This is a genomic window from Ornithinibacillus californiensis, from assembly GCF_001038485.1.
Taxonomy (GTDB): domain Bacteria; phylum Bacillota; class Bacilli; order Bacillales; family Amphibacillaceae; genus Ornithinibacillus; species Ornithinibacillus californiensis.
The window spans coordinates 1-53,669 of the sequence record NZ_LDUE01000029.1 but is presented as its reverse complement, the minus strand read 5'-3'; the positions used below and the strand labels follow the sequence as shown (position 1 = coordinate 53,669).

The window sequence follows — 53,669 nt, the reverse complement described above, 5'->3', positions numbered from 1 at the left end:
GGTTCTACGTCAAATGTTGGGGTGGTGACATTAGTCGCCACCTCATCCTATATGCACACCAACATCTTTATACTGTCTTGCCAATAAGATTTTCGCTCTAAATCGCTTAAAACTTCTAAATCCATATGCATTTCTCTTTATCACTTTAGTAGTATTATTTATACCTTCCAAAAAACCGTTAGAATAGTCGTATGCAAAGCTATTCAGTATTTCTATCTGCCAGTTTTGAAAGGTTTTAATGGCACTTATCATTTCAGGTATCTCCGCGTCGATTACCTTTTTATAGAAAGACTGTAGGTTTTCTTTCACTAGGGAGATGTGTTCTTTCCCCATAAGCTTCGCTTCCTCAAACCATTCTCGATAAGCTTCCTTTAATTCATACGCTACTTTCAGTTCATCTGACATACTTAAGTATCTTTCTAAGTGCCACTGCTCATCATCTTTTAAACGGCCCTTTGCTTTATGAAATACATACTTCATTCGCTTACATTTCTTACGATCATAGTCATGAAAGTCTTTTTGAACTCGTCTTCTCACGCGGTCTAATCCCCAGTAGATATAGCGACAAAAGTGAAAACGGTCAGCTACAATAATAGGTTTACCTAATGCGTTCTGAACAGCTGCCTTGAAAGCTGGACTCATGTCCATAATGACAACTTCTACTTTTGCCCCATGTTTTTGGAGATACTGTTTAATGGTTTTTTTATAGCGATTTGGGAGAATATCTAATGGTTGTTTCGTGATACCATCCGCAATAATTAACTGATATTTACCCTCTTTTGTATCACCTTTATATTCGTCAATCGCTATGACGGAAGGAAGTGAGTTTACCTCTTTAATCTCCGTTTCCGCTAATTGGTCAAAACGTCTAACAATGGTTGTTGCCGAGGAGCCATATGTTTCTCCTACCTCTTTAAAAGTTTTTGCTTTGATGGATCGGATAGAGACCGCTTGATTCCATTCCACGGAAGTGCGTTGATATCGTTCTACGAAGCCGTTTTCTTCAGAAAATCGTTTTCCACAGGAAGGGCAACTATAACGTCTGCGCTTATACCATAGTTGAGTCATTCTTTCGAACCATTTCAGATGTTTTACTTTTTGGTATCGATAGTCATGTATGCGTTCGGTTTCCTCTCCACATCGCGGACAACTATGTGGCTTACGCTCCATTTCCACATAAACTTCTACCTTCCCATCTCGCTCTACTAAATTTGTTACGTTACAGTCTTTTAATCCTGGCATATTCATGATAAAATCCATTTACACGCATCCCCATTCTTTATCTTGTTTCTCGTCAATTCAAGTATAAAAGAATGTTTGGGGTGCGTGTACTTTTTTTCTGAATTTTATTGAAACCCCAACAAATATTATAGAGCCAATAAAAAAGGACTACGATTGTAGTCCTATAACTCATGTATTCTGTGCTGATTTTAATTCTGAATGAGCTTCATTGACTACGACTTCGGGATTTAGTTCTTCGATGGACTTTCCAGGCTCTTCCTTGTTCCAACCTAAATGAGCTAGAAATTCCACATTCCCATCTCCACCAGTAATTGGGGAGTAGGTTAAACCATATAGTTCATATCCCTCGTCTTTTGCGAATGAGAGAATCGTTGTTAAAACATCTACATGTACTCTCTTATCTCTTACGATGCCTTTTTTTCCAACTAGCTCACGTCCTGCTTCAAATTGCGGTTTTATCAATGCAATTGTATCACTATTCGGTAATAAAAGCTTTTTTAGGACGGGTAAAATTAGCTTAAGCGAAATGAAAGAGACATCGATGGTCGCGAAGTTTGGTGATCCTTTTTTTAATACATCATCGGTTACATAACGAAAATTGGTTCGTTCCATTACTTCTACCCGCGGATCATTTCGTAACTTCCAATCTAATTGGTTATACCCTACATCGATAGCATAACATAGCTTTGCACCAGATTGTAAAGCACAATCGGTAAAACCACCAGTTGAAGAACCGATATCCATCATAATTTTATCACGAACATCTACAGAAAACACTTTCAAAGCCTTTTCTAGCTTCAACCCACCTCTACCTACATAGGGGATTAACTTCCCTTTAACAGTTAGAGGGATATCCTCATCCACCTTCATACCTGGCTTATCCAATCTTTCCTGCTCCGTATATACTAGACCAGCCATAACAGCACGTTTTGCTTTTTCTCTAGTTTCCATTAAATTTCGTTCTACCAATAGAACATCTAGGCGTATTTTACTCATGTCACTAATCCTTTAACATTGAAGTTTTAAAAATCTCGTTCACTTATATAAAGTGTTAAATCAGATAGTCTTGAAGTATCTGCATTTGCTTTCCTTAATAATTCCTTTGCCTTTTCTGCATAACGATTCTTCATTTCAATAGCACCTTCTAAGCCAAGTAATTTCGGATACGTACTTTTGTTGTTTATTTCATCACTACCGACCGCTTTACCTAGTTTCTTTTCATCACCAGTTACATCAAGGATATCGTCTTGAACTTGGAAAATTAAGCCTAAATAGTGGGCGAAGTCCTGCAAATGGAAGATTTGTTCTTCGGTTGCATTACCTAGATATGCCCCTGCTGTCACGGCGAACTTCAACAATTCACCTGTTTTTAATGCGTGGATTTTCTCTAACCGTTCTATATTAATTGTTTGATCTTCAGCTTCCATATCGAGAATTTGTCCTGCTACCATTCCACTAGGTCCACTTGCACGTGATAGCAATTTAACAAGGTATACCTTTTCTGGATCTGATAAAAGTGGATCATTCGTTATTAATTCAAAACTATAAGTCAATAATGCATCACCAGCAAGAATTGCTGTCGCTTCACCAAACACTTTATGGTTAGTTAGAGACCCTCTTCGATATTCATCATCATCCATCGCAGGAAGATCATCATGTATTAGTGAGTATGTATGAATCATTTCTAAAGCAAGCGCAGTACGGTAGATTCTTTTTACATCTGATGCATATGCTTCATAGCTTGCTAATAACAGGATTGGCCGTAATCGTTTCCCACCAGCTTCAAGAGAATAAAGCATTGATTTTTTAAGTTGGTCAGGAATATCTACGTCAGATAACAAGTTTGATAATTCTTCCTGAAATACCTTTTGGTTAGCTTCAATATAATCCTTCAACATGACTTTCACTGTTTTTCATCCTCCTGTATATCAAAAGGAACTAACTCCCCCTGCTCATTCATAATTTGTACCATTTTTTCTTGGATATGATTCAACTTATCACCACAGATTTTAGATAAAACCATTCCATCTTGGTAGTAAGAAATTGCTTTCTCTAAAGGAACATCTCCCTCTTCTAATTTCCCAATAATTTCTTCCAATTTCTCCATTGCTTCCTCAAATGTCAACTCTTTATATTTATCCATCATTTATCTCCTTTATATCTAATACTTCGCAGTTCACAATACCATCGTGGAAGTTAATTCTAATGTGATCTTTTTGTTTTATCTGTGTACTAGTCTTGATGATGTTACCTGCCTGAGTATAAGGAATAGCAAATCCACGCTTCATAATCTCCAATGGATTTAATAAAGTAAGCTTATCCATGGAGCGATTTAATTGTATGGACTGCATTTCAACATACTGCTTCATCAATTGATTATTTTGTTTAACGAGCTGTTGAAGAGTTTTTGTAGCAATGTCTAACCTTCTCTTAGGATGTTGAGTTAACAGTCTTGTTTTACCATTAGAAAGCCGTTGTGAACTTGTGTGAACAATTAATTGAAAAGCTCGATCCATTCGTTCTTTTGCTTTATCAAGTTCTTGTTCTTTTTGCCTGATTAGTTGCTCCGGATATCGAAAAGCGTAAGCATTACTCATTCGTTCTAAATTACCACGATGATGTTTAATTGTAATACTTATTAGGCTATTTAATGATTGCTTCATTTTCAATATTTTGCCTAACAATTCATATTGAGATGGAACTGCCAGCTCTGCCGCACCTGTAGGAGTTGGTGCCCGCAAATCGGCAACATAATCACTAATCGTTGTATCGGTTTCATGACCCACTGCAGAAATAATTGGAATCTTTGATTTGAAAATAGCTTCGGCAACTACTTCTTCATTAAAGCCCCACAATTCCTCAATCGAACCTCCACCTCTACCAAGGATAATACAATCAAACAGCTCCATTTCATTGGCTTTTTTGATTGCTTTCGAAATAGAAGATGCGGCATTCATACCTTGCACCAATACGGGTAGTACAGTTACTTGTACTACTGGATACCGTCTCTTAATGGTAGTGATTATATCCCGTACAGCTGCACCTGTTGGAGAGGTTATTACACCAATATGATTTGGCATTTGGGGGATGCTTTTTTTATACTGCTGATCGAAATAGCCTTGTTTTCGTAATTTTTCCTTTAATTGTTCAAACGCCAAATATAAGGACCCTATACCATCTGGCTCCATTTGTTGTATGTATAGCTGGTATTGTCCCGTTGCTTCAAATACACTGATTTCTCCACGAATTAGCACTTTCATGCCATCTTCCGGCTTAAACTTGAGGGAACGATTATTTCCAGCAAACATCACTGCATTTATTCGAGCACCATCATCTTTAATCGTAAGATACATATGTCCTCTAGAATGTAATTTAAAGTTAGATATTTCTCCTTTAAGCCAAATGTTGCGTAAATGAGGGTCCATATCCATTTTACGTTTAATATATTTTGTTAGAGCTGTTACTGTTAGATACTTTTCCGTCATTGTACCATACCTTTAGCAGCTTTAATTGTATTATGTAATAACATGGTAATTGTCATTGGGCCAACTCCACGGGGTACAGGCGTTATATACGAGGCTTTCTCAAGACAACTATCAAAGTCAACATCACCAGTTAATGAACCATCATCTAGGCGGTTAATGCCTACATCAATTACGATAACACCATCTTTTACATAATGTTTGTCGATAACATTGGGTTTACCGACGGCCACCACTAGTATATCAGCTAGTCTTGTGATTTCCTTAAGGTTCTTCGTTTTAGAGTGACAATATGTTACCGTAGCATTCTCATTTAGTAATAATTGACCTACAGGTTTACCAACTATATTACTTCGCCCAATAATTACCGCGTGTTTTCCTTCTATTGTAATATTTTTAGAACGAAGCATTGTTAAGATTCCGTATGGTGTGCAAGGTAGAAACGTGTCTTGTCCAGTCATCATTTTCCCTATGTTATATGGATGAAAACCATCCACATCCTTTTTGGGATCAATGAACTCAATAATATGCTGCACGTGGATATGATTAGGAAGAGGTAGTTGTACCAATATACCGTGGACTTTATCGTTACGATTAAGTCGATCAATTACTTTAAGCAATTCTTTCTCCGTTACAGTATCCTCAAGCTTTATTATTTCTGAGCTAATTCCTACTTCTTCTGACGCACGTTTCTTTCCATTAACGTATGATTCAGATGCTGGATTATTCCCAACTAGAACAACAGTCAGATGGGGCACTACGTTCTTATTTCTCAAGTCATGGACCTCTTTTTTCATTTCTGATTTCAGTTCCATCGACAAGTCTTTCCCATTTATAACCTCAGCTACCATGTATACCTTCCCCTTTTATTTCTTAATAATTTTTGATAGGACCCCATTAACAAACCTACCTGATTTCTCATCTCCATACTGCTTTGCCAGCTCTACTGCTTCATTAATGGAAACATTATCAGGTATATCCTCTAGATGTTTTATCTCATAACTTGCTATCCGTAGGACCGTTTTTTCAACTGATGGAAGACGATTGAAAGACCACTTTTCAAGACTTGCAGTTATCTCGGTATCAATAGACTGTTTTTCTTTCACTACGCCATTTACCAAACGATGAAGAAAATCATCCTTTTCTTCTTCGTTCAGTCTTTCTTGTATTGTAAGTTCCATATCTTCATCTAGTAAATCTAATTGAAATAATATTTGAAATGCTTTTTCTCTTGCTTCGTGACGTTTCATTGTGCATTACTCCTTTAATAATCTCTTTCAAATCATATCATGATTATGATGCCGACGCCACCAACTACAAATAACTTTTTAGTAGGTTCAATACTCTAAATTTAAATTCCTTATTAAAAGGCTGCAGCCTAATAAAAGATAATCTAAAAATAACCGTCTAGAAGGATATTTAATTAACTAATAATTAATTACTCTACATTTATCTAGAAATAGAAAAAAAGGTCAAGGATATATTATATATACCCGTTGACCCTTTCCATTTTACTCTACGCCTTCTTCTGTAGATTCTTTCTCCATTTGTAAACCAACTACATGTACGTTTACTTCAGCAACATCTAATGAAGTCATGTTTTTCAACGTTTGTCTAATATTTGCTTGAATTTTTTGTGCCACTTCTGGGATGGAAACGCCAAAATCTAGAACAACATACAAATCGATTAAGATACCATTTTCAGTTAATTCCACTTTAACACCTTTACTATGAGATTTTTTACCAAATCTCTCTACAACACCAGCAGCAAAATTTCCGCGCATATTTGCAAGTCCGTCTACTTCACTAGCAGCAATTCCAGCGATTACTTCCAAAACTTCTGGGGCAATCTCGACTCTTCCAAGTCCTGTGTTTTCACTCATATTTACTAAAGATTGTTCTGCCATATTCCCACTCCTCCTTTAAATTGAATAAACCAAGTTGTTAATGACTCTTCGGTTCAGTAATCGGGTTTTCTTCCAAAAAGTTCGTATTAAAATCACCTTGAATAAATACGTCATGGTCCATTATTAACCGATGAAAAGGAATAGTAGTGTGAACACCGTCTACAAGGAATTCATCTAATGCTCGTTTCATACGGGCAATTGCTTCCTCACGCGTTGAACCGTAGGTGATTAACTTAGCTATCATGGAATCATAATATGGTGGTATGGAATAGCCAGGATAAGCAGCTGAATCTACACGAACTCCTAAACCTCCTGGGGGTAAGTACATATTAATTTTCCCAGGTGACGGCATAAAATTCTTAAACGGATGTTCTGCATTAATTCGGCACTCAATTGCCCATCCATCAAAGGTTACATCCTCTTGACGTATGGATAGTTTTTCTCCATTTGCGATCTTAATCTGTTCTTTTATTAAGTCAATACCAGTTACCATTTCTGTAACAGGATGTTCTACTTGAATCCTAGTATTCATTTCCATGAAATAGAAAGCTTGTGTTTTTCGATCAAAAATAAATTCAATTGTTCCTGCTCCAACATAGTTTACAGCCTCGGCTGCCTTAACTGCTGCATCTCCCATTTTAGCACGAATTTCTTCGTTTAGGGCAGGAGATGGTGTTTCTTCGATTAATTTTTGTAAACGACGTTGTATACTACAATCTCTTTCACCTAAATGAATAACATTTCCATGTGTATCTGCAATGACTTGAATTTCTACATGTCGAAAATCTTCAATGAACTTTTCAATATATACACCAGGGTTACCAAAGGCCGTTTCAGCTTCTTTTTGTGTTATGCGAATCCCTTTAATTAGGTCTTCCTCAGTTCTTGCAACGCGGATCCCTTTACCTCCACCACCTGCAGTGGCTTTAATAATAACAGGATACCCTATCGAATTAGCAACCTCTATTGCTGCTGCTTCATTTTCAACAATGCCATCTGATCCAGGAACAATAGGAACATTTGCTTCTCGCATCGTTTCACGAGCAACATCTTTTATACCCATTTTTTGGATAGCTTCTGCTGTTGGACCTACAAATGTGACATTACAAGCTTTACAAATCTCTGCAAAATCAGCATTTTCGGCTAAAAAGCCATATCCTGGATGGATTGCATCAACATCTCTTAATTTTGCAACACTCATTATATTAGTGAAGTTTAAGTAGCTGTCCTTACTTGAGTTAGGACCAATACAATAAGCCTCATCTGCTAATTGGACATGTAATGACTCTTTATCTGCTTCAGAGTATACAGCAACCGTTTCAATTCCCATTTCCTTACATGCACGAATAATACGGACTGCTATTTCTCCTCTATTAGCTATTAGCAATTTTTTTATCATATTTGCACGTCCCCTTATTTCGTTTTTACCCTAAATAGTGGTTGCCCATATTCTACTAACTCACCATTTTCTACTAATATTTCAACGATTTCTCCAGTTACTTCTGCCTCAATCTCGTTAAACAGCTTCATTGCTTCCACTATACAAACAACCGTATCTTTAGAAACAGAAGTCCCAACACTTACAAATGGATCGCTTTCTGGATTTGGAGCACTATAAAATGTTCCAACCATTGGAGAAGTGATTTCAACATCATAGTTAACTGCGTTTTCCTGAACAGGTGCTTCTGTCTCCTCTACATTTTGTCTAACTGGTAGGCTAGTCGTAGGTTCTGCAACTGGTCTTACTTCTTTTTCTACTTGAATGGCAGCTTTTGACGGAACTACAACTTGTTCTGCGGATTTCTTCATAGATACTTTAGTTCCATTAGTCTCATAAGTAAATTCATTAATAGAAGATTGATCTACTAGTTTTATTATTTCACGTATTTCTTGTACTTTTAACATAATTTAGCACTCCCTTACCTCTTTTTATAATTAGGTACTAATAACTCCTCTTAATATTTTACGATAAATATAAGGGGAACTTCAACAATTAAATGAAATGTTTTCTATAAAGCGCTTTCTTTTTCCTAATTATAACAATCTATCTATTTATTAGCGAATAAAATAAAACTCCTTACTAAGGTCCTATGCAAACTCTTATACCTCGTCATAATAATAGTCCTGTAGAAAACAAAAACATCAAGCCTATTAGACTTGATGTTAACACGTAAGTTTTTTATTTACTGTTCAGTCAATGGTTCATGGATAACATCCACAGTTAATTTACCAAATTCGTCTCGAACCATTTGCATAATATTAACGACTTCTGATTTAGAAAGTTCTTTAGCTTGTACGTGTACATGAACTGTATCACCATCAGCACGTACTAATACGTCTTGATATTCAGCAGATGCTAGAATAGATTCTTCTAATATATTTTCTTTCGTACCCATTTGTTCAATTGCGTCAATTTCTTCAGTAGCTTGCTTCTTTTCTTCAACACTTGCAGTGCTGCTAGCTAACACGTCTTCTAATCTATCTTTCTTCATACTTCTTTCATCTAACACTTCCAAACGTAGGGCTGCAAACAACTCATTTCCGCCTGGTGTAACCGAAATGTTCTCACCTGTGGTTGTTTCTGAAGATGTTTCTTCTGTTGCTGGGTCATTATCCGTATTCACATAAGCTAAATCGTTTGGATTAGCCGTCATATAATACACACTCAATACAATCATTAAACTCAACATCGTTAATAGCCATACAGTTTGTTTTTTCAACATTATTTCATCCTCCCTTGATTCTACCTTAATTTTTAGGTTTTACAGAAACTCTATGTGTTGGAACATCAAGTACTCTTGAAACTGCCTCTACAATCCACTGTTTAACGGTTGCTTTATCTACCCCTTTTGCTACGATAAGGACCCCTCTTACCTCTGGTTTCTTTGTTTGGACTAAAATTGGTTGTTCCTGGTCGCCTTGTCTTACTAAAACGACTTGCGTTTCTTCTGTATTTTCTTCAATTTGCCTCGTTCCACCATTACGGTCATTTTCCTCTGTAGCTTGGGTGCCTTTGATTAGATTCTTTTCATAAACTTGTACCATTGTAGAGTCTAAATTGACCATCACTTCTACTTCTGAGACGCCATCGATTTTTTCTAACAACGATTCTAATTGCTTCTTATAGGTCTCCTCCAATTCACTAACATCGGACGTTGCCCCTGTTTCCTGGGAGCTTACTTCTTCAGATTGGGACGGTGATTCTAATTCCATCCGTGGTACTCCTTGTCCTAAATCTTCCTGGGATGAGGTAGAGAATACGTTACCCACTAAGATTACAAGTAAAGCAACTAGTCCAATTATGACGATATAGCCTGTTCTTTTGGATCCATTTAACTTTTCCTTAATAAAATCTTGTAATTTTTTTATCAAGATGCCCCTCCCTCCCATCTAACTGTTAATTCTTTATCTGTTAATTCCCAAGTTTCTCTTAGCATGGATTCAATTCCCTGAAGATCAACATCAACCTCTTCCTCAGTCTTGTCCGTCTGCTCCCCTGTATTAATGACAACATCCTCTACAGCATTTACTGCTCCCTCCCCTGCTACTGATTCTCCAAGATACACAATGACCTCTTCTAGCCCCTCATAAGTGATGGTTGCTCCCTCGTAGAACTTAAAATCTAAATGTCTTATTTCTGCTTGATAGTTGTCCAAAAGAGGAGCTTTCGCTATATCTTTTAATTGGACAGCCATTTGTTCTAAAATATATGCGCTAGTTGACGATTCTATTTCACTTTTTTGAATTTCAATCAAATTTTCTACTTTTGAGGACTTTGAATCATCTTCTACTAAACTAGTAAAAGAGCGCTCAACCGCTTGCTGTATGTCAACTTTGAATAGATAAAAAATCGGTTGTAGAAATATAAGTATCAGTATCAAACCAATAACAAATTTAATATATTTTTTCATTCCACCAGTTGGAACGAGTAAATCGATAATGGTTGCCAGCAAAATAAATATAATAATTTGAGCAACCCAGTTTATTAATAGATCCACAAATATCAGCCCTATCGAAGTAAGAGTGTAATATTACTTGCCGTTACGATAATGACGATGCTTAAGAAGAACATGAGAGAAACTGCTAAAAGACAAGCAAGTATTAGAACGATATATTTACTTATCGTATTTAAACTGGTTATTATTGGTCCATCAGCAATTGGTTGCAAGATTGCAGCAGCAACTTTATAGATTAAGGCAATCACAAATATCTTTATGGCTGGAAACAATGCGATAAAAATAATGATTGCTACTCCGACAATACCTACTGCATTTTTTAATATTAATGATGCACTTAGGACTGTATCTGCTGCATCAGTAAAGGTTCTACCTACTACTGGAATAAAGTTACCTGTTACAAATTTTGCCGTTTTCATTGCTACTCCATCTTGAATCGCACTTGCCGCTCCTTGTACGGATAATACTCCAAGAAATATTGTAAGGAATACCCCTAATGTACCTATACCAACAGTGCGGAAGAGATCAGCAAGATTTGTTACTTTATGGTTATCGTTAAGACTACTAACGATAATCAATAAAGCGGATAGAAATAATAACGGCATGATAAAATTTGAAACTAACACTCCGCTAAAATTAATTAGAAAGATAATAATAGGATGAAAGAACGAAACGGATATTACGCTACCAAATGATGCCATCAAACCTAGTACTAACGGAATAAGAGCGATCATAAAACTACTCATCATACTGATGGCATCCTTTGCGTAGGAAACGGCTAAGTAAAAGCTATTTAATGCAATAAAAATTAGCACAATGTATACTACAAAGTATGCTATTTTACTAACTGATGTTTTTTCAAAGGCGGTATGCATTGTCTGTAGTAAGACAGAAAATAACGTGAGTAATAACAGAGAGCCAAGCAACTTCCCATTTAGGATAACTTCATGTAATAGATACTCTAGCCCACCAGTTATTATATTCTTAATGGAAAACTCATCCGTACCTTTTATGAAATCGTAAAGACTAGTCTTTTGTAACTCTGGAATATATCCTCCATACTCATCCACAACAATATTCCAATATTCCTGCATCCCATCAAATGAGATTTCTTCTAATAGTGCGTCTTCCACAGGAGCTTCGACTTGATTGTCTGCATACACAACGGCCTGTCCTAGAAACAGGAGTAAAAATAAGATACTTACAATACGGCTAATCCGTTTCATGCAATCAATGCTCCCTTCATTCAGATAACTTCTTACCTCTATACAGATGGTAGGAAGTTAAGAATTGCTTCAACTACTGCAGAGATAATTGGAATTGCAAGCAGCAAGATGAATATTTTACCAGCAAGTTCTATTTTGGAAGCAACAGCACCAAGTCCTGCATCTTTCGTAATACTGGCACCTAACTCGGTAATATATGCAATACCAATTATTTTCAATATCGTTTCAATATACATTGTATTTATTGCTGCTTTTTGGCCTAATGATTCTATCAAGCGAATGATTGCACCAATCTGACTAATAATGGCCAAAAATATAGCGATTCCTGTAATAAGTAAAATGATAAAAGCAAAGGGGCCGCGCATATCCTTTAGCAAGATATACAGAATGCTAGCTATAATACCAAGTGTCACAATTTGAATAATATCCATCTAAGTTACCCTTGAAATAGAAATACGGATCGTATTTGTTGGAACAAATCAGAGAGTCCGTTTATCACAACAACGAGTACTATGATAAATCCGAGTAGCGTAACAAATTGAGCAATCTCTTCTTTCCCCATTTGCTTTAGAATTGTGTGTATTAACGCTACAATAATCCCAATACCTGCAATTTGAAATAATATGGATGCATCTGATAGCATAACGAAAAGCCCCTTTCCTCCTATATGAGCAATAACACGATAAACAGGCCAGTTAAAAAACCAAGGTTTCTTGCCATTTTTCCATACTTGTCCTGCTCATCTCTTGCATCTTGTAATTCTCTTTCTAAATGTTTTATTGTAAGTTGGATATGCTTCTGTTGTTGGTCAAAATCATGCTGTCCGAGTGTTCTACCAAACTGTAAAAGGATCTCTTTTTCATTTACAGCTAAGCTCGATTTTTCTATATACTCTCCAACACACTCTTCCCAAATGACATCAAAATAAATTTTTGTTCCTATCATTCTATCTGCAACAGTTTGGCAGAATGAAGCGCACGGTTCCGGTATTTGCCTAGCAATAGAATTAAATGCATCATGGAGTGGCATTTGGCTATAAAGTATTTCTGCTTCTAAAACTTGCAGTGCATTGATAAGTTGACGAATTTGCTTTGGTCTTTTTGCTAATTTATTACTCCACTCGAATCCGAGCCATGTCGTTACTCCGATAAAGAGTAGTGCACCTATCCACTTCACTTGGCAAGCACCCCGTTTTTAAAATAGATATTCTTTTCTAATTCATCGTATATGGAGTGAATAGTTCCTGGTGATGATTGACCACTCAGTAGTACGATACGTCTAAATACTTTCTTTTGTAATAGTGGAAGAATGGAAGGTCTCTTCTTTAACTCATCTAAAGACTGACCATGGATGGTACAAATAACCGTAACCCCAGCATTAATCGCATTTGTTAATGCTTGTACATCTTTATCGCTTCCAATTTCATCTACCACTAATATTTCTGGAGACATCGAACGAATTAGCATCATCATACCTTCTGCTTTCGGACAAGCATCTAGTACATCCGTTCGCTTGCCGAGATTATGTTGTGGTATACCTTTTAGACACGCAGCGATTTCTGAGCGTTCATCAACAACGCCAACTTTCTTGGGAGGAATATGGTTCCAACCAGTTGAAATGATACGAATAACATCACGAATAAGTGTTGTCTTCCCTGATTGGGGAGAGCCAACGAATAAGGTATTTAAAAAACCATTTTCATATAGATATGGGATCACTTTCTGTCCAACCCCAATTTTTTCTTTTGCTATTCGAATATTTAAGAAGGTAATATACTGGATTGCTTTCACCGTGCCATTTACTGTATTCACTTTCCCGGCTATACCAACACGATGTCCACCTTCAATTGTTATATAGCCCTCCCGTAGTTCATCTTCCATTCTGTATAAGGAAAACTCACTTAATTGGTTGATAATATAAACATTATCCTGTTTATTCGGTCTGGCCTGTGTGATCCACTCAATTCCTTGGTCAAAGATAAGCTCAATCGGCTGGTTTAAGCGAACACGGATTTCTTGAAGCATACTCCAACGACTGGCGATCTTGCGTTTAATTACAGTTTGAATATCAGTCGGAAATAAACGTAGTATCTCCTCCATAGCTTGTCCCCACTTTGTTTATGTTTTGAATTTCATTTTCTATAAGTAAATGTATGTGGGAATAGAGAAATTATGACTGGTAGAAGATAAATAATAGAGTTGATATTTTCAGGTGATAGATTTGGGAGTTTTAGTGGAGGAATTACCTATAAAAAAAATGAGAGAGTGAGACAAAAGTATATCTATCAAAGGTAAAATCGACATTGTTATTAGTGCATATAACACGCCCCGGAAATATACTTCGCTTTCCGTGGGCGGCTGGTAAGCCAGGCAACTACTTGAATTTACTTCATTGCTGCCTTGCACCGAGGAAGCCTTCTGCGTAGCGTTACTTGCAGACGCAGGTGCATTCTCGGGGTCTCACCTATGCCTATCCTCCCACAGGAGTCTCCGTATATTTCCGGGGCTTATGTAGTGTTTATTCGTCTTTTTACTGCCTTTGATTGAGTTATGTCCCAACCTCGTCTAGCGAAGTTTATTTTATATCTTCAATTCAACTACCTTATGTAATTTAACCTGTTTGTTTCAAGCGTTTTTCCACTAACTAAACTAGATAGTTAACATTGATCCTCGTTCATCAAATGTAGAAGCGGGGTTAAAGGCTACTTCCCAAATATTATATTCTGGATCTGCAAAAGAAGCTGAACGGAACCCTCCATTACCATTGTTTGGTTCATTTAGGATTTTAGCTCCAAGACTTCTCACCTTTACAATTACTTCATCTACTTGACCCGGTTCATCTACGTTTATTGAAAAGGTAATCCCCTTGAAATACTTATTTGGATTTGGTATTTCAAGACCTGAGTCTTTTGCTAATTTTTCTATAGTCCATAAAGATAAAAGGACTCCAGCTGTTTGAAAGACAGCATAATCCGAATAGTTATGCCCCGATTCTTGCCAACCCAGATTTTGATAAAATTCGCGCATGGTGGAAAAATCATAACAACCAATCGTAACTAGGCTTACCCTTTGTAAGACCATCTCTTTCCCTCCTTATGCTTCTTCCAAATAACCAAATGCTCTAAATTGCTTTAACCTATCTACAGCTAAAATACCTTTCCAATAAGTCCTAGCAACTTCAAATTCCTGCGGGTAACTTCCCCACTCCCATGAAATATCCCATGTACCTTCATCTAACATCTGACTCAAGTAAAAATCTAAATTTTGCTCTACTAATGTATCTAGTCTATTGTATAAAGCATCACTAGGGCTTTGTACAAAATCTAAAGGAAGTGGTTCATAGCCTGATCCCCAAGAAGACTTATCCTTATTAATACAATCAAAAGCTAGATTCATTATATGTTCGGCTATTTGATAAAAAGAATAAGGTAATAGAGCTTCCAACTTAGATTGTTCTAGCTTAATAATTTTTATAAATTGTTGGAAGTTATTTATTTCATGCTTGTCCATTTCTCTTTGATTCATTAAATAGGTAACTGCATGTTTTATGGATTTCCACCCAATTTCTGCTGTCTTACTATCTGGATTTGACCAATGGATAAGATTGGCAGCTAGTTCTATACTCGGGTTAAATGACCAATTATCTTGCACTCCCTCGGTCCAATGCCACCATGGCGCATGGGGATAGTTATTCGTTTCCTCTAATATGGAAGCCCATTTCCCAACTCTATGGTCAAATGTATTGATTAAGTAATTTACCATGGATTTAACCATTGGTTCCTCTTTATCCGCTTCAATTTCCTTCAAAATTTGACCTGCTGCCCAAGTAGCCATTGGAGATGAACTGGGCAACCAAAAATCTGGCTCAATACCATGCCCAAACCCGCCATCATCATTCTGGAACTCTTTAAGACTCCTTATTACCGCATCTTTACTACCATCTTCAAATAAGTATTCAAAACGTGTAATTTCTAATTGACGACAGTTTTTTAACAGAAATTCTTTTGTGTGGCTCAACTGATTTGCTGATATCATATGCAAATGAATCTCCCTTTCTAATTTTTGTACATCCACTTTTTAATCCGTAAATATTTTACCATAAATATTCAAAAAATAATGAATAAACCACACAAAAAAGATGATTACCCATAGTTAGGTAATCATCTTTTCTTAAATAAGCTATGCTCTAGATACGTATTTACCATCTGCTGTATTAATGATGAGTTTATCACCAACGTTTACAAAGAATGGTACTTGTACCACTAAGCCGGTTTCAACTGTAGCAGGTTTAGAACCACCACTAGCAGTATCCCCTTTAATTCCTGGTTCTGTTTCAGTTACTTCCAGTTCAACGTTGTTTGGTAAGTCAATACCAAGAATTTCTCCGTTGTACGTAATGATAGCAACTTCCATGTTTTCCTTAATGTATTTTAATTCATGTTCTATTTGAGTTGAGGTAAGTTCGATTTGTTCGTAAGTGGCAGTATCCATGAATGCATGGTCATCACCAGATGCATATAAATATTGCATCTTCTTATGCTCTACGTGCGCTTTGCTTACTTTCTCACCTGCGCGGAAAGTTTTTTCTTGCACTCCACCATTACGAAGGCTGCGTAACTTTGATCTAACAAAAGCAGCTCCTTTTCCTGGTTTTACATGTTGGAAATCTATAACTTGCCATACATCATTGTCTAACTCAATTGTTAATCCTGTTTTAAAGTCGTTTACTGAAATCATAATTTTCCTCCTTAAATAAAGCCAATATTATAACTGAATAAGTTCTTTCGTTGAAGTTGTCAAGCGTTCATTCCCTGATTCTGTAATGATGATGTCATCTTCAATTCTACAGCCACCAACATTCGGAATATAGATACCAGGTTCCACAGTTACAACCATCCCAGGCTCTAATTTCAATTCACTACGGAATGATAATCCAGGACCCTCGTGTACTTCTAGTCCAATCCCATGTCCAGTAGAATGACCAAAGTACTCACCGTAACCTTGTTCCTTTATATAATCTCTTGTTAAAGCGTCTGCTTCAATTCCTGTCATACCTGGTTTAATACCATTTACACCACGTATCTGGGCTTCTAATACCGTATCATAAATTTTTCTTAGCTCATCACTAATGTCACCTACTGCTACTGTTCTAGTAATATCGGATACATAGCCTTCAAATAGTGCACCATAATCCATTGTTACTAGCTCTCCAGCTTGAATTTCCTTTGTAGAGGCAACCCCATGTGGCATTGCTGAACGGAATCCTGATGCAACAATTGTGTCAAAGCTTGATGCTGTTGCTCCCTGTCTACGCATGAAAAATTCTAGCTCATTGGAGATTTCTATTTCTTTCACGCCAGGCTTAATAAATCCTTGTATATGTACAAAAGCAGCATCCGCAATTTCTGCGGCCTTTTTAAGAATTGATAGCTCTTCCGGAGTTTTGATCAGACGAATTTTTTCAACTATTTCACTAGTTGGTACTAATTCAGCATCTAATAAATCATTATAACGATCATATGTAGCAAAAGTAACGTGGTTTTTCTCAAAACCTAGTCGTTTTACATTCAGCCTAGTTAATTGTGCCTTAACTTCTTCTTCAATTAACTTTTTATGTTCAATAATGGTAAAATCTTTTGCCTGTTCAGTCGCTTGTTCCGTGTATCGGAAATCTGTAATAAAGATAGCCTCATCCAAAGTAATTAAAGCGATTCCAGCAGTACCTGTAAAACCAGTAACATATCTACGGTTAATTGGACTTGATACCATTAACGCATCAAGGTTCAATTCCTGAAGTGATTGTCTAATCTTATTAAGTTTTTCCATCTCTTCATCTCATCCCTTTCCATTTGCTCACTAGCTTCATATGAAACAAATCTAAGTCTTTTTCTATTTGTTACGACTTTAACAGTTTACCATAAGTAGACAAGTTTGAATATTGATTTTGCTGATCAACATTACTTAGCGGTAGCTTTAGCTTCATTTTTGGCAACTGTTCTATCATGGTAATCAAATGAAATAGAATATCCAATGAAAGTCCCATATAAGATGTATAGACAAGCAGTAGATATAATTGATTGAACTTCCATTTCCCCAATACTTGGCACATTCGAAAAAATTGGTTGAAGTACAAAAAAGACAATTCCCCAAAGAATTAAACCATATACTACACCCATCCATAAGGAGTATATTTTTTTGAATATACCATAGTAAACTAGTGCTACTACAATGGATAAAATACCGATTAGGAGGATAGTTACTAATTCACCTAACCAAGTATCTGTCCACCCTGCTGTGGTCCAGGAGCGAAGAAGAAAAGACTTAGCTGAAACTTCCATAAAATTAAAATAATACATAAAAAGTCCTAATAGACTTGCAAAAATACCACCAATAAATCCGGTAAGAAGTGACCTACCTAAAATCGTTGATGAATCTTCCTGTTTATTTTGCTCTAATTTTTTATCTTCCAAAGCATCCACCTCCACTTTTAGTATTACCCACCCACCTAAAATGAATTACAGAAAATCCTTGAAATCATAAAAAGAAGGAGTTAAAAAAGAGTTGAATATTTTAAGTTAAGAAGGAAACAATTATACTAGTAATAAGAAGGGGTTATATCTATTAGATTCTTGATATAAAGTAATAGTTAGATTACATAGACGAAAGGAAGATTTTATATGAGGAAAAATTCTATTCTAAAGTTTATTATATATGCAATTGTTGGTTTAGCTGCATTAGGATTAGTTATGCAGTTATTCGGTAATACAACCAACTTTATATTAAATCTGTTCGTTACTGCCGTTTTTGGATTAGCTATCTTCGGAATATTGTATTACTTTGTATTAGGTGGTCGCCGGTCATCTTCTGATACCAAAAAATATAAACAAGCAGTGAAGCAATCTAAAACAAAATATACAACTAACCAGTCCTCATCCACTGTAAGAGGGCATGTTCAACCAAGTCCAATTAAAAAGAAAGTAAAAAAGCGTCCTTCCCACTTAAGAGTAATCGATGGAAATAAATCAAAACGTAAAAAGCGAGCTTCAAATTGAAGTTCGCTTTTTAATAGGACCATTGCTTTAAAAATTTCTCCGCTTTATCTCGACCACTTTCTATTAATTTTTGTTTCTCATCATTGCTAATCATGAAATCTGTTGTTTGAACATTTTCTACTGGTATAAAAATAATGTTGGACTTTTCGGATTTTGCAATATATCTAGCATCATGTGCTTGCTTCATTGTGGAGAATAGGGCATGTAGCATATCAAGGGCATTTTTAATTTGCTTTGGGCTATTTTGTTGTGGTGAGTCACTTAATTTCAGCCCTAGAATTGGTCGCATTCGCTTATTTGTCTCACTTTCGAATACCCATATCGGAAAGTTACTAAGTAATCCACCATCTACTACAATGCTTTTTGTTTTTCCCGCTATCTTTTTCGGCATAAAAAAATATGGAAATCCTGCACTCATTCGCACCGCTCGAGAGATTGGAAATTCACTCGGTTTTATTCCGTATACGCGTTCAAGGTCATCGGGTAGTACTACTAGTTTGCCTAATGATAAATCGCTTACAACTACTTTCAAGTAACCTTCGCTAATGTCGCTAAAGGTATAGACCTTCTTTTTTGCTAGCTGGTAGTAAATCCATTTTTCAAACTTATCCCCTTTGTATATTCCCATTTGAAAGTATAAGAAAAACCATTTACTACCTGGCATAATTTTAGTTAAACTTGGCGGGTCCAAAAAATCTTGTAAATTGAGATCATCTAGTAGCTCTCTAACTTCCTCTGGTTTATAACCAGCAGCAATAAATGCAGCCAAAATAGCTCCAGCAGATGTTCCAGCAACTCGTTCAAATTCTAGTCTTTTATCAGCAATAACCTCAAGAGCACCGATAAACGCATATGCTTTTACACCACCACCAGAGAAGACACCGTCTATTTTCATACCCTATCTCCTTATCGCCTTTTTCTCTATATGTAAGCGATAAGTGAACAAAATAGAACATTGTCCATTTAATTTACTGTTGATTGCGCTTTTGGACTTCCTTTAGGTCCTCTACCCTTTTCTGATCTTCTTTGAAATATTTAACTAGGTCACCAACTCGGTCAATAGAATTCCAACTAAGATGATGCTCTATCCCCTCGACGTCATTGTATATATTCTCTTTTTCTACACCAATGATTTCTAAGAAATCTTCTAATAGTTCATGACGAAACACTAATCTTTCGCCAACTTTTTTTCCTTTTTCAGTTAGGATAAAACCTCGATATTTCTCATATAGTAAATATTCGTCTTTGTCTAATTTTTGAACCATTTTTGTAACGGATGAAGGATGGACTTCTAATGTTTCAGCAATATCAGATACTCTTGCATATCCTTTTGATTCAATTAAATTATAAATGATTTCAATATAGTCCTCCATACTAGGTGTTGGCATCCTGTTCTCCTCGTTTCATAGAATATTTTTTCTTATAGGCAAAATTTTTTCTATATATTGAGGATACAGTAAAAAATCAATGGAAACAAGCCTTTAGGTAAGATCATTAATTTTCCATAGTCCTCGTAGAAGCCAGAACAGAAGGCGAAACGGTAGTAAGACAAGTTCAGGGATCCAAAATAACACATCCATTATAAAATCCCCAAAAGTGTATCGTTCTCCTTTACGATGTTTACGAGTGTTCTCCTTTTTCCTTCTCCACCAATTACTCATTATCCCATCTCTCCAATTGGATTATTTGTTATTACTTTTTACGTAAAGTCGAGTTGAAAGGTTTCAAGTATAAAAAAGACTACCAAACGTATCGTTTGATAGTCTTTCTTTTAAGTTTATAAGCCGCACTTAAGTTGTGCACCACAGCTTGTACAAGTATTACATCCACCTATATCCTCTACACTACCTTCACGACAAACAGGGCACGTATCGCCTACTTCAGAACCTATTGTTACGTCAGTAGATTTTAACTCTTGAATCGTATCCATTAATACTACTTTTCTTGGCTCGACTTGGTCCTCGAATAACTCCGTTTGTTCGAAGTTGTTTTCTTCTGCCTTTAATGTCAGTACTTGAGAGTCACGGCTTCCGTCTACATACACCGTGCCACCTTTTGCACCACCACGGTACAATCTTCTATATACGCCTTCCACCTGGTCAACTGTATATCCCTTTGGAGCATTCACCGTTTTAGAGATGGAGCTATCTACCCAGCGTTGGATAACACATTGTGTATCGGCATGCGCCTCTGGGGATAATTCCATTGCAGTAACAAACCATTTCGGCAAGTGGTTTGAATCTACGTCTGGATTTGCATCTAAAAATTCTTGAACGATATCAGCTTTTACTTCAATAAATTTACCTAGTCTTCCGCTTCTGTAGTAAGAGAAGGAGAAGTATGGTTCTAATCCCGTTGATACACCAACCATAGTACCAGTGCTCCCCGTAGGTGCAACAGTTAGCAAGTGTGAGTTACGAATTCCATATTTAAGAATATCTTGGCGAATATCCTCTGGCATTTTCTTCATATAGCCAGTATTGATAAATGCTTCTCGTAAATTTAGAGTTTCTTCTTCCGTTTCTCCTACTAAAAATGGAAAGCTTCCTTTTTCCTTCGCAAGCTCAATAGATTCTCTATAAGCTGTAGTAGCTATTACTTCAAAAACCTTATCTACTAATTCATTACCCTTTTCAGAACCATATTCTGTTTCACAATAGATAAGTAAATCATGTAGTCCCATTACGCCAAGCCCAACGCGACGTTCTCCCAAGGCCTGTCTCTTATTTTCTTCTAGGAAGTATGGTGTCGCATCGATAACATTGTCTTGCATACGCACACCAGTTTTTACTGTTTGTTTTAACTTTTCAAAGTCAACAGTCTTAGTAACTTTATTTGCCATTTCTCCAAGATTTACTGCTGCTAAATTACAGACAGAAAATGGAGCAAGAGGTTGTTCCAATTTGTTATCCTATCGGCTTTTTATCCAATAGTTCTTACAGTTGAATTCCTGCAAGTTCAGCATACATTTTCATTACACACTTGTTTCATGAATTTTAGTAATTCTTTCCTACCGCAATCTTCGCCAAATACTGCTTTAGAAATAACTCTACTATCTTGAACGCCATACAAGCTTTTGATCTCATCTAATAGAGGCTTTAGATTTGAATTGATCTTATTATATGGTGTACTAAGAACTATGTCCATATTATTTAATGACCAAAAAATAATATGTTTTTTAATATTTCTATGGATTTCATTTCTTTTGGTCATGTATGACTTAGTAGCTCTTTTAATAGCAGTAATCCCTGAGCATTCACGACTGCAGTATCTTTTGGTTGAAGTAATTAAAACAATAAAGGATTTTCCACATTCTATGCATTTTCTTTTTTCCCTTGGGGTTCTAATCTTCCCTTTTTGAGCTAATCCAGAATTTCTTAATCCTTCTAGCATCTTTTGCTTGGCTACTGAGTTTGACTCCCATAACCTTTTCGTATGATCACCTATCAACTTTTTCGTTTTCTCACTATGAGTCATGTTAAAGTGACCATTTAATTTACCAACAAAAGACTTGCTAATTGTTGTTTCATTGGAGTTTATCCATTCATGGATTGTTGAAGTAAGAGAAAAAGGTAACTCTCTATATAATTCGAGTAGTTCTTCGTAAGAGATTAATTCACAATAAATATTCAGTTTTTCCTCAATAGAATTAAGAGCTCTTTTTGCTTCAGTTTTTGCATTTTTATTTCGTGATTTTACTTCAACTATTTTCTGTAGATGTCCCTTTTCATCATAAATGAAGAAATCAGGTTTATATAATTTATAACCTACATCAATAATCTCAGCTTCATAGTCCCAAGGAATGCAATAATAATCCAGATACTTTGCATATGCATACTCATATGAACTTCTTAAGAAGTAGTTTTTATAGTAGCCGGAATATCCTCGATTCATGATAATACCCAACCCTTTATTTCTATATTCATGAAAGTAAAAAAATCATGTGTAATGTTGCGGTCTCGTGGATGGATTATATTCTCTAGTAGAGGTTCACCATCTATGCGTTGCCCCTGACTAAAACTTTACTTTTAGCCTTCGGTTCGGATTAGCACGTCTCAGCCTTCCCGCTTTATCCCGCAATGATTAACGTGAGGCAAACTAAGCAACTTTACCACACGGGTTTGTAGCAACCACCTGTTGACCATATGCCTTAGCATTAGTCATGTCATTTGCATTGTCTATGAAGAAGATCCCTGGCTCTGCAGAGTACGTAGCACAAATATTGATTAAATTCCAAAGCTCTTTTGCTTTGATACGACGATATACACGGACACCATAACCCATTTCTTCCCACTTACGTACATCACCAACATTGTGCCAGTTTTCGTTATATTCTTTCATTTCTTCTTCATTGTAATTTTCCACATCAGGGAACTTCAACTCATACCATGTGTCGTTCTCTACTGCTTCCATAAATTCTTTCGTAATACATACAGAGATATTAGCACCGGTAAGGAATTCTGAATTGTGAACAGAATATGTTCCACCAGTTCTTAGCTTGTCTTCCGCTTCCCTTATCACTTGATTAGTAAATCCGCCCTGACCAGGAATAGATTTATAGTTTAATATGCCTTGATATAGGTCGGACTCTGTTTCGGTTAGAGGAGTGAATTTCAATTTTTCTTGTGCAAGTTTTTTAATTTGCTCATCTTCTGTGTTTTCAATTAAGTATCTTAATATTCTAGGGTTTTGCATCTTGGAGATAATAAATTCGATAATATCCGGATGATAATCTACCAGCATTATCATTTGTGCCCCTCTGCGTGACCCACCTTGCTCAACCAAATGAGTCAATTTTGCAATATCATCTAACCAAGATACCGAACCAGATGATTTACCATTTACTCCTCTAGCTAGCGCGTTACGTGGACGAAGTGTGGATCCGTTGGTACCGACTCCTCCACCTCTACTCATAATCTCCATTACTTGCTTACGATGCTCTGAAATACCTTCACGGGAGTCTTTTACATATGGCATAACATAACAGTTAAAGTACGTTACTTCCGTGTCGGACCCGGCACCGTATAATACTCTGCCTGCAGGAATGAAGTTTAAATTGGCTAATTCTTTATAAAACTTTTCAAACGAGCGTTTACGAAGATCTTCCGTTGGCTCAACACTTGCAAGACCTGTCGCATTACGTTTAGCAATCTGTTCATAGAATACTTCTAGAGGTTTATCAATACTATCTAACCCTCTTTTAACAACGCCAGTCTCTGCTTCCTCGCCATCTAATACAGAAGCATAATCCGGTTCTACTTGAACAAGTGCCTCATTGTTTATACGATCAATAGATTTGATAAATCCTAATCCTCTAGCTGGAAACTTTGGATCCGCCTTAACCGTTAAAACAACAAAATCTCCTTCTTTTAATGTCTTTTTCTCTGTATCTTTAAAGGAATAGCGGTCTAGCATGACCAACCTTGATACACCCTTATGTAGTAATTTCATATCTGGTGTAATAGGGTGTACCTGTGGAAATTCCTTGATGTCTTCATTAAGCATATCCACATTAATATTCGTTTTTGATTCGACAACCGTAGACATTTTATCTCTCCTTTTGACATATAACTAATTCTATTAAACTAGAATTTTCATTAGTAATACCATACCATATTTAGGTAAACAATTACAATATGTTGTATGTAAATTTTACAAAAAACACAATATATAGTACAAAAGGCATAATAGGTCGTTTTTGTCAATAATCAATAATAAGCAAAAAGCTAAGAAAACGGATGATTTCAAGAGAAAATACAATGTAATTATACTAAATCCAAGAAATTCTACTATTGCCATTTTGAATGCCTATATGATATTGAAGAACCGGTCGACACTTTTCGACTTCTAAACTTCTATCATATCTATAGAAAAACTTTGATAAAAACAAGCATTCATCCTATAATAAGATAGTATAAAGTGAAAGACGGGGGATTTATAGATGGAGTATCTTTTATTAGCACTAATCATACTGATTGTTATACAAGTATTTCGTTACTTTAGACAACGAAATTACTTAAAAACATTAACTGAAGAACAATTCCGCGAAGGCTATCGCAAAGCACAATTAATTGATGTAAGAGAGCCACAGGAATTTAAAAATGGTCATATTCTAGGTTCTAGAAATATTCCAGTTACACAAATGAAGCAACGCTTAATCGAAGTTCGAAAAGATAAGCCGGTATATCTTTACTGCCAAGGTGGAGCGCGTTCTGCTAGAGCGGCTCAACTTCTTTATAAAAAAGGATACAAAGATATCTACCAATTAAAAGGCGGATTCAAAAAGTGGACTGGAAAAGTTAAAAGAGGATAATGAATCAAATAACGCCTTAGGTGCATTCACCTAAGGCGTTTCTTCTTATCCTTTGTAATAACGTAAAATTGGCTTTCTAGCAGCAGTTGTTTCATCCATCCGCTTCACAACCGTATTATGAGGAGCTTCCTGAACAATTTCAGGGTTTTCTTCTGCTTCCTTAGCTATCGTTAACATCGTTTCAATAAATCCATCTAATGTTTCCTTCGATTCTGTTTCTGTCGGTTCAACCATCAATGCTTCTTCCACATTTAATGGGAAGTAAATAGTTGGTGGATGATAGCCAAAGTCAAGAAGACGTTTTGCAATATCTAATGTACGCACACCTAACTTCTTCTGTCTTCTACCAGAAAGAACAAACTCATGCTTACAATGTTGTGGATATGGTAAATCATAAGCTTTCTCTAGCTTACGCATCATGTAATTTGCATTTAAAACGGCATACTCACTAACCTTTTTAAGGCCTTCGCCACCCATTGTACGAATATACGTGTAAGCTCGTAAGTTAATACCAAAGTTTCCATAATATGGTTTTACTCGCCCGATTGACTTTGGACGATCATATTCAAATGTATAGAAATCATCTTGCTTTATAATTAATGGTTTTGGTAAGAATGGTTCTAATTCCGCTGAAACCCCAACTGGACCTGAACCAGGACCTCCACCACCATGTGGACCAGTGAATGTTTTGTGTAAGTTAAGATGTACAACATCAAATCCCATATCTCCAGGACGGGCATAGCCCATAATCGCATTTAGATTTGCTCCATCATAATAAAGCTTACCTCCAGCTTCATGTACAATTTCTGCCATCTCTAGAATTTCCGTTTCAAACAATCCCAATGTGTTTGGGTTTGTTAACATTAATGCGGCTGTATCTTCCCCTACTACCCGCTTTAAGTCCTCTAGATCAACTAATCCTTTTTCATTTGATTTTACTGTGACAGCTTCAAAGCCGGCAACAGTTGCAGAGGCTGGGTTCGTACCATGTGCTGAATCAGGAACGATTACCTTTGTACGATGGAAGTCTCCATTAGCTTCATGAAAGGCACGAATCATCATTAGTCCTGTCCACTCACCATGAGCCCCAGCAGCTGATTGTAAAGAAACACCAGCCATTCCTGTAATTTCCTTTAAAGATTCCTGTAAGTCATACATCATTTCAAGAGCGCCTTGCACCGTCTTAGGGTCTTGGTACGGATGGATATGGGTAAATCCTTCTAGACGTGCAACATCCTCATTTATTTTTGGATTATATTTCATCGTACAAGAACCTAGTGGATAAAAGCCTGAATCGACCCCATAGTTTCGGTTCGATAATCCTGTATAATGACGGATAATATCTAGTTCACTCACTTCTGGTAAGTCAGGAGCCTCTTGTCTAACATAATCATCCGTTAACTCCGCTTCCAAATCCACCTCTGGAACATCAATGTCTGGTAAGTTAAAGCTAACTCTTCCCTCTTTACTTCGTTCAAAAATTAATGGAAAGTCTTGATTACTCATGGATATCCCCCAATTCCTTCACAAAAGCATCAATATCATCTTTTGTACGAATTTCTGTTACAGCAACTAACATATGTCCCTCAAGTTCCGGATAGTAAGTCGATAAATCGTAACCTCCAATGAAGCCTTTCTCCAATAATTGATCATTCGCAACGCTGACAGAAACAGGAAGCTTTACAACAATCTCATTAAAGAATGACCCTTCCGCTACAACTTCCAATCCTGCTTCAACTAATTTTCTCTTAGCATATCGTGCTTTTTGCATATTAAGCTCAGACATTTTTCTTATTCCATGCTTACCGATGGAACTCATAGCAACAGCACTTGCTAATGCATTCAGCGCTTGATTGGAACAAATATTTGATGTAGCTTTATCACGGCGAATATGCTGTTCCCTAGCTTGCAAGGTTAATACAAATCCACGTAGACCATTCTCATCTTTCGTTTGACCAACTAAACGGCCTGGAACTTTACGCATTAATTTTTCAGTTGTAGCAAAATAACCACAATGTGGTCCACCAAATTGAGCTGGAATACCAAATACTTGCGTATCCCCTACAACGATATCTGCACCAAACTTCCCAGGTGGTGTTAAATATCCTAGTGCTAGTGGATTACTAGATACGATGAACATCGCTTTTGGTTGTTCATCTAGTAAGGCTCTGAGCTCTGCTAATGGTTCAATTTGACCAAAGAAGTTAGGATATTGAACGACAACACTAGCTGTATTCTCATCTAGTTCACTTGCTAATTGTTCTAAATTCGTGCGACCGTTTACATGATCAATATAAACGATTTCTAAGTTTTGACCTTTTCCATATGTTTCAATAACAGCTTGGGATTCTGGATGTATAGCTCTTGAAACTAATACTTTTTTCTTTCTCGTTTGGCCAGCACTTAAATTAACCGCTTCCGCTAGCGATGTACCACCATCGTACATAGAAGAGTTTGCTACTGGCATTCCTGTTAATTCGGAAATCATCGTTTGAAATTCAAAGATTGCTTGTAATTCCCCTTGAGAGATTTCAGGTTGATAAGGTGTATAAGCCGTATAAAATTCAGATCTAGAAATTACATGGTCTACAACAGAAGGTATAAAGTGATCATATACACCTGCCCCAAGGAATGATGTATATTCTTTTACGTTATAGTTTTTGTTGGCCATTTGAACAAGTTCTTTTTTAAGCTCATGCTCGCTAGTTGGTGTCTTTAAATTTAAGTCTTGCTTTAGTCTAACCTTTTCAGGGATATCAGAGAACAATTCATCTGTTGAAGAAACACCAATTGTATCCAACATCTCTTTTTTGTCTGTTTCAGTCATTGGTAAATAACGAAAATCCACAATAATTCCCTCCCTATTAATCTTTCTTTAAAAATGTTCTAGGAATAACACTAGCACGAAGACGACGTTTTCTTACTTGAACTTCAAGTTCTGTGCCTTCTTTAGCAAATTCAGTTTTAATAAATGCTAAACCAATATTCTTCTGTAAGGTTGGGGATTGCGTGCCTGAGGTTACAACACCAATCTCCTCTGCGCCAGCAAATACTTCATATCCATGACGAGGAATTCCTTTATCTAACATTTCTATACCAACAATTTTACGTTTTGTACCACTTTCTACTTGCTCTTTTAAAACGTCTTTCCCAATGAAATCCGCTTCTTTATTTACCTTTACCGCAAAACCAAGACCAGCTTCAATTGGTGTGATTGTAGCAGATAATTCTTGACCGTATAATGGTAGGTTAGCTTCAAACCGGAGCGTATCTCTTGCCCCAAGCCCTACAGGTAGGAGCCCTTTATCACTACCAGCTTCAAGTATAAGGTTCCATAGACCTGGTCCATCCTCTTTCGCGATGTATAACTCAAAACCATCTTCACCTGTATATCCAGTCCTAGACACTAAGGCAGGAGATTGTATTCCATTAAATTGAACTTCTTGTTCAAATCTAAAAAACTTAATTGCACTTAAATTTGTGCTAGTAATTGTTTGTAATATTTCTTCTGCTTTTGGACCTTGTAAGGCAAGCTGTGCATATTCTGATGATACATTTTGAATGGTTACTTCATCAGACGAAAGATGATTATTTTTTACCATCCATTCATAATCCTTCTCCGTATTAGCAGCATTAACAACAACTAGATATCGCTGTTCATCAAGCATATAGATTAGAAAATCATCTACTGTACCCCCATCTTCATAGCACATAAACGCATATTGTGCTTTGCCTGGTACTAATTTGGATACATCATTCGTAGTCACATATTGCAAATAATCAAGGGCTTTTGGTCCTGTTACCATGATTTCGCCCATATGGGAGACATCAAACAAACCTGCTTTTGTTCTTGTAGCTTCATGTTCTTCTTTGATGCTAGAAAATTGGACAGGTAAATCCCATCCTCCAAAGTCAATTGTCTTTGCCCCAAACTTTTCATATTCAGGATAGATTGGGGTTCTTTTTAGTTCACTCACATTTCCCACTCCCTTTTTAAATTTTCTAACTTTTAACCATAAAAATAGAGACAGTATTAAAGGAAAACTATCCTTAAAAATACTGCCTCTGTCCTGTAACCAGAAAGTTTAGCACCTTTTATATTGAAAGATGCGTGCATCGTGGGTGGTTTACTATGTAAACACTCTCCAGAGGTGCGTCCTACAAGAGTTCTTTTGCCTGAGAGATTCGCGTATCTGCTTGCTCCTTCGGCGTTACTAAATCGATGAACGATTAGTAATCTCTCCCCTTGTAATCATTCGCTTTTATGAAATTCTCACTTTTGGTTATACTATGTATCAAAACGCTTTTGTTACTTTAGATTTCGCTACCATTATACCATACAACTATTAAAATGTATCCTTTATATTTATTCGATTATGAAACTACTGATAAAGGAAGAATAGAATGAAAAATATAGATATTATTCATGAAACAAGCTTTATTGACACACTAGAGGAGAAGTTAGACCAAGATGGTCCTTTTTCGTCTTGGGAACTTTTTAAAATGGCATATGATGCTGAACTAACAACCATTACGAAGGATTTTCATGGTTTACGAGCTTTGGAGTTTTTACCACATATGAATTTTCTACCACATCAAATAGAAACTGCAAAACAAGCTATAGAAGAGATGAATGGTCGGGCAATACTTGCTGATGAAGTTGGTTTAGGAAAGACAATTGAAGCAGGACTTATTTTAAAAGAATATATGATTCGTGGCTTAGTGAAAAAGATCTTAATCCTTGTTCCTGCTTCTTTAGTAAATCAATGGGTGAAAGAACTAAATGAAAAATTCTTTATACCTGCTGCCACCTTTCGTAAACATTATCCTTGGGATCAATATGATATTATTGTTACTTCTATTGATACAGCTAAACGCTCGCCACATCGAGAAGCAATTTTAGATATCAATTATGACTTAATATTGATTGATGAAGCTCATAAGATAAAAAACCATAAAACGAAAAACTATGAATTTGTTCGCGCACTGAAGAAAAAATATTGTCTATTACTCACTGCAACTCCTGTGCAAAATCAGCTAATCGAAATTTTTAACTTAGTTTCTATCTTAAAGCCTGGTCATTTAGGAAATTATGAATCATTCTTAGAGAAATATGGTAGAGACCGTAAGAAAATCAATCAAGATGTGTATTTAAAGCAGTTAGTACAGAAAGTTATGGTGCGAAATACAAGAAAAGATACAATGCTAGATAATGCGAAACGTCACATCGAAACCGTCTGGGTTGATTTCACGCCAGAAGAATATGAAGTATATAACGAGCTAGATCGAACCTTTCAACCCTTTTCGTCCTTTTCTAAGATTACATTTTTACGAGAGCTATGTTCATCGAGAGAGGCATGTTTTCTTTCCTTACAGAAATTTGCGAATGACGAGGAAAATCAAGGAAGAGAAGTGTTACTGCCAATCATTGATAAAATTGGCCAGTTGCCTCATCATGCAAAAGCTCTAAGAGTTGTTGAACTAATTAAACAAATTGGGGATGAGAAAGTAATTATCTTTACAGAATATCGCGCCTCTCAGTTGTATCTCCAATGGTATTTACAACAGCATGGAATTACTTCTGTTCCATTTCGTGGAGGCTTTAAACGAGGGAAAAAAGATTGGATGAAGCAACTGTTCAAAGATAAAGCACAAGTATTAATTGCGACAGAAGCAGGTGGAGAAGGTATTAACTTGCAATTTTGTAATTATATGATTAATTATGATCTTCCATGGAATCCAATGCGACTTGAACAACGTATTGGAAGAATCCACCGATATGGACAAGAAAAGGATGTTTACATCTATAATTTTGCTATTCGACACACGCTTGAGGAACACATCATGAAACTACTTTATGAGAAAATTGCTCTGTTTGAAAAAGTAATTGGACATTTAGATGACATTCTAGCTGAATTAAATATTGATAGCTTTGAGGGGGAAGTAAAAGCCATCATGAATGAATCTTCTTCCACAGGTGAAGTGAAGATTAAATTGGATAATTTGGCATCTATTATTCAACACACGCATCAGAATACATTCCAAGAGGAGTCTCACTATGGCAATTAATCTCAATTCCTTCTTAGAAGACTATTTTACAGCTCATCATTGTGAAATCTTATCCAATCAAGATGGCGTTCTTAAAGTTCAACTAAATGAAAAAATGGATCGAGCACTAATGAACAGACCGTTTTATTGGCATTATATTAAAAAAATGGGACGGGATGGCGACCCGATGCCGCTTACTCTCATAACGAATCAAGATTCACTTGAGGAACAAGGGGAACGTATACACTTTGGAAGCCCTAGGTTACAACAGATTTTAAACCATTTAAAGGAACATGAACGGTATACCAGATTATTCGAAGTTGTTCACGCTAACGAAAATACAGCCTTACATCCGTGGCTAGTTGTTAATATAAAGATTAGTTACATTGGTAAACTTAAAAAGGATGAGGTATTTTCGATTGGTCTCAATTTAATTAACGGAATCATGAAAACAGAAATGATGGATTCCTTGCTGGACAAAGATTTTCAAGCGCAGATTTCCGATTATTGCTATACAATCACGCCGCTTATTAAACTGAAGAGTGGTTATAACCGAATCTTCTCTGTCATAAATCAATATATTCATGACACGGAACACGAATGGGCAAAAGAGTCCCTAGAAGAGTTGGAGACGGAAGTTGATTTACTAAAGCACTTTTACGAGGGTGATCGTGATGAAGATCTAGATCAGATGGAAAAGGAATTGCAAGACTTAAATGAACGATATAAACCTAAGATACAATTGAAGGTTATTAATGGTGGTATTTTTTATCTCTCAACAAAATAAGGATGTCTCACAAGGGTCTGACGAATTCATTACATGGGTTATGTCAGACCCTTCTCGCTTGAGACACCCTCATTCTGCTCGCTTGAACATTGACTTAATCGCTACAGGCAAAACACCAAACCATCTATTTCCAATTGTAGGACTATGTCGTTGAGCTTTTTGTTCCATTTTCCTTTGTTTACGCTCATCCTTAGGGAGATCCATATACGAAACAACTTGCTGTGTCATAAACTTTACATAGTCATTTCCTTTGATACTTATCACCTCTTTTTGCAAGGATTATTTTTATTCTTCACCTTCCAAAATCCCTTTATACCTACATATGTCTATTATTTCCTGAACGAGTTCTTCGACAGAACGATTATCACAGTCAATGGTATAGTCAGCACACGCTTCATACATCTTTACCCGGATAGAAAACAAAACATCGGTCTGACTTCCTTCTTTCCACAACGGTCTCGACTTATCGTTTGCAAGCCGAGTTTTTATAATATCTAAAGAAGTTCTCAGATAAATAATAATGCCGTTATTTTTCATGAAGTGTATATTTTCACTACGTTCTACAATCCCCCCGCCAGTTGAAATAATAGGAGCCTGCCTTGTTAATTTTAGGGCATCTGTCTCATACGACCGAAATGCATCTTCCCCTTCCTCTTTAAAGATATCTGATATGTTATAATTCATTTCTTCAATCAGATTATCTATATCGATATAGTTCATATTAAGTGTTTTACTCAAATGTCGGGCAACTGTTGTTTTACCACTACCCATAAAGCCAATTAAAAACAATTGCTTCATAAAAAATACCCCTTAAAAAATTTTTTTGTAAAAAAAAGAAGGAATTAGCAATTTAGTGTCGAAAGAAATATATAAACAAATTGGGAGGTGTTTTATATTGAACACAGTTGAGAGTCTCTCAGAAAAGATCATTACCACTGCCATTAACCGACAAGCCACTGATATCCACTTCTATCCCTTCGAATCAGATACAAACATCTATTTCAGAATTCATGGTAAGCGAATACTATATCAGTCCATCCTCACATCACTTTACGATTCATTGCTCACTTATTATAAGTTTACATCAGGAATGGATATTGGTGAAATAAGAAAACCACAAAACGGAACAATTTCTTACCCTACAGCATCAACAAAATACTCCTTACGTCTATCCACGCTCCCTGTCAACCATTTGGAAAGCCTTGCTATCCGTATTCTTCCGCAGGATCAAACCCTTTCACTTGATCAACTCTTTCTCTTTAAGCATCAATTAAATAGAATAAAAAAATGGATGGATACGAAAGCTGGATTAATCTTGTTCTCTGGTCCTACTGGTAGTGGTAAAACAACTACACTTTATGCATTACTGGAGTCAGCCTTGAAAGAGGAAGCCTTCCAAACCATCACTCTTGAAGATCCTATAGAAAAGAACATTCAAAATATCCTCCAAGTCCAAGTGAATGAAAAAGCTGGCATTACCTATCAAGCCGGCCTAAAAGCCGCTCTTCGACATGACCCGGATATTATTATGGTAGGTGAGATACGTGATAAAGAAACTGCACAATTTGCTTTTGAGGCTTCGTTAACGGGACACCTAGTCCTAAGTACCATTCATGCAAAGAATACACAAGGTACCATTTATAGGCTTTTAGACATGGGAATAACACCGATGGAATTAGAGCAATCACTTATCGGGGTTTCCTCGATTCAATTACTACCTATTCGTACAAATAAACCTCAAGCACAACGAGCAGCTATCTTAGAGATACTAGATGGAGAACTATTAAAACAAGTCATTAGGGGAAAAGAAATCAATCTTAATCAATATATACATTCCTTTGATTATTTACGAAAGAAGGCATTGCGATATGGATTTATTTCAAAATCTACGTACGAAAATTTTTAAGCCCAGAGTACGAGCGGCTATCCAATTAAATTTTTTAAAGAGACTTTCTAGATCTTTATCAAATGGATATTCCATGTTATCTGCGCTAGAAACATTAAAATGGGATAAAAATCTATATTATCTCGCAGATGAGGTCAGCAAACATCTTAAAAATGGGCACAGCTTGGATTTCGCCTTAGATAAGATGCATTTTCATCCTATTATTACGAATTACCTTTATTTTGCTAAGGATTACGGTAACTTAGAAGAAAGTATTGAGAAGTGTCTTGTACTCTATGAAAGAAGATTAGAAAACACGAAGAAGTTCACGCAAGCTATTCGATACCCCATTATACTTATCATCCTTTTCTCCATAGCCTTCTTCTTTATTCAACATCAGGTCCTTCCCAATCTCTTAAACCTCTTTCAACAGAATGAACAAGACGCTTCAGTTATTCAACTTGTAATCAATATTTCCTCTATATCGTATTATAGCGTCATTATGTTAATACTTGTTTGCTTATTGACAATGTGGATTTGGCATTTCATTAAAAAAAGAGTACCTATAGAAACGCAAATCCACATCTATCGTCTAGTCCCCATTTACCGCAGCTATGTAAGACTAAACACTTCTTTTCTATTTTCTACTCATGTTGAATCTTTACTAAAAACAGGGTTGTCGATTAAAGATGTAATTGCAGTCCTCTCCACACAACAAAAACTACCAATTATTATGTACTATGCAAAGCACTTAACCAAGGGACTAAATCAAGGGATTCCTCTTGGACATATAATGGGACAGCTTAACTTTATCAGTCCACAACTTGCTTCCATTTTTCAAAAAAACAGTAATAGTGACACCTTAGAAAAAGATTTAGCAACCTATTCCAGTTTTCTAACTGATGAGCTAAATGAAAGAATTGTGAAGGTAATTACTTATGTTCAGCCAATCTTCTTCATTTTATTAGGTTTAATTATTATATTGATTTACTTATCACTAATGTTACCAATGTATCAATTCATAGAAACCATTTAAGGAGAGATATCACATGTATAAAAACCAAAAAGGATTTACTTTAATTGAAATGTTAGTCGTATTAATGATTGTATCTGTCTTAATGATACTCATTATCCCTAATCTAGGCAGTAAAAGTAAGGATGTACAAAGCAAAGGCTGCGAAGCGCTTGTGTCCGTTGTACAGACTCAGATAGACGCCTTCTACTTAGAATCCTATACGTATCCAGTTAGCTTAGAAGAGCTGGTGGAGAAAGATTATATTCGCGAAAATCAAATGCAATGCTCTAATAAAAACCTAGATTATAGACCTAGTGAGGGAAAAGTGTATGCGCCAAAAGAAGAAAACACGTAAACAATCAGGGTTCACTCTATTGGAAGTTCTAATAGTACTATCCATTTCGGTAATATTACTATCAATAGCAGTCCCACTAGCTCAACATTTGTTGCAGCAAAAAACGGAGGAAAAGGTACTTCATACATTTCTCTATGACATTCTTTACCTACAAAATCAATCCCTTTTAACAGAAGAACAATATTTACGAATAGCACTTTACAAGAAAAAATACACCATAGTAGGGATTAATAATGAAACTATTGAGCGAGAACTTCCAATTGGCTGGGAAATCGACCGACGAACCTTATCCGATATTTCATTTAATGAAAAAGGATCGATTAGAAAAGCTGGAACGATACAGATAATTACTCCTACCAACAAATACAATGTCGTTTTCCCACTTGGCAAAGGACGTGGTTATATTGAAAAACAGTAATGGCTTTGCCATAACCGAAGCATTAGTATCTTTTACAATCGTTATGGTCCTCTGTATAACCCTCCTTCCACTGTCTTCACTTGTTTCCCAAGAAAGAAATGTTTTAAGTCAAAAAAGGATCGTAATCTACCAATTACATGATGAATTACAAACTGCATTATGGGATGGAATTAATGAAGACATTATTCAACGAAACGTAGGATTCGCATTAGTAACCATTACGTTTTCTTCATCAGAAGGTGGGTTAATCGAGGGTTGTGCGTCATGGGTTAATAGTAGAAATAGGCAGGAAGAGGTATGTCTTTATGGAATCCACGAGAAATGAAGAAGGCTTTACTTTACTAAATCAGTTATTTGTTCTTGCTGTATTGCTACTTTGCATCCCGCTTCAAACAGTTATTTATAAAACCTTAACGGAAGTAACCTACTATGAACAAATTTCGATACAGCAATTTTTCCATTATATTCAAATGGATGTTAATCAAGCAACAACTTATCAATCCGATGGTAACAAAATAATTCTTACTTTGCCCAATGAAGACATCGTTACTTTCGAAGCTTATGGGGCTTTAATACGACGACAAGTTAATCATCAAGGTCATGAAATTTACCTTCGTGATATTCAACAATTTCAAGTCCTCCCTTTACCTTATGGTCTTAAAATTAAAATACAGTCCTTAGAAGGAGAGCATTATGAAAAAGTTATTGCGTTTTATGACTAGTGAAACAGGTATAATCCTCCCCTCTGTTCTATTCTTAACAGCATTTGTCTTAATTAATTTCACATCTAATTTAACCGCCTATCAACATGATTTGAAAATAACGAGCAGCTTAATCGAGCAAGTAAATGCACAAACATTGTACCAAATGGGTTATACATCGTATAAAAATGATTACCTTTCTAATACTATAGTTGAGGAAAACACCGAGTACCAATTCCCAAACGGAAAAGTTGTAGTACATCCAACCCTAATGGAAGATTTCCTTCATTTAACTATCAATATACAGACTCACCGGAACTATAAAGGTTCCTTTCAAAAGTCAATGAAGGTATATTCAGATGAGTAGTCTTTACTTTACTTAACTATTTTTCTAAAAAAATGAAGCCAATTGTTAACAAATTTCAAACTAATAATATGTTTCATTTACAATATTCGTCTACTTGTATATAATAACAATGATGACGTCACCAAAAAGGAGGGGAAAGGATGGACAGAATGTTTCGAGTCCTTGCCTTTTGGACTGGTATTTTTACTGTAATGTTTTATGTTGGTGGAATGACTAACACCGCATTACTATTCCTAGTTCAAACGGTATTTTTCCTAACAGTAAGTTACTTAAAATTATCTGAGCGTATGTACATGTACTTGTTCGGAGCTTATTGTACTGTTTTCATGATAGGTTTTACTTGGTATTCAGAATTTATCTTAGTGCCTGGATTCGGGCATTAAAAAACAAAAACCCTGCTTACATACTTTTCAACTGCAGGGTTTTTGTTTTGCTTATTTTTCTGAAACGAACGGATTATGAAGCTTCTCTTCCCCGATTACTGTCTTTGGCCCATGCCCAGGATAAACTACCGTTTCATCTTCCAGTTTATAAAGTTTGTTTTGGATAGAATCAGTTATAATAGCATAATCTCCTCCAGGTAAATCCGTTCTACCAATCCCTCGATAAAATAATACATCACCACTGAAGATGATATGTTCCTCTTTTACTAGAAAACTTATACTCCCTGGAGAATGACCTGGAGTATATATTACTTCAAAGTCAAACGGCCCTAGCGAAAACCCTCCTGTTTCCAATAAATAATCTGGTGCGTCTGTTTTGGTTTCGGCCCCAATGAAAAATGTAGACCGATTAAGACTTGGATCCATTAACCAGCTGGCTTCCTCACGGTGCATGTAAACCTTAATATGATAATGATGACGCAATTCATCCACTGCACCGATGTGGTCAAAATGTGCATGAGTTAATAAAATGGCAATGGGTTCAATTTTTTCTAGTGATAGCCATTGTATAACTTTATTAGCTTCACCACCAGGATCAATAATAATGGCCTTGTTCTCTTTATATATTATGTAACAATTTGTCCCTAATGGTCCTAATGAAAATTGTTTGATGTTCATACGTATACCCCCTTCTTCCTAAGAATGTGAAGAAATTAGAAATATTTAGTGATATCCTCGACAAAACTAAAAATTTATACTAGAATAAATGTGGTAGTATGATACATATTAATATAAATGATTTTATTAGACAAACAAAGAATTTCAGCATTCTTAAGGAGGTAAATAGTTACAATGTCACCACATATAGTATTAGGTATCATCTTTTTAGTTGTAGCAATCGTGGCAATAGTATCTGTTATTCGTCAGCTAAAATACCGAAACTTTTTAGCACTAGGATTCTCTGTACTTACTGCTCTTGCTTTTGGATTTTTCTCAATAAGTACTATTATTTCCGTATTAAAAGATTCTCTATAATAAAAAAAGCTGCTTCGGCAGCTTTTTTTATTTGTCTTTATTTCTATTTGCTTTCTGGCAATACCAACGACTAGACTAAAACGAACTACTCTCTCCAAAGTAGACTTGCCTATTCTTCATCCTTGAAATTAACAAATCGGAATAGATCACCATAGATAATATCATCTGAATGAGTAAGTTCTTCCTTAACAGTCTCATTCAATGACATACAGGCTTCTGCATCTACCTCTTCCAAAAGCTCTCCACTGCTAAAGTCATAACAGCTATCATTCGTATAAATGTAATCCTCTGTTATATAGTCACCATTTCGAAGTGCGATATAATCTTTCCTATTAGAATTAAATATGTCATTTCCAAAGTAAATGTCATTATCATATTCGATTCCCAACAGATTAAGTATCGTTGGCTTCATATCGATTTGACCGGAGATAGTTGATTTAACTTCACCTTTTCCATGTCCAGGTATATGAATAAACAACGGTACTCGTTGTAACTGTACATGATCATACGGAGTTATTTCTTCCTTTTCTAGATATTGACTCATCGCTTTATTGTGGTTAGAACTAATTCCATAATGGTCACCCATAATAATGATAATAGAGTCTTCGTACATTCCAGAATTTTTTAATAGTGTAAAAAACTCTTCAATAGATTCGTCCATATATCTAACAGTCGGGAAGAAGTTATTTAATGTATTAGAATTTGAATCATAACGATCAATTGATTTATCCTGCTCATCTAACTCAAAAGGAAAATGGTTAGTTAACGTAATAAACTTAGCATAGAAAGGTTCTTCTAATGTTTGTAAATATTTCATGGACTGCTCAAAGAATGGTTTATCCTTTAAGCCCCAACCAATACTATTATTCTCATTTACCTCATATGCCTCTACGTCATAAAAGTAATCAAAACCTAGGTTTGGATACATCTGGTCTCGATTATAGAAGCTATCATTATTCGCATGAAATACTGTAGTATAATATCCTTTTTCTCCTAACATTTCAGGAAGCGCATGGTAATCGTTTTGGGCATGTGTATAAAATACCGCACCTCTTGGTAAAGGATATAACGAGTTCTCTGTTAAAAACTCAGAATCTGATGTTTTGCCTTGTTCGGTTTGATGATAGAAGTTTTCGAAATAATACGTATCCTCATCTTCTACTAAGCTATTTAAAAAAGGCGTTATCTCCTGTCCGTTGACTGTATTGTTAATAACAAAGCTTTGAATAGATTCAGCAGAAATAAATATAACATTTTTACCTTCCGCTACTCCAAATAAGTCTGATTTCCCATCCAGTTCAATAACTGTATCAACATATTCTTTAATACCAGGTAATTCGCTGCCATCCGCAAATACATGCTGAGTTTTTACCTTAGAGTGAAGAACAGCATCATACACATGGTAGTTAAATAACCCAATATACTTAACAAGGTATTCTCGATCAAATGCACGTGTAAATAATTGTGGTCTTTCCATTTCAGCTAAGAAGAAGTTTCCTACCATTAGGGCTAACGATAGAGCTAAAGCAAAAACCTTCCCACTCCTTGGGTAACTCGTAACGCTATTTTCTTGTTGTTTTTTACTTAAATACCAAATAGCTATAACATCAGCAAATAGTAAAATATCGTAAAATTTTATTAGGGATAGGATACTAGACCCTAAATCTCCAGCATTTCCACCTTGCATTAACTGAGGTATGGTAATAAAATCTGAGAACGACCGATAGAATACTAGATTCGCAAAAATCACTAACGTTCCAAATAAAGCCATATACCGTAAATATTTCATTTGTCTTTCGGGTTTCTTAATCCACACACTCAGTGCAAATATTAAAAAAGCCGAGACGAATGGATTGATAAAGAGGATGAACTCCTGCACCGTATTTTCCAATTCAAGACTAAATAGAAAACGATATACAATATAGGTCTTAATTCCAAATATTAGCGTAGCTATTACATATAAAGGAAGCTTTATTCCTTTAATATTCATAACATTTCCTCCTAAGAAACTGTTGCTTTAATATATGATTACTTGTGCATACTGTAACGGCACAAATGTAACCCTTGAAAAACATACTATCCAATAAGACGATTTAAAACACAAAAAGGTTTCAAAATCATGACATTTTTTAGGAGAAATAAAATTTATAGGTTCATTTTTTCCTTGACTAAATAAGCAGCACCAATGATTCCAGCATCATTTCCAAGCTCGGCAATTCTTATTTCACATACTTCACTGGTTCGTGGGAGCGCATATTTTGTAAAGGAATTTTTAATAGGTTGTAACAATGTTTCCCCAGCTTTTGAAACTCCCCCACCGATTAAAATCTTTGATGGATTAAGTGTAGCAGCTAAGTTTGCTAAAACTAATCCTAGGGTGTCTGCGGTAGCAACTATAATTCGGTTACTTTCTTCATCCCCTAGCTCTGCTAATTCGAATACGTGCTTTGCCGTAATTTCTCTATTAGATTGATAGATTTCAGCTAATTTAGAGTTAGGTTCTCCCTCAATCACCTTCATCGCTTGGCGTGCAATACCGGTTGCTGATGCAACAGTTTCAAGACAACCTATACGACCACAATTACATGAATAACCTGTAGGATCAACTGTAATATGACCTATTTCTCCAGCTGTACCGTTAGCTCCATTTAGAATAGAACCTGCAGCAATAATACCGCCACCAACACCAGTACCGAGGGTAACGGCAATGATATCACTTGCTCCGTGACCGGCACCTAACCAGTTCTCTCCTAGCACAGCTATATTCGCGTCATTTTCAACAAATACGGGTAAACCGGTTTTATTAGACATATAGTCCGTTAGCTTCATTTCTTTCCATCCAATGTTTACTGCTTCATAAACATACCCGTTTACACCATCTATAAAACCTGGAGCCCCGATACCAATCCCAAGAATATCTTCTTTACTTATAGATATTTCGGTTATTTTCGATAATACAGATTCCCAAATATCATTAATGACAGAGGTCCCATCTGAGGATTTTTTTGTTTTAATTTCCCACTTCTGAATAATTTCACCACTTATCGTGATCAAACCAATTTTTACTGTAGTACCTCCTATATCTACTCCAACGATTACACTTTTATTCATTGTTTATCACCTTTTTTATGAATTTAACTTGTTCATTTCTTGACGGAGAATAAGGATTGCAAGTCGATACTCTTCCACATCGATTAGACCAAATTTATACATTTCCTTTATCTCATCTAGCATAAGTTCCAAATCAGTTAGTCGATTACCTGTATAGATAAAGGTTCCAAACTTTTTTAACACCTGTTGAACATCATACACTGTTTTCATTTCAATCACCAAATTTTATTATACCAAATTTTCTATAAAGTGATATAGTTTTTCTCCATGAAAAAAGACCCAAATCTCAGCGATCAGGGTCTTGTGGGTGTAGAATAGATGGCCTTTTCCTTTTAAGAGGTATAGGTGTGCGAATGAAAACATCACGAAAGGCACGAAATGAAAATGGTAAAACTGGCCAAAAGTAAGGTATCTCAAATGACTTCATGCGAACAGTATATAAAATCCATAAAAGGGTTCCTATCAGATACCCTTCCACACCAAATGCAGCAGCTGACAGTAATAAGAAGAGGCGAACCATACGATTGGCTAGACTCATTTCGTAACTAGGTGTTGCATATGTTCCAATTGCTGCAATCGCAAGGTATAAGATAACTTCATATGAAAATAAACCTACCTCAATTGCGACTTGTCCAATTAAGATTGCTGCAACTAATCCGATCGCTGTAGCTAGCGATGTTGGCGTATGAATGGCGGCCATCCGTAGAATATCAATACCTAATTCAGCAATAATAAATTGAAGTAAGATTGGAACGGTCCCAAGCTCATTAGGGCCAATGAATTCCATCCCCTTAGGCAGGAGTTCTGGATTGACAGAGAACAAATAATATAACGGCAAAATAAAAATAGATAACCATACTGCAATGAATCGTACAAATCGTAAATACGCTCCAACTATTGGCTTTTGTCGATATTCTTCCGCATGCTGTAGATGATGCCAATAGGTTGTCGGAGTAATCATGACACTTGGAGAACCATCTATAAACAGTAATATGTGTCCTTCATACAAGTGTGCAGCCGCTGTATCAGGCCTTTCGGTATATCGAACGGTCGGAAATGGATTCCAATGTCGACCGCTAATATACTCTTCAATTGTTTTTTCCGCCATTGGCAAACCATCTGTATCGATTTCTTTCAATTTACTTTTAAGATCTTTTACCCTATTCTCATCTGCAATATCCTCTAAATAACATATACAAATGTCAGTAAGTGATCTTCTACCAATTTGCATGTATTCCATTCGCAATGAACGATCACGAACTCTTCTTCTGGTAAGAGCAGTATTAAAAACAATTGTTTCTACATATCCATCTCTTGAACCTCTGACAACTCTCTCTAAATCCGGCTCTCCAGGTGAACGTACAGGATACGTTCTAGCATCAATAATAATAACCTTATTAATACCTTCCACTATTAGAGCAGTTGGCCCGCCTAATACCGTGTCCGCTGCCTGATTCAGATCATCAACTTGATCTAATTCAATATATGGAATATATCGCTTCATTAATTTAGTAAGTGCATCTGGTTCCAAATCATCGGGTTCAAGTTTTGCTAAAAATTTCATGAGTAAATGTAAAATGTCATCTTTAGCAAATCCATCGATAAAAAACATGGACATCTTTCTGTCTGCATACTCTAAGTCTAAATTGACGATATCAAAGCTCTTATCCACTTGTAAACGGTCTTGCATATAGGAGTTGTTCTGTTCATAGGTCGAAAATAAAGGTTGTTTTTCTTTTTCCATAATTCCTCCATGCAAACATTTATTCATTACTCTATTTTTTGCATGTCTACTATTTCTATTCACTCTCCTTATTCATAATCTATTATTTGACTTCATATAATGAATAAACTATTTCTAGTAAGGATGAGAAAAGATGAAGAAATTATTAATTATCCTACTGTTTATATCGATTACAACCGCCGGAATCTATTACGCACAAGAAGTAAAAAGCACACCTACGATAACGTATTTCCCCATTGATTATCGGACAAGCTTTGATTCAGCTAAAACCAACTTAGAACTATATTCCTCAGATGACAATAATGCTTATGAGATTCTGTGGCATGTAAAATCTAAGTCGGAGACTCCGATGTATTTAAGACAAGATGTGTCTCTACTATTTGCAGATGGGAAACTAATGGGGATGCGTAGCCAGTGGAGAGAAAATACAGATACGATTCAGTTTAGGGAGAAGTTTTCTTCCGATAAGAATCATCAATGGGAGACTATTACATTTCATTACGGAGAAATCCATACGAATGAAGATATTAATAGTATTCAGCACATGTCCCACGATCAACTCTATGTTTTTAAAGAACACACACGCTTTATTGGTTTTCATAGTAATCAGTCCAATCTGATTACGAAGCTATTATTAGATGAATCAATGAAAGAGAATTTACTGGCACATTGGCAAGATCTACTATTTCACTTTCACCTAGATATTAATAATTACTATAGTATTCCGCTTACCAGTCTCTATCGATACCAGGAGAATCCGCTTCCTACTTTAAATCAAAAAAATACAGACCGTGTTATCGGTCAGCTATGGGAAGGTCTATATAAAAACTACATTATTCCAAATATTGATTCCAAAGAAAATCTCAACAGTTTTATGCCTCTAATTCTAATTGATAAAAACGGAGAATCACTTCTTGTAATATACGAGATAAACGGTAAGAAGGAAAAACTTATTCAAAAAATTAGGTGATTAGTACAAATGTACTTAATCACCTTTTAATTTTTCACCTGTAATAGTTTCATACATCTCTTCAACGTTATTGTCACTTGGTTTTAATTCATAAGCTTGTTTAATCATCGCTTCTGCTTTGCTATCGCCTAATTCATGATAAAGTATCGCCAGGTTATAAAAAGCTTCAGGAAGCTCATTTGGATTTTCTAATACTTGAATGCATTGTTCTAAGTCTACGACAGCTAGTTCAATTTCATTTAACTGGATGTAGGCGTAAGAACGTTGAAACAGTAAGATAGCTTCCATGTCATCTGGGTCTTCTAATCCTTTTGAGGCACTCTCTACAACTTCTTCATAACGTTCCTCTAGTAAGAGTCTATCAATGTTCATCAAATGATAACTTGCATCTGCATTATTATACTGAATTGCAAATGTATAAAGACCGTTTGCTAATACAAAGTAAACAATTAAGGAAACAACCTGCACTACCATTTTTCTTTTCTTTGGAAAATGTACAATACCAGCAGCAACGAAACCAGCAATTAAACCGCCAAAATGAGCAGCAACATCCAATTGAGGCAACACAAACCCTAAAATGACATTTATTCCAAGTAGGATAAGAATATCCTTGCCTATTGTTTGAAAAAAGATTCGTTTGTGGAATAGTCCAAAATATATAAAGGCACCAAATAATCCGTATAGTGCTCCAGATGCTCCAGCAGATAGGTTAGTGACAAATGTAAAACTGGTGATTCCACCACCAATTCCGGCTAGTAGAAAGATAAAAAGGAATCGTGATGAACCGTAGATTTTTTCGGCCAGTGATCCAAAATAGAAAAGAAATAACATATTGGAAGCAAAATGAATCAAGCCAATATGTAAAAACATAGAGGTTATTATTCTCCACCATTCACCTTCGATAATAAGTGGATTATACTTGGCCCCATATTCAATCAATGTAGTATGGTTCTCGCTTCCTCCATTTAATTCTAGAAGTAGGAATAGGATAGCATTTATAACTATCAATAAATAAGTAACAATTGGTTTACCATAGCTTAGAATACTTTCTTCTTTTTTCTTTTTCTCCTGCATTAATTTGTATAGTGCTAACTTTTTCCGATTAACTGTCTCTTCCATTTGATCCACTGCAACTGTTTCCGAATCATCTACAAAGGAGACATGAATATTTTTCTCTAGTCTATTACGCTCAGGAAAAACTTCCTCACCAGATAAATAATACGTCATCATACGGATGGGGTTCTTCTCTTGAAAGACCAGTGGTTTTTTAAGAATTTCCCAGTCATCGATAGGTGTATGTGGGGAAATATAAACATTATGTACCGTTACATCTTTTCCTTTAAGCAATTTACGCATGGCACTAGTTTTTTGGAATACAATGGCTATATCTTTTTTTAAGTGGTTTTTCCAATCGAATCCTATGGTTGAGATTCTTACAATTTTTGATGTTTTGTCCGCATACTTTTCCAGCCAAATCTCTTCCATGTTATTGTTTAGATATAAGATTTGAAAATCGCTTTCTGTAACTAATTGATGTGCATACGTGTACATAATATATTTTGCTGTTTGCTCAGTTTGCTCCATTTGCTCCCCTCCCTTATTTATCATATCAAATACTATTGATAATTGCTTTTCTTATAAATCTACACATAAAAAAAGAAGCTGTTTAATCAGCCTCTTTGTGCAAGTGTTTAGGTAGTTGAGTCTGTAGTCTCTTTAAATATACTCGGTAGAATGTTCTTTCTAATCGATGGTAAATTCATGGAGATGGAAACAGCCAATTTTCTTAAAAAACTAACAGCAAGCATAGCATTCATAATCTTATATCGCCACTTATAAACCATGGAGAGGGCTGCTATCATCGCTGTAATTACCATAAGAACTCTCATTTAAACACCCCTTTTAAAGGTTTGGTGTTTATAGTCTTTTCAATAGGCATAGAAAATATTCGGTGCAAGAGTTTTATTTCAACTGGCCACTCTCTGAAATTAAGTGATGAACCGCTATATCATGAGATTCAACCGGTATATGGTCCATAATCTGCTTATCACTTAATAGGGATAGCGTTTCCCCTGAATAATTCTGGAGAAATCGATCATAATAACCGCCACCAAAACCGATACGGTAACCATCTAAATTAAAAACAATTCCAGGTACGATTACTAAATCAATCAAATTTTTAGCAACTTTATTTTCTTCTAAAGGTTTAGGCTCTAAAAGGTTATAATAGACAGATTCTAATTCATCAAAATTATGTAATTGGTAAAAAACAAGTTTCTTGTCGTCAGGAAAACATTTGGGAACTACTATTTTTTTACCTTGTTCCCAACCCGCTTCTATTATTCTCCTCGTATCCCATTCGAAGCCTCTTGAAATGGTCACACCAATAGTAGTTGCCCGTTTCCAGTAAATGGAACTAATTAAGTTTCTCAATAGGTTTTCTTCAACTTGATGATTTTCCTCGTTGGATAGCTTCTTTAGTTGAGCTATAACCTGCTTTCTAATTTCTTCTTTTCGCAAAATCGCTACCTCCTTCTATTTAAGAATGTAGAAAAAGCTTGCTCTATAATAGTAAGAGCAAGCTTTTAATTGTGAACAATTATTTTGTTTCACGGTGTAACGTATGTTTTTTTAGACGTGGACAATATTTCATAAGCTCAATACGCTCAGGATTTGTACGCTTATTTTTTGTAGTAATGTAGTTACGTTCTCCTGTTTCAGTACAAGCTAAAGTAATGTTTACGCGCATGTTTTTCCCTCCAAACTTATAGTAAACTTGCATTAATCGCATGCTATTAGTTCTTTTCAGACTTATTAATAATAGCAGATGTTTGGCAATCAATCAAGTACATGGAAAAAATTTATGGTTCCCTCATGTCGAATTGTGTGATATAACTAGTAATGTATATGAATGGAGGTAAATAAGATGATTATCGCAGGAGTAACAATTGCCGTTATAGCGATTGCTTTGTTTATTCTTTCCTTTTTCATGAACGATCGTTTCGAAAAAATCGAAAGTGAAATTGAGCAACTGTCTATGTCAACGATGCAGGATACGTATCAATTAAAGAAAAAAGTAAAAGTTTTAGAGGAAGAATTACTAACGGAAGAATATCAAGAGGCTGATTTCTATTAATCTAGTAAAGCAGGGAGAATAAAATGAAACATACCATACGAGCATTTGCTGTTGGACTATTAACTGCTGCACTAATTATGCTAGTTGTTAATTACTTTTCCAATGGCTCCACACAAGATTTATCCGAAATGCCTATAGAGGATATTATTGAGGATTTAAAGGATAAAGGATACCGAGTACTTTCAGAGACAGAGTATATTTCCTTATCTTTGAATGGTGAAGTTAAAAAGAACGAAACAGAGATTGCTTCAGAAACGGAAGAAACTTCAACTGAAGAGTCAACACAAGAAACCTCTGAAGAGAATCAGGAAGAAACTAATTCTGATGATGAAAGTTCCATAGGAGATACATCAACTTCAAACGAGGAAGAACAACAAGAAGAGTCAGTAAACACATATACAGTCACAATACAATCTGGTATGGCGCCGTCTACTATTAGTAACGAACTTGAAGCAAACGGTATAGTTAATGATGCTGATGAGTTTATTTCCTACTTAGAGGATGAGGGCTATGTCGTTCGTATTCAGCTTGGTGACTTCACCCTAACGAGTGATATGAGCCACTTCGAAATAGCTGAGGCTCTTACTAAATAAGAAAAGGAAGGGGTTATTTACAACCTCTTCCTTTTTACGTATTTAATCATTTAAATCTACGATCTCACCTTTTACTAAGAACAAAATACTTTCCCCTATATTCGTAATATGGTCTGCAAATCTCTCGATATAACGTGCACAAAAAGCAATTTGCATTACATACTGTATTTGCTCAGAATTTATTGCAGTTTTACTTAGCATATCTGTTACTACCTGCTTATAAAGCTTATCAACTTTGTCGTCCATCTCTGCTAACTTTTGTGCAACTGATATATCTTCATTCTGGAAAGCACTAATAGCTGTTTCTAACATGATTAATGTCGTATCACGCATAGTGAGTAGTTCCATTGGTAATTCAGTCTGATAATGACTTCCCAATCGGATAGTTGATTTTGCGATATTTTTTGCATTGTCTCCCATCCGCTCAATGTCTGTTACAATTCGAAGTGCTATAATTAATCTACGTAAATCGGTTGCCACCGGTTGCTGTTTAGCAATTAATAATATTACCTTGTCATTAATTGCCGCTTCTTCCTTATCAATTAATTTGTCATCATTTACAATGTTCTTTGCTAAATTGATGTCTTGATTAAATAATGCATCGATTGATTCTTTTAGCCCCTTATTAGCGCGCTTTGCTAGTCGAATAATATCATTATCTAATTCCTTTAATTCGGAATGAAACTGTTCTCTACTACGCATAATATCGCTCCCCTACAATGTTTACCATCATCTATATGGTAAAGTTCTTATATGTAGTAAGTATTAAAACAATGTAAATTTAACGTAAAGAAAAACCCTAAAGCCGTATTGGATTAGGGTTTGTTATGTTATTATTCACTATCTTGATCATCCAATTGCTCGTTTTGTTCACTTTCCTCACTAACCTCATTCACCGCTCCTTTTGCTCGTTTCTCTTTTAAATCAAAATAAGCTTCAAAAATTTGTCGTGTAATAACGCTATTGATCGAAGTCTCATCTAAATCTAAATATGGAACAATTACAGATACGGCGATTTCAGGATTATCAAAAGGTGCATAGGCAACCATGGTTAAATTAATTTTTTCTATTTGTTCTCCGTTCTCATAGAATACATTCTGAGCTGTTCCTGTTTTTCCGGCAGCATTAAAGTCAGTGTCTTTAAAGTAGCTATAAGCGGTACCACCGGGCCCTTGGAACACTTGGCGAAAACCTTCTTGAACCCGTTTTAATTCTGTTTCATCCATAACAATCTTATTGAGTATATTCGGATTCATTGCTCGATAAACTGTACCAAGTCCATCTTCTTCCGATGTTGGATTACGAACTTCATTAACAAATCGTGGTTGAACGCGATAACCTCCGTTTGCAATGGTAGAAGTGTACTGTGCCAATTGCAATGCGGAATAGGTATCATACTGGCCGAAAGCAAGAAACATCAGTTGACCAGCCCCATTAGGTAGAACCTCACCAACCACACCTACAGTTTCCTGAGGAAAGTCAACCCCTGTTTTAACACCAAGTCCAAATTGATTAAAATAATACCGCATATCATAAAATCCCTGTGGGTTAAATCTTATCGATTCTCCTGGTTGGTAATTATATTCGCCACCCATCCTCATGGCAATATACGCCATGTAAATGTTTGAAGACTGCCTTAATGCATCTAAATCATTTACCCAACCTAGGTTTTTCCATGAACTCATAGTAGGTGATCCTGCAACTTTAATTGGCGTATCATATTCCCGATGCCCTGGACTAATTACACCAGAATCGTAACCTGCAAGTACTGTTGCACCCTTTATGGTAGACCCTGGTATATGGGCGTCATAAAGGGCTCGATAAGGAGCGTCATAGTATCTTTCGTTTTTTGCATCATAACTTTGCCCACTTACAGCTAGTAATTCACCAGTATTCGGATTCATTACAACCGCTATGGCATCTTTTAAATAACGATTATTTCCACCTTGCTTTGCAGCCTTCAATTCAGAAAGAAGAATATCATCTACCATTTGTTGAAATTCCATGTCAAGTGTTAGAATTAAATCCTTACCACTTTCACCTGGAACAACCACTTCTGAGTCCAAAATCACGCCACTTTTACTCATCGTATATTTTACTTGTTCTTTACGGCCTCTAAGTATATCTTCATATTGTAATTCCAAACCATCTGATCCCACTCGATCATTTCGGTTATACCCCTTTGCCAAATAATAATCTACTTTTTCAGCAGGTATCCCTTCTTTTTCAGTAGTAATGCCACCAATTAAACTCTTTATTGTATTCCCATAAGGATGTTCTCGAACCCAGTCGGTTGTTGCGTTAATTCCTGGGAGTACAGCCAGATGTTCTGCTACTCTAGCATACTCTTCTGGTGTTACATTTTCACTTTTGACAATTTGTGGAGTTAATGCATAAGCACGGTCTAATTCTTTCTTAATTAAGATGATTTCTTCATCCTGTTCAGTCAGATTATCATATTCCTCTTCCGTAATTCGGTCGAGTATAGTCTGATATTGCTCAGCTGGCTTCATATCAGCAGCTTCTTGGAGCGATAATTTATCTTTCACTTTATCTTGATTCTCATCTAGGAGATACCAATATTCTTTTTTATCTCTATCGGTAATTCTGTTTATTTGCTTTTCTTTTTCGATAGGGTCTGGATGAAACATATCAATATACTGCGAAAGTTTCACAGCTACTTCCAAGCGGTCTTTTGCCTGCACACCTTTTTGAGGGGTATACGTAATGGCATACATAGGTTTATTCTTTGCGACCACATTATAATTTCTATCATAAATTTCTCCACGTGGTACCGGTAATTTAGTAGTATCCTGCGTTGTACGATTGATCTCTTCTTGGAAATCTTCCCCATTAAGGATTTGAACTACCCCAAGCTGTAAAATAAGTACAGCAAACAATAGGAATACGACGAAAAATAAAATGTTTAATCGAAAGGGAAGTTGTGCTACTTTCTTTTTATTCTTCTTCATTTCTTCTCCCCCAAAATAATGTTTTACGTTCATCTATTTGTTCATTATAACACTAATTATTGAGGAGTTTAACGATTTTTTTCATCTGAGATTTGATCCTTAATCAGTACATCCTTTTTATTTCCCGTATTAGGTAAAAAGATCTTTCTTATTGATAAGTATACGCCTAAATGCAGAGCACCAAATACTACTAAAAGAATTGGAATAATGGTCTCCGAATCAAAAAATGTAATGCCGACTATAAAAATAATTATAGACGTTACCCTACCTATATTAGTGAATAGCTCTCTAACCACGATATATTCAATTCGCAATTCACCCGCTTTCCATGACTTACCAATCACATCATATGTCAACGAAATGTACGGCACATTTACTATTGGGTAAGCAATTCCAATGATAATTCCATATATAATTAATGTAAAATAGCTTGCATGGGTAAGAATGATAAATAAAGAAAGGTAAAGCATTAAACTTCCTATTAAGATGGCATTTTTTCTCTTTGTCGGTTTAATAAACTTGGTAGCCAGAAAATAAAAAACAAAAGAAAATCCAGAGAAGTAAAGATTAAACATCCCTAACGATAGTTCACTTTGTGTTACAATATAAACCCATATAGTAATAACAAATAGAAATATACCTTCGCGTAGTCCTTGAAACAAATGCGCGTTCAATATACGATTCCAGTTTTTATTATGTTTCTTTTCTTCTACAACTCGTTTAAATAAGTATATCCCCTCAGCAGGTCTTCTCTTTAAGAAGAAACTACATGCTACCGCACAAATAAATAATATAAATGAGACTGTAAATATGGTGCTATAGCCAATATTAGCTGGCATTTTAGATATGATGTACCCGGCAGAAAAAGGTCCTATCATCCCACCTAATGATTGCAGAACTCCGAGAAATCCATTAAAAAAATCTCTCGTTTCAGGTTCTGTGATTTCAAATGTTAACACATTAAAAGCCAACCAATAAAACCCATAACCAATTCCTAACAAACTGCCTAATAAGATGTTAAAATAAGCTGCACTTTCTCCAATCATTAATACACTCAAAAAAAACAAGGATAAAAAGGTAACACCTAACCTTAAAACAACAACACGATCAACCTTTTTCGCTATTTTACCTGCCATAATAAACGTTAGTGGCTGCAAAACAAAGATAGCCAGATTATAAAAGGCTATCGTAAAGTAATTTCCTTCTGCTTGTTTCCAAAGATAAATGTTTACAAATGTATTGGATAAATAGATCCCTAAAGAATATAGGCCGCCAATGACTAATAAAAGTATAAGATCTCGGTTAATTTCTGTCTTACCAATTACATATTGTAAGGTTTTATGCATATTGAATTGCTCCTTTTCTCTCTTTCATTAGTGTAAGCAATTCAATTTGAGATATACGAAAAGAAAAAAGATGCCTCATGAGTTTATTCCTCATGAGGCATCTTACAAAGTACTTATTTTGCTTCGTTTAAGTTTTTAGCAACTTCATCCCAGTTAACTACGTTCCAGAATGCTGAAATATAGTCAGGGCGTCTGTTTTGATAATTTAAGTAGTAAGCATGCTCCCAAACATCTAAGCCTAGGATTGGTGTTTTACCTTCCATTAAAGGAGAGTCCTGATTCGGAGTGCTTGTTACTTCAAGCTCACCATTATTAACTACTAACCAAGCCCAACCAGAGCCGAAACGACCTTTAGCTGCATTCCCAAATTCTTCTTTGAATTTGTCTAGGCTACCAAACTTAGCATTGATTTTCTCAGCTAGTTCTCCTGTTGGTTCTCCGCCTCCATTTGGCGATAATACCTTCCAGAATAGACTGTGGTTAGCATGGCCACCACCATTATTACGTACAGCTGTACGAATATTCTCTGGAAGTGCATCTAGATTACTTACAAGCTCTTCTAAAGATTTTCCTGCAAGATCTGCTTGCCCTTCTAGTGCAGCATTTAGATTTGTCACATAAGTATTATGATGCTTTGTATGATGGATGTTCATTGTTTCTTTGTCAACATGCGGCTCTAATGCATCATATGCATAAGGTAATTCTGGTAATTCAAATTTAGCCATAAAGAAATCCTCCTTCAATAATATGTTATATAAGGATATAATACCCTTTACATGAAAGGTTATCAGAGGTTTCCAGTTCTTGCAAATTTTTTGCCCTATAATAGTGGTTATATGAGTTGTGTAGTATATCGAAATAGAAAAATATGCAAAAAAATAACAAGCATGATAGCTTGTACATTTAATGGTGGCTCGGGACGGAATCGAACCGCCGACACACGGATTTTCAGTCCGTTGCTCTACCGACTGAGCTACCGAGCCAATATTTTATAAAGTTAATAAGTATAATTAGTTACACATACCACTTTTTGACCCCTGCATCTACTAGCTTATTCAAGGAAGTGTATGCTTCGGGGTTACTCGTAGCGGATTCGGTAGATGTAATGCTTGTTGCTCTACCGACTGAGCTACCGAGCCAATATTTTATAAAGTTAATAAGTATAATTAGTTTCACATACCACGTTTTGACCCCTGCATCTGCAAGCTTATTTAAAGATGTTTATGCTCCGGGGTTACTAGTTGCGGACTGAGCTACTAATAAATATGTATGGAGGAGGTAGAGGGATTCGAACCCCCGCGCGGTTTGACCCGCCTGTCGGTTTTCAAGACCGATCCCTTCAGCCAGACTTGGGTATACCTCCGAGTTTTAAATGGTGGACCCTGCAGGACTCGAACCTGCGACCGATCGGTTATGAGCCGATAGCTCTAACCAACTGAGCTAAGGGTCCTAATGTAATATGGGGCGATCGGTGGGAATCGAACCCACGAGTGCCGGAGCCACAATCCGGTGCGTTAACCCCTTCGCCACGACCGCCATGATGTTTTTGTTTAAAAGTAAATGGTAGCGGCGGAGGGGATCGAACCCACGACCTCACGGGTATGAACCGTACGCTCTCGCCAGCTG

Annotated in this window: 61 protein-coding genes, 4 tRNA genes, 2 pseudogenes and 2 riboswitches; of the genes and pseudogenes, 16 read left to right on the top strand and 51 right to left on the bottom strand. The window is 36.0% G+C overall.

Features of this window, described 5'->3' with window-relative positions; translation table 11 throughout:
• Positions 1 to 42: 42 nt before the first annotated feature.
• The 23 genes from TE34_RS07370 to TE34_RS07260 form a co-directional block, all read right to left on the bottom strand.
• The gene (locus tag TE34_RS07370) at positions 43 to 1,260 is read right to left on the bottom strand and encodes an ISL3 family transposase (protein ID WP_047983024.1); all 1,218 of its coding nucleotides are present in this window, start codon (positions 1,258 to 1,260) and stop codon (positions 43 to 45) included.
• Positions 1,261 to 1,410: 150 nt separating this feature from the next.
• Complete coding sequence (locus TE34_RS07365) at positions 1,411 to 2,238, bottom strand: TlyA family RNA methyltransferase (RefSeq protein ID WP_047984175.1); 828 nt, start codon at positions 2,236 to 2,238, stop codon at positions 1,411 to 1,413.
• A gap of 26 nt (positions 2,239 to 2,264) precedes the next feature.
• A complete protein-coding gene (locus TE34_RS07360) occupies positions 2,265 to 3,140 on the bottom strand; it encodes a polyprenyl synthetase family protein (RefSeq protein WP_047984182.1) in 876 nt (291 codons plus the stop codon).
• A 5-nt stretch (positions 3,141 to 3,145) separates the two neighbouring features.
• Positions 3,146 to 3,385, bottom strand: a complete 240-nt coding sequence (locus tag TE34_RS07355) for an exodeoxyribonuclease VII small subunit (protein WP_047984174.1) — start codon at positions 3,383 to 3,385, stop codon at positions 3,146 to 3,148.
• The gene (xseA, locus tag TE34_RS07350) at positions 3,378 to 4,727 is read right to left on the bottom strand and encodes an exodeoxyribonuclease VII large subunit (protein WP_047984173.1); all 1,350 of its coding nucleotides are present in this window, start codon (positions 4,725 to 4,727) and stop codon (positions 3,378 to 3,380) included. The genes TE34_RS07355 and xseA overlap by 8 nt, the downstream gene beginning before the upstream one ends.
• Positions 4,724 to 5,575: a bifunctional methylenetetrahydrofolate dehydrogenase/methenyltetrahydrofolate cyclohydrolase FolD gene (folD, locus tag TE34_RS07345; protein WP_047984172.1), complete on the bottom strand. Its 852-nt coding sequence runs from the start codon at positions 5,573 to 5,575 to the stop codon at positions 4,724 to 4,726. Before folD ends, xseA begins: the two co-directional genes overlap by 4 nt.
• A gap of 15 nt (positions 5,576 to 5,590) precedes the next feature.
• On the bottom strand, positions 5,591 to 5,974 hold the full coding sequence (gene nusB, locus TE34_RS07340; protein WP_047984171.1) for a transcription antitermination factor NusB: 384 nt from the start codon (positions 5,972 to 5,974) through the stop codon (positions 5,591 to 5,593).
• A 261-nt stretch (positions 5,975 to 6,235) separates the two neighbouring features.
• On the bottom strand, positions 6,236 to 6,631 hold the full coding sequence (locus tag TE34_RS07335; RefSeq protein WP_047984170.1) for an Asp23/Gls24 family envelope stress response protein: 396 nt from the start codon (positions 6,629 to 6,631) through the stop codon (positions 6,236 to 6,238).
• Between the two features lie 37 nt (positions 6,632 to 6,668).
• Positions 6,669 to 8,030 (bottom strand): acetyl-CoA carboxylase biotin carboxylase subunit, encoded by a 1,362-nt coding sequence (gene accC, locus TE34_RS07330; RefSeq protein ID WP_047984169.1) that lies wholly within the window; start codon positions 8,028 to 8,030, stop codon positions 6,669 to 6,671.
• Positions 8,031 to 8,044: 14 nt separating this feature from the next.
• Positions 8,045 to 8,536 (bottom strand): acetyl-CoA carboxylase biotin carboxyl carrier protein, encoded by a 492-nt coding sequence (accB, locus tag TE34_RS07325; RefSeq protein WP_047984168.1) that lies wholly within the window; start codon positions 8,534 to 8,536, stop codon positions 8,045 to 8,047.
• 278 nt (positions 8,537 to 8,814) lie between these two features.
• Positions 8,815 to 9,354 (bottom strand): SpoIIIAH-like family protein, encoded by a 540-nt coding sequence (locus tag TE34_RS07320; protein ID WP_047984167.1) that lies wholly within the window; start codon positions 9,352 to 9,354, stop codon positions 8,815 to 8,817.
• Positions 9,355 to 9,379: 25 nt separating this feature from the next.
• On the bottom strand, positions 9,380 to 10,003 hold the full coding sequence (spoIIIAG, locus tag TE34_RS07315; protein ID WP_047984166.1) for a stage III sporulation protein AG: 624 nt from the start codon (positions 10,001 to 10,003) through the stop codon (positions 9,380 to 9,382).
• Entirely contained in the window at positions 10,000 to 10,629 is a 630-nt protein-coding gene (gene spoIIIAF / locus TE34_RS07310; protein WP_047984165.1) for a stage III sporulation protein AF, read from the bottom strand. Before spoIIIAF ends, spoIIIAG begins: the two co-directional genes overlap by 4 nt.
• Positions 10,630 to 10,640: 11 nt before the next feature.
• Positions 10,641 to 11,813: a stage III sporulation protein AE gene (gene spoIIIAE, locus TE34_RS07305; RefSeq protein WP_047984164.1), complete on the bottom strand. Its 1,173-nt coding sequence runs from the start codon at positions 11,811 to 11,813 to the stop codon at positions 10,641 to 10,643.
• A gap of 38 nt (positions 11,814 to 11,851) precedes the next feature.
• Complete coding sequence (gene spoIIIAD, locus TE34_RS07300; RefSeq protein WP_047984163.1) at positions 11,852 to 12,244, bottom strand: stage III sporulation protein AD; 393 nt, start codon at positions 12,242 to 12,244, stop codon at positions 11,852 to 11,854.
• A 5-nt stretch (positions 12,245 to 12,249) separates the two neighbouring features.
• Entirely contained in the window at positions 12,250 to 12,456 is a 207-nt protein-coding gene (gene spoIIIAC / locus TE34_RS07295) for a stage III sporulation protein AC (RefSeq protein ID WP_047984162.1), read from the bottom strand.
• A gap of 20 nt (positions 12,457 to 12,476) precedes the next feature.
• On the bottom strand, positions 12,477 to 12,989 hold the full coding sequence (gene spoIIIAB, locus TE34_RS07290; protein ID WP_047984161.1) for a stage III sporulation protein SpoIIIAB: 513 nt from the start codon (positions 12,987 to 12,989) through the stop codon (positions 12,477 to 12,479).
• Positions 12,986 to 13,912, bottom strand: coding sequence for a stage III sporulation protein AA (spoIIIAA, locus tag TE34_RS07285; RefSeq protein WP_047984160.1), 927 nt, complete (start codon positions 13,910 to 13,912; stop codon positions 12,986 to 12,988). Before spoIIIAA ends, spoIIIAB begins: the two co-directional genes overlap by 4 nt.
• 549 nt (positions 13,913 to 14,461) lie before the next feature.
• Positions 14,462 to 14,893 carry a VOC family protein gene (locus tag TE34_RS07280; RefSeq protein ID WP_047984159.1) on the bottom strand — a complete coding sequence of 144 codons (432 nt, stop codon included), beginning with the start codon at positions 14,891 to 14,893 and terminating at the stop codon, positions 14,462 to 14,464.
• Between the two features lie 12 nt (positions 14,894 to 14,905).
• Positions 14,906 to 15,847, bottom strand: coding sequence for a hypothetical protein (locus TE34_RS07275; protein ID WP_047984181.1), 942 nt, complete (start codon positions 15,845 to 15,847; stop codon positions 14,906 to 14,908).
• 144 nt (positions 15,848 to 15,991) lie between these two features.
• Positions 15,992 to 16,549, bottom strand: coding sequence for an elongation factor P (gene efp, locus TE34_RS07270; protein ID WP_047984158.1), 558 nt, complete (start codon positions 16,547 to 16,549; stop codon positions 15,992 to 15,994).
• A 27-nt stretch (positions 16,550 to 16,576) separates the two neighbouring features.
• Positions 16,577 to 17,638 (bottom strand): M24 family metallopeptidase, encoded by a 1,062-nt coding sequence (locus tag TE34_RS07265; protein ID WP_047984157.1) that lies wholly within the window; start codon positions 17,636 to 17,638, stop codon positions 16,577 to 16,579.
• A gap of 131 nt (positions 17,639 to 17,769) precedes the next feature.
• Positions 17,770 to 18,291, bottom strand: coding sequence for a YqhR family membrane protein (locus TE34_RS07260; protein WP_330218305.1), 522 nt, complete (start codon positions 18,289 to 18,291; stop codon positions 17,770 to 17,772).
• A 198-nt stretch (positions 18,292 to 18,489) separates the two neighbouring features.
• On the opposite strand from TE34_RS07260, the gene TE34_RS07255 reads away from it, so the two are divergent.
• Positions 18,490 to 18,864, top strand: a complete 375-nt coding sequence (locus TE34_RS07255) for an SA1362 family protein (protein ID WP_047984155.1) — start codon at positions 18,490 to 18,492, stop codon at positions 18,862 to 18,864.
• 10 nt (positions 18,865 to 18,874) lie between these two features.
• Here the strand turns inward: TE34_RS07255 and TE34_RS07250 are convergent, their stop codons facing one another.
• From TE34_RS07250 to TE34_RS07225, 6 genes and pseudogenes are all read right to left on the bottom strand, one after another.
• Positions 18,875 to 19,759 (bottom strand): patatin-like phospholipase family protein, encoded by an 885-nt coding sequence (locus TE34_RS07250; protein ID WP_047984154.1) that lies wholly within the window; start codon positions 19,757 to 19,759, stop codon positions 18,875 to 18,877.
• 73 nt (positions 19,760 to 19,832) lie between these two features.
• Positions 19,833 to 20,252, bottom strand: a complete 420-nt coding sequence (gene mntR, locus TE34_RS07245) for a transcriptional regulator MntR (protein WP_047984153.1) — start codon at positions 20,250 to 20,252, stop codon at positions 19,833 to 19,835.
• Positions 20,253 to 20,345: 93 nt separating this feature from the next.
• Positions 20,346 to 20,525: a hypothetical protein gene (locus tag TE34_RS07240; RefSeq protein WP_047984152.1), complete on the bottom strand. Its 180-nt coding sequence runs from the start codon at positions 20,523 to 20,525 to the stop codon at positions 20,346 to 20,348.
• A 116-nt stretch (positions 20,526 to 20,641) separates the two neighbouring features.
• A pseudogene (locus tag TE34_RS07235) lies at positions 20,642 to 21,763 on the bottom strand (vitamin B12-dependent ribonucleotide reductase); the annotation flags it as partial.
• A gap of 59 nt (positions 21,764 to 21,822) precedes the next feature.
• A complete protein-coding gene (locus tag TE34_RS07230; protein WP_047984151.1) occupies positions 21,823 to 22,758 on the bottom strand; it encodes a PDDEXK family nuclease in 936 nt (311 codons plus the stop codon).
• 213 nt (positions 22,759 to 22,971) lie between these two features.
• A pseudogene (locus TE34_RS07225) lies at positions 22,972 to 24,411 on the bottom strand (vitamin B12-dependent ribonucleotide reductase); the annotation flags it as partial.
• A gap of 394 nt (positions 24,412 to 24,805) precedes the next feature.
• On the opposite strand from TE34_RS07225, the gene TE34_RS07220 reads away from it, so the two are divergent.
• The gene (locus tag TE34_RS07220) at positions 24,806 to 25,177 is read left to right on the top strand and encodes a rhodanese-like domain-containing protein (RefSeq protein WP_047984150.1); all 372 of its coding nucleotides are present in this window, start codon (positions 24,806 to 24,808) and stop codon (positions 25,175 to 25,177) included.
• Between the two features lie 45 nt (positions 25,178 to 25,222).
• On the opposite strand, the gene gcvPB is transcribed toward TE34_RS07220, so the two are convergent.
• Genes gcvPB through gcvT form a run of 3 tightly spaced genes read right to left on the bottom strand, consistent with a single transcriptional unit; the run spans position 25,223 to position 29,154 of the window.
• On the bottom strand, positions 25,223 to 26,683 hold the full coding sequence (gene gcvPB / locus TE34_RS07215) for an aminomethyl-transferring glycine dehydrogenase subunit GcvPB (protein ID WP_047984149.1): 1,461 nt from the start codon (positions 26,681 to 26,683) through the stop codon (positions 25,223 to 25,225).
• Positions 26,676 to 28,025, bottom strand: a complete 1,350-nt coding sequence (gene gcvPA / locus TE34_RS07210; protein ID WP_084710651.1) for an aminomethyl-transferring glycine dehydrogenase subunit GcvPA — start codon at positions 28,023 to 28,025, stop codon at positions 26,676 to 26,678. Before gcvPA ends, gcvPB begins: the two co-directional genes overlap by 8 nt.
• Positions 28,026 to 28,041: 16 nt before the next feature.
• Complete coding sequence (gene gcvT, locus TE34_RS07205; RefSeq protein WP_047984148.1) at positions 28,042 to 29,154, bottom strand: glycine cleavage system aminomethyltransferase GcvT; 1,113 nt, start codon at positions 29,152 to 29,154, stop codon at positions 28,042 to 28,044.
• An 85-nt stretch (positions 29,155 to 29,239) separates the two neighbouring features.
• Positions 29,240 to 29,329: riboswitch (glycine riboswitch) on the bottom strand.
• A 2-nt stretch (positions 29,330 to 29,331) separates the two neighbouring features.
• A riboswitch (glycine riboswitch) is annotated at positions 29,332 to 29,433 on the bottom strand.
• 148 nt (positions 29,434 to 29,581) lie between these two features.
• Here gcvT and TE34_RS07200 point away from each other — a divergent pair.
• Together TE34_RS07200 and TE34_RS07195 are read left to right on the top strand one after the other, a co-directional pair.
• Positions 29,582 to 31,246, top strand: coding sequence for a DEAD/DEAH box helicase (locus tag TE34_RS07200; protein ID WP_047984147.1), 1,665 nt, complete (start codon positions 29,582 to 29,584; stop codon positions 31,244 to 31,246).
• A complete protein-coding gene (locus TE34_RS07195; RefSeq protein ID WP_047984146.1) occupies positions 31,236 to 32,012 on the top strand; it encodes a YqhG family protein in 777 nt (258 codons plus the stop codon). The genes TE34_RS07200 and TE34_RS07195 overlap by 11 nt, the downstream gene beginning before the upstream one ends.
• A gap of 69 nt (positions 32,013 to 32,081) precedes the next feature.
• On the opposite strand, the gene TE34_RS07190 is transcribed toward TE34_RS07195, so the two are convergent.
• Complete coding sequence (locus TE34_RS07190) at positions 32,082 to 32,267, bottom strand: YqzE family protein (protein WP_047984177.1); 186 nt, start codon at positions 32,265 to 32,267, stop codon at positions 32,082 to 32,084.
• Between the two features lie 30 nt (positions 32,268 to 32,297).
• Entirely contained in the window at positions 32,298 to 32,810 is a 513-nt protein-coding gene (locus TE34_RS07185; protein WP_047984145.1) for a shikimate kinase, read from the bottom strand.
• A 97-nt stretch (positions 32,811 to 32,907) separates the two neighbouring features.
• On the opposite strand from TE34_RS07185, the gene comGA reads away from it, so the two are divergent.
• The 8 genes from comGA to TE34_RS07145 all read left to right on the top strand — a co-directional run bounded on the left by comGA (position 32,908) and on the right by TE34_RS07145 (position 37,136).
• The gene (comGA, locus tag TE34_RS07180) at positions 32,908 to 33,918 is read left to right on the top strand and encodes a competence type IV pilus ATPase ComGA (RefSeq protein WP_047984144.1); all 1,011 of its coding nucleotides are present in this window, start codon (positions 32,908 to 32,910) and stop codon (positions 33,916 to 33,918) included.
• A complete protein-coding gene (gene comGB, locus TE34_RS07175) occupies positions 33,881 to 34,933 on the top strand; it encodes a competence type IV pilus assembly protein ComGB (protein ID WP_047984143.1) in 1,053 nt (350 codons plus the stop codon). The genes comGA and comGB overlap by 38 nt, the downstream gene beginning before the upstream one ends.
• A 13-nt stretch (positions 34,934 to 34,946) precedes the next feature.
• Entirely contained in the window at positions 34,947 to 35,267 is a 321-nt protein-coding gene (gene comGC, locus TE34_RS07170) for a competence type IV pilus major pilin ComGC (RefSeq protein ID WP_047984142.1), read from the top strand.
• Positions 35,242 to 35,685 (top strand): competence type IV pilus minor pilin ComGD, encoded by a 444-nt coding sequence (gene comGD / locus TE34_RS07165; protein WP_047984141.1) that lies wholly within the window; start codon positions 35,242 to 35,244, stop codon positions 35,683 to 35,685. Before comGC ends, comGD begins: the two co-directional genes overlap by 26 nt.
• Positions 35,672 to 36,010: a hypothetical protein gene (locus tag TE34_RS07160; protein WP_047984140.1), complete on the top strand. Its 339-nt coding sequence runs from the start codon at positions 35,672 to 35,674 to the stop codon at positions 36,008 to 36,010. The genes comGD and TE34_RS07160 overlap by 14 nt, the downstream gene beginning before the upstream one ends.
• Positions 35,991 to 36,407 carry a competence type IV pilus minor pilin ComGF gene (locus TE34_RS20205; RefSeq protein ID WP_053074994.1) on the top strand — a complete coding sequence of 139 codons (417 nt, stop codon included), beginning with the start codon at positions 35,991 to 35,993 and terminating at the stop codon, positions 36,405 to 36,407. Before TE34_RS07160 ends, TE34_RS20205 begins: the two co-directional genes overlap by 20 nt.
• Positions 36,379 to 36,753, top strand: a complete 375-nt coding sequence (locus tag TE34_RS07150) for a hypothetical protein (RefSeq protein ID WP_047984139.1) — start codon at positions 36,379 to 36,381, stop codon at positions 36,751 to 36,753. Before TE34_RS20205 ends, TE34_RS07150 begins: the two co-directional genes overlap by 29 nt.
• Positions 36,754 to 36,893: 140 nt before the next feature.
• Positions 36,894 to 37,136, top strand: a complete 243-nt coding sequence (locus tag TE34_RS07145; protein ID WP_042145920.1) for a DUF2626 domain-containing protein — start codon at positions 36,894 to 36,896, stop codon at positions 37,134 to 37,136.
• Positions 37,137 to 37,187: 51 nt separating this feature from the next.
• On the opposite strand, the gene TE34_RS07140 is transcribed toward TE34_RS07145, so the two are convergent.
• Positions 37,188 to 37,814, bottom strand: a complete 627-nt coding sequence (locus TE34_RS07140; protein ID WP_047984138.1) for an MBL fold metallo-hydrolase — start codon at positions 37,812 to 37,814, stop codon at positions 37,188 to 37,190.
• Between the two features lie 174 nt (positions 37,815 to 37,988).
• Here TE34_RS07140 and TE34_RS07135 point away from each other — a divergent pair, with 174 nt between their 5' ends.
• Positions 37,989 to 38,171, top strand: coding sequence for a DUF2759 family protein (locus TE34_RS07135; RefSeq protein WP_047984137.1), 183 nt, complete (start codon positions 37,989 to 37,991; stop codon positions 38,169 to 38,171).
• A gap of 109 nt (positions 38,172 to 38,280) precedes the next feature.
• Here TE34_RS07135 and TE34_RS07130 read toward each other — a convergent pair whose 3' ends face one another.
• The 4 genes from TE34_RS07130 to TE34_RS07115 all read right to left on the bottom strand — a co-directional run bounded on the left by TE34_RS07130 (position 38,281) and on the right by TE34_RS07115 (position 43,026).
• Positions 38,281 to 40,161: an LTA synthase family protein gene (locus TE34_RS07130; RefSeq protein ID WP_047984136.1), complete on the bottom strand. Its 1,881-nt coding sequence runs from the start codon at positions 40,159 to 40,161 to the stop codon at positions 38,281 to 38,283.
• A 155-nt stretch (positions 40,162 to 40,316) separates the two neighbouring features.
• Positions 40,317 to 41,282 (bottom strand): ROK family glucokinase, encoded by a 966-nt coding sequence (locus tag TE34_RS07125; RefSeq protein ID WP_047984135.1) that lies wholly within the window; start codon positions 41,280 to 41,282, stop codon positions 40,317 to 40,319.
• Positions 41,283 to 41,297: 15 nt separating this feature from the next.
• The gene (locus tag TE34_RS07120; RefSeq protein ID WP_047984134.1) at positions 41,298 to 41,492 is read right to left on the bottom strand and encodes a YqgQ family protein; all 195 of its coding nucleotides are present in this window, start codon (positions 41,490 to 41,492) and stop codon (positions 41,298 to 41,300) included.
• Positions 41,493 to 41,568: 76 nt separating this feature from the next.
• Positions 41,569 to 43,026, bottom strand: a complete 1,458-nt coding sequence (locus TE34_RS07115) for a spore germination protein (protein WP_047984133.1) — start codon at positions 43,024 to 43,026, stop codon at positions 41,569 to 41,571.
• Between the two features lie 133 nt (positions 43,027 to 43,159).
• Between TE34_RS07115 and TE34_RS07110 the strand changes: the two genes are divergently transcribed.
• Complete coding sequence (locus TE34_RS07110) at positions 43,160 to 43,996, top strand: hypothetical protein (RefSeq protein ID WP_047984132.1); 837 nt, start codon at positions 43,160 to 43,162, stop codon at positions 43,994 to 43,996.
• A 15-nt stretch (positions 43,997 to 44,011) separates the two neighbouring features.
• Here the strand turns inward: TE34_RS07110 and TE34_RS07105 are convergent, their stop codons facing one another.
• From TE34_RS07105 to rpmG, 4 genes are all read right to left on the bottom strand, one after another.
• On the bottom strand, positions 44,012 to 45,580 hold the full coding sequence (locus tag TE34_RS07105) for a rhomboid family intramembrane serine protease (RefSeq protein ID WP_047984131.1): 1,569 nt from the start codon (positions 45,578 to 45,580) through the stop codon (positions 44,012 to 44,014).
• A 107-nt stretch (positions 45,581 to 45,687) separates the two neighbouring features.
• Positions 45,688 to 45,885: a hypothetical protein gene (locus tag TE34_RS07100; protein WP_047984130.1), complete on the bottom strand. Its 198-nt coding sequence runs from the start codon at positions 45,883 to 45,885 to the stop codon at positions 45,688 to 45,690.
• Positions 45,886 to 45,958: 73 nt separating this feature from the next.
• Positions 45,959 to 46,516, bottom strand: a complete 558-nt coding sequence (locus tag TE34_RS07095; RefSeq protein ID WP_047984129.1) for a 5-formyltetrahydrofolate cyclo-ligase — start codon at positions 46,514 to 46,516, stop codon at positions 45,959 to 45,961.
• A gap of 79 nt (positions 46,517 to 46,595) precedes the next feature.
• Positions 46,596 to 46,745, bottom strand: coding sequence for a 50S ribosomal protein L33 (rpmG, locus tag TE34_RS07090; protein WP_042145937.1), 150 nt, complete (start codon positions 46,743 to 46,745; stop codon positions 46,596 to 46,598).
• Between the two features lie 177 nt (positions 46,746 to 46,922).
• Between rpmG and TE34_RS07085 the strand changes: the two genes are divergently transcribed.
• Together TE34_RS07085 and TE34_RS21205 are read left to right on the top strand one after the other, a co-directional pair.
• Positions 46,923 to 47,132, top strand: coding sequence for a hypothetical protein (locus TE34_RS07085; RefSeq protein WP_047984128.1), 210 nt, complete (start codon positions 46,923 to 46,925; stop codon positions 47,130 to 47,132).
• Positions 47,133 to 47,155: 23 nt separating this feature from the next.
• Positions 47,156 to 47,725 (top strand): hypothetical protein, encoded by a 570-nt coding sequence (locus TE34_RS21205; protein WP_047984127.1) that lies wholly within the window; start codon positions 47,156 to 47,158, stop codon positions 47,723 to 47,725.
• Between the two features lie 42 nt (positions 47,726 to 47,767).
• On the opposite strand, the gene phoU is transcribed toward TE34_RS21205, so the two are convergent.
• The 8 genes from phoU to TE34_RS07035 all read right to left on the bottom strand — a co-directional run bounded on the left by phoU (position 47,768) and on the right by TE34_RS07035 (position 53,579).
• Positions 47,768 to 48,427 (bottom strand): phosphate signaling complex protein PhoU, encoded by a 660-nt coding sequence (gene phoU, locus TE34_RS07075; RefSeq protein ID WP_047984126.1) that lies wholly within the window; start codon positions 48,425 to 48,427, stop codon positions 47,768 to 47,770.
• Between the two features lie 131 nt (positions 48,428 to 48,558).
• Positions 48,559 to 50,697, bottom strand: coding sequence for a peptidoglycan D,D-transpeptidase FtsI family protein (locus tag TE34_RS07070; RefSeq protein ID WP_047984125.1), 2,139 nt, complete (start codon positions 50,695 to 50,697; stop codon positions 48,559 to 48,561).
• 68 nt (positions 50,698 to 50,765) lie between these two features.
• Positions 50,766 to 52,043: an MFS transporter gene (locus TE34_RS07065; RefSeq protein WP_047984124.1), complete on the bottom strand. Its 1,278-nt coding sequence runs from the start codon at positions 52,041 to 52,043 to the stop codon at positions 50,766 to 50,768.
• A gap of 113 nt (positions 52,044 to 52,156) precedes the next feature.
• Positions 52,157 to 52,768, bottom strand: a complete 612-nt coding sequence (gene sodA / locus TE34_RS07060) for a superoxide dismutase SodA (protein WP_047984123.1) — start codon at positions 52,766 to 52,768, stop codon at positions 52,157 to 52,159.
• 182 nt (positions 52,769 to 52,950) lie between these two features.
• Positions 52,951 to 53,026: transfer RNA gene (locus tag TE34_RS07055), tRNA-Phe, on the bottom strand.
• Between the two features lie 287 nt (positions 53,027 to 53,313).
• Positions 53,314 to 53,406: transfer RNA gene (locus tag TE34_RS07045), tRNA-Ser, on the bottom strand.
• 10 nt (positions 53,407 to 53,416) lie between these two features.
• Positions 53,417 to 53,493, bottom strand: a tRNA-Ile gene (locus tag TE34_RS07040).
• 10 nt (positions 53,494 to 53,503) lie between these two features.
• Positions 53,504 to 53,579, bottom strand: a tRNA-His gene (locus tag TE34_RS07035).
• Between the last annotated feature and the right edge of the window lie 90 nt (positions 53,580 to 53,669).

Bases quoted from the DNA above. Each gene is read 5' to 3' on its own strand.
- TE34_RS07135 (WP_047984137.1), top strand. From the start codon at position 37,989: ATGTCACCACATATAGTATTAGGTATCATCTTTTTAGTTGTAGCAATC.
- TE34_RS07150 (WP_047984139.1), top strand. From the start codon at position 36,379: ATGAAAAAGTTATTGCGTTTTATGACTAGTGAAACAGGTATAATCCTC.
- phoU (WP_047984126.1), bottom strand. From the start codon at position 48,427: ATGCGTAGTAGAGAACAGTTTCATTCCGAATTAAAGGAATTAGATAAT.
- TE34_RS07115 (WP_047984133.1), bottom strand. From the start codon at position 43,026: ATGGAAAAAGAAAAACAACCTTTATTTTCGACCTATGAACAGAACAAC.
- TE34_RS07185 (WP_047984145.1), bottom strand. From the start codon at position 32,810: ATGAAGCAATTGTTTTTAATTGGCTTTATGGGTAGTGGTAAAACAACA.
- TE34_RS07105 (WP_047984131.1), bottom strand. From the start codon at position 45,580: ATGGAGCAAACTGAGCAAACAGCAAAATATATTATGTACACGTATGCA.
- TE34_RS07195 (WP_047984146.1), top strand. From the start codon at position 31,236: ATGGCAATTAATCTCAATTCCTTCTTAGAAGACTATTTTACAGCTCAT.
- spoIIIAC (WP_047984162.1), bottom strand. From the start codon at position 12,456: ATGCTATCAGATGCATCCATATTATTTCAAATTGCAGGTATTGGGATT.
- xseA (WP_047984173.1), bottom strand. From the start codon at position 4,727: ATGACGGAAAAGTATCTAACAGTAACAGCTCTAACAAAATATATTAAA.
- gcvPB (WP_047984149.1), bottom strand. From the start codon at position 26,683: ATGAGTAATCAAGACTTTCCATTAATTTTTGAACGAAGTAAAGAGGGA.
- TE34_RS07230 (WP_047984151.1), bottom strand. From the start codon at position 22,758: ATGAATCGAGGATATTCCGGCTACTATAAAAACTACTTCTTAAGAAGT.
- spoIIIAA (WP_047984160.1), bottom strand. From the start codon at position 13,912: ATGGAGGAGATACTACGTTTATTTCCGACTGATATTCAAACTGTAATT.
- TE34_RS07125 (WP_047984135.1), bottom strand. From the start codon at position 41,282: ATGAATAAAAGTGTAATCGTTGGAGTAGATATAGGAGGTACTACAGTA.
- TE34_RS07255 (WP_047984155.1), top strand. From the start codon at position 18,490: ATGAGGAAAAATTCTATTCTAAAGTTTATTATATATGCAATTGTTGGT.
- TE34_RS07360 (WP_047984182.1), bottom strand. From the start codon at position 3,140: ATGTTGAAGGATTATATTGAAGCTAACCAAAAGGTATTTCAGGAAGAA.
- TE34_RS07240 (WP_047984152.1), bottom strand. From the start codon at position 20,525: ATGAGTAATTGGTGGAGAAGGAAAAAGGAGAACACTCGTAAACATCGT.
- sodA (WP_047984123.1), bottom strand. From the start codon at position 52,768: ATGGCTAAATTTGAATTACCAGAATTACCTTATGCATATGATGCATTA.
- TE34_RS07070 (WP_047984125.1), bottom strand. From the start codon at position 50,697: ATGAAGAAGAATAAAAAGAAAGTAGCACAACTTCCCTTTCGATTAAAC.
- TE34_RS07100 (WP_047984130.1), bottom strand. From the start codon at position 45,885: ATGAGAGTTCTTATGGTAATTACAGCGATGATAGCAGCCCTCTCCATG.
- comGB (WP_047984143.1), top strand. From the start codon at position 33,881: ATGGATTTATTTCAAAATCTACGTACGAAAATTTTTAAGCCCAGAGTA.
- TE34_RS20205 (WP_053074994.1), top strand. From the start codon at position 35,991: ATGGAATCCACGAGAAATGAAGAAGGCTTTACTTTACTAAATCAGTTA.
- accC (WP_047984169.1), bottom strand. From the start codon at position 8,030: ATGATAAAAAAATTGCTAATAGCTAATAGAGGAGAAATAGCAGTCCGT.
- TE34_RS07320 (WP_047984167.1), bottom strand. From the start codon at position 9,354: ATGTTGAAAAAACAAACTGTATGGCTATTAACGATGTTGAGTTTAATG.
- folD (WP_047984172.1), bottom strand. From the start codon at position 5,575: ATGGTAGCTGAGGTTATAAATGGGAAAGACTTGTCGATGGAACTGAAA.
- TE34_RS07280 (WP_047984159.1), bottom strand. From the start codon at position 14,893: ATGGTCTTACAAAGGGTAAGCCTAGTTACGATTGGTTGTTATGATTTT.
- TE34_RS07145 (WP_042145920.1), top strand. From the start codon at position 36,894: ATGGACAGAATGTTTCGAGTCCTTGCCTTTTGGACTGGTATTTTTACT.
- TE34_RS07355 (WP_047984174.1), bottom strand. From the start codon at position 3,385: ATGGATAAATATAAAGAGTTGACATTTGAGGAAGCAATGGAGAAATTG.
- efp (WP_047984158.1), bottom strand. From the start codon at position 16,549: ATGATTTCAGTAAACGACTTTAAAACAGGATTAACAATTGAGTTAGAC.
- TE34_RS07200 (WP_047984147.1), top strand. From the start codon at position 29,582: ATGAAAAATATAGATATTATTCATGAAACAAGCTTTATTGACACACTA.
- TE34_RS07370 (WP_047983024.1), bottom strand. From the start codon at position 1,260: ATGGATTTTATCATGAATATGCCAGGATTAAAAGACTGTAACGTAACA.
- TE34_RS07265 (WP_047984157.1), bottom strand. From the start codon at position 17,638: ATGGAAAAACTTAATAAGATTAGACAATCACTTCAGGAATTGAACCTT.
- TE34_RS07085 (WP_047984128.1), top strand. From the start codon at position 46,923: ATGATTATCGCAGGAGTAACAATTGCCGTTATAGCGATTGCTTTGTTT.
- spoIIIAE (WP_047984164.1), bottom strand. From the start codon at position 11,813: ATGAAACGGATTAGCCGTATTGTAAGTATCTTATTTTTACTCCTGTTT.
- comGC (WP_047984142.1), top strand. From the start codon at position 34,947: ATGTATAAAAACCAAAAAGGATTTACTTTAATTGAAATGTTAGTCGTA.
- TE34_RS07365 (WP_047984175.1), bottom strand. From the start codon at position 2,238: ATGAGTAAAATACGCCTAGATGTTCTATTGGTAGAACGAAATTTAATG.
- TE34_RS07140 (WP_047984138.1), bottom strand. From the start codon at position 37,814: ATGAACATCAAACAATTTTCATTAGGACCATTAGGGACAAATTGTTAC.
- TE34_RS07065 (WP_047984124.1), bottom strand. From the start codon at position 52,043: ATGCATAAAACCTTACAATATGTAATTGGTAAGACAGAAATTAACCGA.
- TE34_RS07130 (WP_047984136.1), bottom strand. From the start codon at position 40,161: ATGAATATTAAAGGAATAAAGCTTCCTTTATATGTAATAGCTACGCTA.
- TE34_RS07120 (WP_047984134.1), bottom strand. From the start codon at position 41,492: ATGAAAACAGTGTATGATGTTCAACAGGTGTTAAAAAAGTTTGGAACC.
- accB (WP_047984168.1), bottom strand. From the start codon at position 8,536: ATGTTAAAAGTACAAGAAATACGTGAAATAATAAAACTAGTAGATCAA.
- TE34_RS07220 (WP_047984150.1), top strand. From the start codon at position 24,806: ATGGAGTATCTTTTATTAGCACTAATCATACTGATTGTTATACAAGTA.
- mntR (WP_047984153.1), bottom strand. From the start codon at position 20,252: ATGCCAACACCTAGTATGGAGGACTATATTGAAATCATTTATAATTTA.
- TE34_RS07110 (WP_047984132.1), top strand. From the start codon at position 43,160: ATGAAGAAATTATTAATTATCCTACTGTTTATATCGATTACAACCGCC.
- rpmG (WP_042145937.1), bottom strand. From the start codon at position 46,745: ATGCGCGTAAACATTACTTTAGCTTGTACTGAAACAGGAGAACGTAAC.
- comGD (WP_047984141.1), top strand. From the start codon at position 35,242: ATGCGCCAAAAGAAGAAAACACGTAAACAATCAGGGTTCACTCTATTG.
- spoIIIAD (WP_047984163.1), bottom strand. From the start codon at position 12,244: ATGGATATTATTCAAATTGTGACACTTGGTATTATAGCTAGCATTCTG.
- TE34_RS07275 (WP_047984181.1), bottom strand. From the start codon at position 15,847: ATGATATCAGCAAATCAGTTGAGCCACACAAAAGAATTTCTGTTAAAA.
- TE34_RS07335 (WP_047984170.1), bottom strand. From the start codon at position 6,631: ATGGCAGAACAATCTTTAGTAAATATGAGTGAAAACACAGGACTTGGA.
- nusB (WP_047984171.1), bottom strand. From the start codon at position 5,974: ATGAAACGTCACGAAGCAAGAGAAAAAGCATTTCAAATATTATTTCAA.
- TE34_RS07250 (WP_047984154.1), bottom strand. From the start codon at position 19,759: ATGAAAATAGACGGTGTCTTCTCTGGTGGTGGTGTAAAAGCATATGCG.
- TE34_RS21205 (WP_047984127.1), top strand. From the start codon at position 47,156: ATGAAACATACCATACGAGCATTTGCTGTTGGACTATTAACTGCTGCA.